This is a genomic window from Pseudomonas sp. AF03-9 (assembly GCF_020515815.1).
Taxonomy (GTDB): domain Bacteria; phylum Pseudomonadota; class Gammaproteobacteria; order Pseudomonadales; family Pseudomonadaceae; genus Aquipseudomonas.
In genome coordinates this window covers 1-55322 of sequence record NZ_JAHPJF010000026.1, presented here as the reverse complement: position 1 = coordinate 55322, position 55322 = coordinate 1, and the positions used below count along the sequence as shown (strand labels likewise).

Below are 55322 nucleotides of genomic sequence, written 5' to 3'. Positions count from 1 at the left end.
ATGACCGGGTGATCGGCTATCAGGCGACGGACACGCTGCTGTTCAAGGATGTGCAGGGCAGTGTGCAATACCGGGAGCAGGGTGGGGACACGCTGATCAGTGTGGGTGCGGATTCGGTCACGCTGGTCGGCGTGAGCGGCTGGACGGGAGAGGGGATGGTGATCAGCTAAAGCTGGAATGCCTTGAAACTGTGGGAGCGGGCTTGCTCGCGAAGGCGGCGTGTCAGTCGCCATATATACCAACTGACCGACTGCCTTCGCGAGCAAGCCCGCTCCCACACAAGCCCGCTCCGCAAATATTCGCGGTTGGCGCCGGAGAATTACTTTTCCTTGATGACTGTGGCCACATCCGCAGCCTTGACCCGCACACGCTTGCCGGCGATGTCAGTGAATTCATAGAAACCGTCGGCGGTGTTGGTTTTTGGCAGGTCCTGGGTCAAATACTGCGTGCCGTTTTGCAGCGTCACTACGGTTTGCGTCGCGCAACCGGCCAATACCAGAAAAGTGAGTGCAACCAGGGGAAGACCCAAATTCTTCATGTTCATAACCCTTACCTTTAACCTTGAAAAGTCCCACGCCAGAGGCTGCGGGCGACAAATTTTACGCCATCGACTTCCCCATCAGATCACTTTTATACAAAAAGTTGCGTGAGCCATTTATCTATTACCGATTGCAACAAGCCGTTTGCGACGGCACTCTGTATGCATAACCAGTATTTGACCTCTATGTGCCATGGCCAACCCCCTCGAAGACCCGCTCTATTACCTGCAAAACTTCCGTCAGGTCCTGCAATGGCTGGGGCAACGCTATGCCGACCTGCTCGACCCTGACGAAACGCAGTTCATTCAGCAATTTGACAGCTTGCCCCAGGCGTCCCAGGCCTTGTTGGTGCGCATGGTCATGCGCAAGGGCGTGCACTTTCGTGCGGGCAAGCTCAATTATCTGGAAATCGGTTGCACCCACGCCGCCGCGCAGCCGCTGTTGCAGTTGGGGTGGGTAAACGACCAGCAACCGCTGGCGTTTGAAGAGCTGTTCGCCTTGCTGCAAAAAGGCGAGATCCTCAATGCCTTCAAACCGTGGATCGACCAGCCCAAGGCCAACAAAGTCGAGTGGCTGGCAGGCCTGGTGGCGCAGTTCCCCGAGAGCCGCAGCTTTGCCCAGTGGTGCCCCGCGCTGCCCGACACGCTGTACAGCCTCACAGTGATGGACCTGTGTGACCGCCTGCGCCTGATGTTCTTCGGCAACCTGTATCAGGACTGGTCCGAATTCGTGCTGGCGGACCTGGGCATCTACACCTATGAAAAAGTCGAGATCTGCGCCGAATCCCGCGGTTTGCGCAGCCGTGATGACGTGCAGGGTTTCCTGTTCCTGCATGGCTGCCAGCAAGCCTTCGAGGCCGGTGAGCCGATCGAGGACATACGCACGCGCATTACCGCCCTCAATACCGACAACCCCTGGTTGGAACGGCGTCGGGCCAAGCTGTTGTTTCTGCTCGGGCAGCATTGTGAACGCCTGGCTGAGCTGGCGCTGGCGGCACAGATCTACCGCACCTGCGCCTACCCTGGCGCGCGTGCGCGACTGATCCGCGTGCTGGAACGCCAGGAGGACTACGCCCAGGCCATGGCCCTGGCGAGTGCCGCGCAACAAACCCCGGAAAGTGCCGCCGAGCAACAGCACCTGTTGCGCGTGCTGCCACGTCTGCGGCGCAAGTTGGGCGAACCGGCGCTGCCCAGGCTCAAGCCACGCGAGGTCACGCGCCTGGACCTGGCACTGCCGCAGGCTCTGGAGTCGGTGGAAGCCAGCGTACAGGCACACCTGAACGAGCCCGACGCGCCGGTGCATTACGTCGAGAACGGCCTGATCAACTCGCTGTTTGGCCTGCTGTGCTGGGACGCGATCTTCGCGCCGCTGCCGGGCTCGTTTTTCCACCCGTTCCAACGCGGGCCGGCGGACCTGCACAGCGAAGACTTCCATCAGCGCCGTGCCGACTTGTTCGCAACCTGTTTCGCGCAACTGCAGGACCAGCGCTACAAGGCCACGATCCGCCAGCGCTACCAGGAAAAGTGGGGCATCCAGTCGCCGTTCGTGTTCTGGAACCTGCTCAACGAAGAACTGCTGGAACAGGCCTTGGCGTGCTTTCCCGCCGCGCATTTGCGCCACTGGTTCGAGCGCCTGCTGCTGGACATCCGTGCCAACCGCGCCGGGATGCCGGACCTGATCCAGTTCTGGCCCGCGCAAAACACCTATCGCATGATCGAAGTCAAAGGCCCCGGCGACCGCCTGCAGGACAACCAGTTGCGCTGGCTGGAGTTCTGCGCCGAACACCAGATGCCGGTCACCGTCTGCTACGTGCGCTGGGCGGAGCCGTCGGTTTGAGCTACAACGTGGCAGTGCGGGCGCTGTGTGAGTTCACGGCCAAGGTCGGCGACCTCGACCTACGCTTCACGCCGTCGCCCAGCGCCCAGGAAGGTATCGTCGGCCATCGCACCGTCGCCTCGCGGCGCAACGCGCATTACCAGCATGAAGTCGCCCTGGAGGGCGAGTACCAGCAGCTCACGGTGCGGGGCAGGGCGGACGGCTACGACCCGGACGCCAACCGCCTGGAGGAAGTGAAGACCTATCGCGGCGACCTCGATGCCCAGCCTGCCAACCACCGGCAACTGCACTGGGCCCAGGTCAAGGTGTATGGCTGGCTGATGTGCCAGAAGCTTGGGTTGACGGACATTGACCTGGCGCTGGTGTACTTCGACATTGTCGGCGAGGGCGAAACGTTACTGCACCAACGTTATACCGCCACCGAACTGGAGAGCTTCTTCAACGCCCAGTGCGCGCTGTTCCTCGGCTGGGCCCAGCAGGAAATGCAGCACCGCGCCGCCCGCAACAGCGCCGCGCAAACCCTGGGGTTTCCGCACGCCGGGTTTCGCACGGGCCAACGCTCACTTGCCGAGACGGTCTTTAAGGCCGTCACCACCGGCCGCTGCCTGATGGCCCAGGCCCCCACGGGCATCGGCAAGACCATCGGCACGATCTTCCCGCTGCTCAAGGCCCTGGCGCCGCAGCAACTGGACAAGCTGTTCTTCCTCACCGCCAAGACTCCGGGGCGCAAGCTCGCCCTCGACGCCGCCGATGTGCTGCACCGCAGCCACCCGGACTTGCCCTTGCGCGTGCTGGAACTGGTCGCCCGCGACAAGGCCTGCGAACACCCGGACAAAGCCTGCCACGGCGATTCATGCCCATTGGCCAAAGGGTTCTACGACCGCCTGCCCGCTGCCCGCAGTGCCGCTTCGCAGGTGCGCCAGCTGGATCAGCGCAACCTGCGCGAGGTGGCCCTGGCCCACGACGTGTGCCCGTATTACCTGAGCCAGGAAATGGCGCGCTGGGCTGACCTGATCGTCGCCGACTACAACTACTATTTCGACTTTGGCGCCATGCTGTTCGGCCTGGCCCAGCTCAACCAGTGGAGGGCGGCGGTGCTGGTGGACGAAGCGCACAACCTGGTGGAGCGCGCCCGCTCGATGTACAGCGCCAGCCTTGACCAATACCACCTCAAGACCCTGCGCGACAGTGCGCCCGAGCCGCTGAACAAACCCCTGCAACGCCTGAACCGCGAATGGAATGCGCTGCACAAGGACCAGCTCGCGCCCTACCAGGCCTACGCGAGCCGTCCAGACAAATTTCTGCACGCCCTGGGCCTGTGTACCAGCGCCATGGGGGACTATTTCAACGACCACCCGCAAGCCCTCAGCGGCGAGTTGCAAACCTTCTACTTCGACGCATTGCAATTTGCCAAGGTCGCCGAGCTGTTCAATGAACAGTTCATTTTTGACATCAGCAAACGCCAACACAGCGGCAAGCGCAGCAGCTCGACCCTGTGCCTGCGCAACGTGGTACCCGCCGAGTTCATTCGCCCACGGCTCACCGCGGCGCGCAGCAGTGTGCTGTTTTCCGCGACCCTGAGTCCGCGCCACTACTACGCCGACCTGCTGGGACTGCCGGCGGACACCGCGTGGATCGACGTGGAGTCGCCGTTCAAGGCCGCGCAGCTCAAGGTGCGCATCGTCGATCAGATCTCCACGCGCTTCGTGCACCGCCACGCCTCGCTGGAACCCATCGTCGCGTTGATCGCCACGCAGTTCGCGCGCCGGCCGGGCAACTACCTGGCGTTCTTTTCCAGCTTTGACTACCTGCAACAGGTCGCGCAATTGCTCGCCGAACGCCACCCGCAGATCCCGCTGTGGCTGCAATCGCGCGGCATGGCCGAGGCCGAGCGCCAGGCATTTCTCGAGCAGTTCACCGAACACAGCCAAGGCATCGGCTTTGCCGTGCTTGGCGGTGCGTTTGGCGAGGGTATCGACTTGCCCGGTGCGCGCCTGATCGGTGCGTTTATCGCTACCCTGGGCCTGCCGCAACTGAACCCGGTCAACGAACAGATCAAGCAGCGCATGGCCACGATCTTTGGCGCCGGTTACGACTACACGTATTTGTACCCTGGGCTACAAAAGGTGGTGCAGGCCGCCGGGCGGGTGATCCGTGGCCAGCAGGACGAGGGCGTGGTGATGTTGATCGACGACCGCTTCGGCGAGGCGCGGGTGCGCCAATTGTTGCCGCGCTGGTGGGCGGTGGAGTGAGTTATTCCCGTCGTCAATGATGCTGGCACTGTCGCCGCCAATCCCCCAGGCTAGGCCAAACCTTCAGCCAGGCCTTGCCCATGCGCCAGCAAATCCTCTGCGTCAACGCTATTGAGTTAAGCGTGCACATCAGCGGTCCCGAACACGGCCAGCCGATCTGGCTGCTGCACGGTTTCCCGGAATGCTGGCATTCCTGGCGCGCGCAGATCCCGGCGCTGGCGGCGGCGGGTTATCGGGTGTTTGCGCCTGAGATGCGCGGCTACGGCCAATCCGGCGCGCCCGCCGAGGTGGCCGACTACGACCTGCTGACCCTGTGCGCCGACATCCAGCAGGCCATGGATCATTTCGGCCACACCGAGGTGGTGATGGTCGGCCACGACTGGGGCGCGGTGGTGGCCTGGCACCTGGCGTTGCTGGAGCCCGAACGCGTCACGCGGCTGATCACGCTGTCGGTGCCGTTCGCCGGGCGAGCGCGCCGGCCGGTAATTGACATCATGGCTGAGCTGTATGCCGAGCGTTTCAATTACATCCTGTATTTCCAGGAACCCGGCGTGGCCGAGCAGGAACTGAACGCCGACATCGAACGCACGCTGCGCCTGTTCATGCAGGACCAGGACGTGTTCCTGCAACACAAACCGGCCACTGCGCGCTTGCTTGAAGGCGTCGGTATGCCTGGCGCCTTGCCGTCATGGTGTTCCCGCGAGGATCTTGACGTGTACGTGCAAACCTTCGCCGAACACGGCTTTCGCGGCCCGTTGAACTGGTATCGCAACTTCACGCGCAACTGGCAGCGCACCGAATGCCTCGCCGGCCGCCAGGTGCTCCAGCCCACACTGTTCCTGATCGGCGACCGCGACCCGGTCGGCGTGTTTGAAGCGCACACCCTCAAGCGCATGCCCGATTGTGTGCCGGACCTTGAGCAGCACGTGCTGCCCAACTGCGGCCACTGGATCCAGAACGAGCAGGGCCAGCAGGTCAACGAACTGATGCTCGCCTTTCTAGGGAAAAAGTAAACGTCGCCCCGCGGCCGGGCCGCTCCACCAGGCGAATGCTGCGCCCGTGCAATTGCAGGATGCGGTGCACGATGCGCAAGCCCAGGCCGCCATCGCGCCGTGCGCCGCCAATGGTGAAGGCACGCAGGAACAAGCCTTCATGCAGCTCGGCATCGATGCCCGGGCCGCTGTCGCTGACGGTCACGCTGACGCTGTCGGCCTCGACAGCCAACAGCACTTCGACGTCGCCATTGACCGGGGTGTGCCGCAAGGCGTTGTCCAGCAGGTTGGTCAGTACGCGCTCGATCAACCCGAGGTCGGCCATTACTGCTGGCACCTGCGCCGGCAGGCTGGCGATGAGGCTGATACCGCGCGCTTCGGCGCTCAATTCGAACTTCTGGAAGATGTCCTGCACCAGGTCCGGCAGCGAAAAGCCTTCGAGCACCGGCTGGACAAAACCATGTTCCAGGCGCACCAGTTCCAGCAGCGATTGGGCCAGGCCGCCGACTTTGCGGCTCTGGTCCAGAGCAATCCCGAGGTAGCGCCGGCGTTCCTCGGCGCTCAAGGTCGCGTCCTTGAGGGACAGGGTTTCCAGGTAGCCGTGCAACGAAGCCAGGGGCGTGCGCAGGTCGTGGGAGATGTTCGCAACCATCTCCCGGCGTTCCTGTTCCTGGCGGGTGAGGGCACGCCACTGTTCGCCGAGGCGGTTTTCCATCTGCATGAAGGCGTGGTCGAGCACGGCGATTTCATCGCCGCTGTCAGAGGTGGGCGCGATGTTTTCCGCTGGTTTGGGGGCGCCATTGATGTCGAATCGGCCAACCTTGTCGGTGAGCTGGCGCAATGGCCGGGTGATCCAGGCAAACGCCAGCAGGCCCGCCAACAGGCACAGCAGCGCGACCAGGCCGATGCACCACAGCGCAATCTTCAGCGCCATGCCGGTGGCGTCCTTGGCATCGAACACATCGTGGGCCTCGCCGAGCAGCACCACATACAGAAAGCCGGTTTGCGTGCCGTTGGCCTTGAGCGGCGCGGCGCTGAACACCTTGCGCCCGTCGACGCTGCGCGGGTCGTCGCCGAGGATCGGCAACATGGCGCCGCTAAGGAAACGGCGGATTGGCGCGAGGTCGACCCGGTCGCGCAGCAGGTGCCCGCTCGGCGCCGCATTGCCGACCACGCGACCCTCGATGTCGAGCAAATACACCTCGACACTCGGGTTCACCAGCATCAGTTGGCCGAACAGGTTGCGCACCGCATCGGGCTTGAGGCCGTCGGCATCCATCAACTGCGTGTCACGGGCAATATGCGCCGCCAGGTCGCGGGACACGCCTTGCACCACTTCCAGCTCGTGCATGCGGTTGGAGCGCACCTGCAACCACGCCGAGGTGCTGCTGCAGATCAGCAGCAACACGGCAAACACCACCGACAGGCGCTGGGTCAGGGTCAGTTTCATGGGCCGTTCTCGGCGAACTTGTAGCCACGGCCCCACACCGTGAGGATGCGCGCCGGGTTGGCCGGGTCGGCCTCGACCTTGGCGCGCAGGCGGTTGATATGGGTGTTCACGGTGTGCTCGTAGCCTTCATGGTTGTAGCCCCACACGGCGTTGAGCAGGTCCATGCGCGAGAACACCTTGCCCGGCTGGCGGGCGAAGAAATACAGCAGGTCAAACTCCCGGGGCGTGAGCTCCAGGGGCTGGCCGTGCAAAGTGGCCTCGCGACTCAGCGGGTTGATGAACAGTGACCCAAGGTCGAGGCTGCCGGCATCCATTTTCAGGTTGCGCGCCATGGCGTCGACCCGGCGCAGCAGCGCCTTGACCCGGGCAACCAGCTCGGGCAGCGAGAACGGCTTGGCCAGGTAATCGTCGGCACCCAGCTCCAGGCCGAGGATGCGGTGCAGCTCGCTGGAGCGCGCACTGGTGATGATGATCGGGGTGTAGCGCGTCATGGCGCGGGCGCGGCGGCAGATCTCCAGGCCGTCGACGCCGGGCAGCATCAGGTCGAGGATCAACGCATCCCAGCCGCCTTGCTCCAGCAGGCGCAGGCCTTCGTTACCATCGGCACTGTGCACCACTTCGAACTGTTCATCGCGCAGGTGCAGGAGGATCAAGTCGGCGATATGGGCATCGTCCTCAACCACCAGGACACGTTTGGGCTGATCCATGTAATCGAAACCTTGGCTTGTAGTCGGCGCATTGTGCGGCTTTTGCCACAGTGTAGTTATCACGAATTGTTTAACTCTGCGTGAGGATTGCGCGACCGGCCGGGGCGCAGGATGGGGCTACTTGTTCATTCTGTTAAGGGTCAATCAATGTGGCTTCTGGTTCTCGCATATCTGGGCGGCGTGCTGACAATCGTCAGCCCGTGCATCCTGCCGGTTCTGCCTTTTGTCTTCGCTCGCACCGGGCAGCCGTTTTTGCGCAGTGGCTTGCCGCTGTTGGCGGGGATGGCGGTGACGTTCGCCCTGGTGGCCTCGCTGGCGGCGGTGGGCGGCGGTTGGGTGGTGCAAGTCAATCAATACGGGCGCTGGCTCGCGTTGCTCTGCGTGGCGCTGTTTGGGCTCACGCTGTTGCTGCCACGGCTGTCGGAGCGCCTGACGCGCCCGCTGGTCGCCGCCGGCAGCCGTTTATCCGAGGCAGCCGGGGCCGATGCCAGGCCACGGCCGGGGGCGTCGTTCCTGATCGGCGTGGCCACCGGGCTGCTTTGGGCGCCGTGCGCCGGGCCGATCCTCGGGCTGGTGCTGACCGGCGCCGCCCTGCAAGGCGCCAGTATCGGTACTACCTTGCTGTTGCTGGCTTACGCTGCCGGTGCCGCCACGTCCCTGGCGTTGGCGTTGCTGGTCGGCGGTAAGGTGTTTGGCTTGATGAAAAAATCCCTCGGTGCCGGTGAATGGCTGCGCCGCGGCCTTGGCGCGTTGATGCTCGTCGGGGTGGCAGCCATTGCCCTGGGCCTGGACACCGGCGTGTTGGCGCGGTTGTCGACGGCCTCCACCGGCGGCCTGGAGCAACACCTGGTGGATCGCCTGAGCGCGAAACCCCAGGGCGGGGCGATGATGATGGCGGTCAACCACAGCGACACGCTGCCGATAGAAGGCGCGCTACCCTCCCTGGACGGCGCCGTGCAATGGCTCAACAGCCCGCCACTGAGCGCCGAGGTGCTCAAGGGCAAAGTGGTGCTGGTGGATTTCTGGACCTACTCCTGCATCAACTGCCTGCGCACCTTGCCCTACGTCAAAGCCTGGGCCGACAAGTACCGCGAGCAGGGCCTGGTGGTGATCGGTGTACATGCTCCGGAGTTCGCCTTTGAGCGCGACGTGAACAACGTCACCCAGGCGATGAAGGACCTGGGGATCAACTACCCGGTGGCGATCGACAACAACTACAAGATCTGGCGTGCGTTCAACAACCAGTACTGGCCGGCACATTACTTTGCCGACGCCAACGGCCAGATCCGTTACCACCACTTTGGCGAGGGCGACTACGCCGAGTCGGAGCGGGTGATCCAGCAGTTGTTGCGCGAAGCCGGGGCGAAAAACGTCGCGGGCGGCTTGATCGACGTGGATGCCAAGGGCGTGCAACAGGCGCCGGACCTGAACACCGTGCAGTCACCGGAAACCTACCTGGGCGCGCAGCGTGCCGAACACTTCGTTAAGTCCGGCCCCCTGGCGTTGAACAATTGGACCCTGGACGGCCAATGGAACGTAGGCGGCCAGCAAGTCACCCTGGACCAGGCGGGTGGGCGCATCGTCTACCGCTTCCACGCCCGTGACTTGCATTTGGTGCTGGCCCCCGGCGCAGATGGCAAGCCCGTGCGCTTCAAGGTCACGATCGACGGCAAGGCCCCCGGTGACGCCCACGGCACGGATGTCGCCCCGGATGGCAGTGGCGTGGTGACCGAGCAGCGTCTGTACCAACTGGTGCGCCAGCCGGGAGCGGTGCAGGACCGCACCTTCAGCATTGAGTTTCTGGACCCGAACGTAGCGGCCTACGCCTTCACCTTCGGCTAACTGATTGATGAACTGATAACCCAATCAATGTGGGAGCGAGCAAGCCGGCTCCCACCGTTGACCGTGTTCTGGAGTGAGTTTTATGAACGTTCTCAGATGGCTACCTGCATTGGCCTTGGCTGCCTTTATCAGCCAGGCCCAGGCGTTCTCCTTTGGTTCTTCTGACGATGCTGTCGTCATCCCACCGCCCGCCCTGGACCTGCCGGCATCGGTTGATCTGCAAACGGCGGTCTTCGCCGGTGGTTGCTTCTGGGGCGTGCAAGGGGTTTTCCAGCATGTGCAGGGTGTAAAAAACGCGGTCTCCGGGTATGACGGCGGCGCGGCAGGCACGGCGCAGTACGAGTCTGTCAGCGCAGGCAACACTGGCCATGCCGAGGCGGTCTCCGTCACGTTTGACCCGAGCAAGATCAGCTACGGCAAGCTGCTGCAGATCTACTTTTCGGTGGCCCACAACCCCACCGAACTCAACCGCCAGGGCCCGGATACCGGCACGCAGTACCGCTCGGCGATCTTTGCGCAGGATGCCGAGCAGCAGAACGTCGCCCAGGCGTATATCACGCAGCTGGATGCGGCGAAGGCGTTTGATAAGCCCATCGTGACCACAATCGAGAGGGGCAAGACGTTCTACCCGGCGGAGGCCTATCACCAAGACTTTCTCAGCGAGAACCCGTCTTACCCGTACATCGTGATCAATGATCTGCCGAAGGTGGCGCAGTTGAAAAAGCTGTTTCCCGAGCAGTACCGCGCTGAGCCGGTGCTGGTAAAAACCCAATAGCCCACTCCCACATCGTTGTTCCTCAGTGTGGTTTAGACCACTTCCAGGTAAGACGCGTGTATGGCCCGGGCCAGTTCGCGCACGGTGTCGATAAAGTCCGTCAGGCGGCTGTGCAGGCCGTCCTCAAGAATTTCATCAATCCCGGTATAGCGCAGCCGCGCCTCGAACTCCGCCGCCAGACGCTGGGCCGTACGCCCATAACTGCCAGGCAAGTCCGCAAGGATATGACTCAACTCCTCGATACACGCATGCAGCGACCTCGGCACGTCACTGCGCAACAGCAGCAGCTCCGACACCGAGCGCGCATTCAGCGCATTCGGGTACAGCTCGGTGTACGCCTCGAACGACGACAACGCCCGGAGCAGGGCGCTCCACTGGTAGTAGCCGCGTGCGGACAGGTCGCTGACTTCCTCCGACTCTTCGCCAAACATCTCGTAGCGCGCATCCAGCAGGCGCAAGGTGTTGTCGGCACGTTCGACAAAGGTGCCCAGGCGGATAAACCGGTAGGCATCGTTGCGCATGATCGTCCCCGACGTTGCGCCACGGAACAGGTGTGAACGCTGCTTGACCCAATCACAGAAGTGGCTGATGCCGTGGCGCGCCAGGCCGCCGGCGGCGATGCTGCGCATTTCCAGCCAGGTCGCGTTGAGGTTTTCCCACATGTCGGCGGTGATGCGCCCGCGCACCGCATGGGCGTTGCCCCGGGCGGCGCGCAGGCAGTTGTAGATGCTGGCGGGGTTTTCTTCGTCGAGGGCGAAGAAGTGCAGCATGCGCTCGGCATCCAGTTGCTTGTGGCGCTCAAGGTAGCTGTCTAGGGTGCCGCTGCTGAGCAACGACATGGCCAGTTCGTCCAGACCGTCGCTGCGTCCGGCCTGGGGCATCAACGACAACGAGTAACTGACTTCCAGCATGCGCGCCAGGTTCTCGGCACGCTCCAGGTAACGGGACATCCAATACAGATCTGCGGCGGTTCTACTCAACATACTCAGCCCTCCACCACCCAGGTGTCCTTGGTTCCGCCGCCTTGCGACGAGTTGACGATCAACGAACCTTCACGCAGTGCCACACGCGTGAGGCCGCCGGGCACCAGGCGGGTTTCCTTGCCCGACAGCACGAACGGGCGCAGATCGATGTGCCTGGGCGCGATGCCGTTTTCGACAAAGGTCGGGCAAGTGGACAGGCTCAGTGTGGGTTGGGCGATGTAGGCGTGGGGGCGCGCCTTGATGCGTTGACGGAAGTCCTCGATCTCGGCCGCGCTGGAGGCCGGGCCGACCAGCATGCCGTAGCCGCCGGAACCCTGGGTTTCCTTGACCACCAGTTCCGGCAGGTGCGCCAGTACATGGGACAACTCGTCGGGTTTGCGGCACTGGAAGGTCGGCACGTTTTGCAGCACCGGCTCTTCGTCGAGGTAGAAGCGGATCATCTCCGGCACGTAGGGGTAGATCGACTTGTCATCGGCCACGCCGGTGCCGATGGCGTTGGCCAACACCACGTTGCCGGCGCAGTAGGCGGCGACCAGGCCGGGCACGCCGAGCATCGACTCGGGGTTGAAGGCCTGCGGGTCGAGGAACGCGTCGTCGATGCGGCGGTAGATCACATCCACGGCTTTGGGGCCGTCGGTGGTGCGCATGAACACCTTGAGGTCGTGCACGAACAGGTCGGCGCCCTCCACCAGCTCCACGCCCATTTCCCGGGCAAGGAAGGCGTGCTCGAAAAACGCGCTGTTGAAGCGCCCGGGGGTGAGTACCACGACGTTGGGGTTGTCCAGGCGGCTTGAGCTTTTGAGGGTCTTGAGCAGCAGGTTGGGGTAGTGGTCCACCGGCGCAATGCGTTGTTTGGCGAACACCTCGGGGAACAGGCGCATCATCATCTTGCGGTCTTCGAGCATGTAGCTCACGCCGCTGGGGGTACGCAGGTTGTCTTCGAGCACGTAATAGGTGCCGTCGCCATCGCGCACCAGGTCCACGCCGGAGATGTGCGAGTAGATGTCGCGGTGCAGGTCGAGGCCGACCATGGCCTGCTGGTAACCCTCGTTGCCCAGCACCTGGTCCGCGGGAATGATCCCGGCCTTGATGATGCGCCGGTCGTGGTAGATGTCGGCGAGGAACATGTTCAGCGCCGTGACGCGCTGGATGCAGCCACGTTCGATCACGCGCCACTCACTGGCGGGGATGCTGCGCGGGATGATGTCGAAGGGGATCAGGCGCTCGGTATCTTGCTCGTCGCCATACAAGGTGAAGGTGATGCCGGCGCGGTGGAACAGCAAGTCGGCTTCACGGCGACGCTGGGCCAGCAGTTCCGGTGGCGTATTGGCCAACCAGCGGGAGAATTCCTGATAGTGCGCGCGGCAGGCGCCGTTTGCGTCATTCATTTCATCGAAGAAAGATCGAGCCATTCCAGTACCTTGTCAGTGCCGAGTGGGGCTTGGGGGGCACTGCCGTTTAAAAAAACGCATGTTTTTATGAACCCATGGCTGAAGGTGCCAATGGGCCTGGTCCTTACTTTCTTATGGGGTCGGCTCTGGGTCGGGTTGTAACGAAAGCTCCTGTGTGCGGGCAGTGTTCAATGACTAAAGCAATGCCTGTGCCGGAACCTCTAAATCCCTAAACTGCGAACCCGCGCAACCTGTAGTGAGCGGGCTTGCCCCGCGCTGGGGGGCGCAGCCGCCCCAAACCCAGGCACCGCGGTCTTCCTGAAATACCGCGGCGGTCTTGTTGGGGCGGCTTCGCCCCCCAGCGCGGGGCAAGCCCGCTCACTACAAGGGCAACAGCTCGCACAGGGGGAGGGTGCGCTTTGCGCTGATTTGGTGCGCGAACAAACTTGAACTTCATCCGGTGCCCCTTCTTCTAACAGGACTCGACCTCCCCACGGAGCACCGCCGTGCCCAGAATCATCTCGCCGCATTCCCCGGAAACGGCCCTGACCGACCACAGCGAACACAACGCCAAGATCTTCGGCTCGCCCAAGGATCGCCTGGACTTCTACCGCCGTGAGATCCAGTACGAAACCACGATCCTGGCCAACCGCACAGACGCCTACCTCACCGCGCAATCCTTCCTGGTCATCGCCTTCGTCTCCGGCATGGGCAACCTCAACCCCGAGTGGGGCAAGTTGTTCACCCTGGTGGTGCCGGCGTTCCTGGTCTTGCTCGGCATTCTCAGTTCGCTGAACGCCTGGCCGGGGATTCGCGCGGCGTATGAAATCATCGACCACTGGCACTACAAGCAAAGCGAGCTGTTGCGCAGTGAACCGGTGATGGGCCTTGCGTACGACGATTCACCGCTGTTCTGCGAAACCGAGTCGTCCCACAAGGGCTACCGCAAGTCGCTGCTATTCTCAATGCGTGCGCCGTGGCTGTTTATGGTGTTCTGGCTGTTGCTGGGCGCCTATGCGTTTTATATCCAGGTGGACAACCCGGGTTCATAGAGGTGTGGATCATGTCGGATGAACGTGAGCAGGAACCGGAAGAGGAACTCAACGACCCCGGCAACGAAGACCCGGGCTCGCTGATGGATGATGCGCAGGTGCCGCTCATCGAAGAGCAGGAGCCTTAGCGCACCGCTCCAACAGCCATGACTGCCCCGCACCCTGCAAGCTGATCGCACCCAACCTCCTGTCCCAAGGCCAATGGCGGCGCTGTGGCTACCACTGCGCGCGATGGACTGTGCGTGCGCACTAACCGGACTTTCGCACAAAAGTCGTTGGTGAAACGTTTCTTCAAGCACAAAAACAGCTAAGCAAGCGCTTGCGCAAGCAAAAGCTTCTGTTTTAGAGTCGGCCCCGCTCGACCACAAAAATAATAAAACCAGGAGCTCAGCCATGAGCCTTGAACCCTTGCTTGAGATGCAGGGCATCAGCAAAACCTTCAACGGTTTGCGTGTGCTCAAGAATGTCGGCCTGAAGGTCTACCCCGGCGAAATCCACGCCTTGATGGGGGAGAACGGCGCCGGCAAATCCACCTTGATGAAAATCCTCTCCGGCGCCTACCAGGCCGATCCCGGCGGTGAAATCCGCATCGCCGGCCAACCCGTCGCCAGCTTCGATCCTGCCACCGCCAAAACCCTCGGCATTGCCGTGATCTATCAGGAACTGAGCCTGTGCCCCAACCTCAGCGTGGCCGAGAACATCTACCTGGGGCGTGAACTGCGGCGCGGCTGGACCATCGACCGCAAGGGCATGCAGGACGGTTGCCGCGAGGTGCTGCAGCGCCTGGGCGCCGAGTTCACGGCGGCGACGCGGGTCAGCAGCCTGTCGATCGCCGAGCGCCAACTGGTGGAAATCGCCCGCGCCCTGCATGCCCACGCCAAGATCCTGGTGATGGACGAACCGACCACGCCGCTGTCCTCCCGCGAGACCGACCGCTTGTTTGCGTTGATCAAGCAACTGCGCAGCCAGGGCCTGGCGATCATCTATATCAGCCACCGCATGGCCGAGATCTATGAGTTGTCGGACCGGGTCTCGGTGCTGCGCGATGGCCAATACATCGGCGAACTGACCCGCGACGCGCTGTCGGCCGAGGTGCTGGTGAAAATGATGGTGGGTCGCGACCTGTCCGGCTTCTACAAGAAGGAGCACGCCGCCTATAACCCCGGAGACGTGGTGATGCGCGTGCGCGACATGGCCGACGGCAAGCGCGTGCGCAATTGCAGCTTCGACCTGCATGCCGGTGAAGTACTGGGCATCGCCGGGTTGGTGGGGGCAGGGCGCACCGAGCTGGCGCGGCTGATCTTTGGTGCCGACCCACGCACCCACGGCAGCCTTGAAGTGGTCGGCAAGAATGTCACTCAACTGCGCACCCCGGCGGACGCGATCCGCGCCGGCGTGGTGTACCTCACCGAGGACCGCAAGGCCCAGGGCCTGTTCCTCGACATGAGCGTGGCCGACAACATCAACGTCTGCGCCTGCGTGCCGGACGCCCACGCCGGTGGTGTGCTGGATCGCGGCCACGGCGCGCAGCGTGCCAGTGAAGCGATCAAGGCACTGTCGATCCGGGTGGCGTCGGGCAAGGTCAATGTCGGCGCGTTGTCCGGCGGCAACCAACAAAAAGTGCTGCTGGCGCGGTTGCTGGAGGTCAAGCCGCATGTGCTGATCCTCGACGAGCCGACGCGGGGCGTAGACATCGGCTCCAAATCCGAGATCTACCGCATCATCAATCAACTGGCGCAGGCCGGCGTGGGCATCGTGGTGATCTCCAGCGAACTGCCGGAGATCATCGGCACTTGCGACCGTGTGCTGATCATGCGCGAAGGCCAGTTGGTCGCCGAGGTCGGCGGCGCATCCGGTCAGGTTATTTCCCAGGAACGCATTATTGACCTCGCCACGGGTGGCGATCAGGTGGTGGCCAATGGCTGAATTGCAGATGACGACAACAATGGGCAAGGCAGAACGTGCACGTGAGTTGATGCGCACGGTAGGCATGTTGCCGGTGCTGGTGCTGTTGCTGGTGGGCTTTGCCCTGGCCAGCGAAAACTTCCTGACTATGCAGAACCTGTCGATCATCACCCAGCAGGCCTCGGTCAATGTGGTGCTGGCGGCGGGCATGACCTTTGTGATCCTCACGGCGGGCATCGACCTGTCGGTGGGCGCGATCCTGGCGGCTTCGGCGGTAGTGGCGTTGCAGGCGTCGATGTCGCCGCAGTTCGGCATGTTCGGGATCGCGGCGGGCATCGGTTTTGGCCTGTTGCTGGGCTTGGTCAACGGCGGCTTGATCGCGTTCATGCGCCTGCCGCCGTTTATCGTCACCCTCGGTGCGCTGACTGCCATGCGCGGTTTGGCGCGCTTGCTGGCGGACGACAAGACCGTGTTCAACCCGGACCTGCCGTTTGCCTTTATCGGCAACGACTCGATCCTCGGCGTGCCGTGGCTGGTGGTGATTGCCGTGGCGGTGGTGGGGTTGTCGTGGTTCATCCTGCGCCGCACCGTGATGGGCGTGCAGATCTATTCGGTGGGCGGCAATCCGGAAGCGGCGCGGCTGTCGGGGATCAAGGTGTGGAAGGTGTTGCTGTTCGTCTACGCCATGTCCGGCGCATTGGCCGGGCTCGGGGCGGTGATGAGTGCTTCGCGGCTGTTCGCGGCCAACGGCCTGCAACTGGGCCAATCCTATGAGCTGGATGCGATTGCCGCAGTGATCCTCGGCGGCACCAGTTTTACCGGCGGCGTCGGCACTATCGGCGGCACGCTGATCGGGGCCCTGATCATTGCGGTGCTCACCAACGGCCTGGTGCTGCTGGGGGTGTCGGACATCTGGCAATACATCATCAAGGGCATCGTGATCATTGGCGCGGTGGCGCTGGATCGTTATCGCCAATCCGGTGCACGCACCTGATTTCACTCGTACAACAACAATCACAAGAGAGACCCGTATGAACTTCAAACGCGTATTTCCCGTTATTGCCCTGGCGGCCCTGATGTCCCAAGCCGTCGAGGCGCGTGAGTTGAAAGCCCTTGGCATCAGCATGGGCTCGCTCGGCAACCCGTACTTCGTGACCCTGGCCGATGGCGCCACGGCGCGGGCCAAGGCGCTGAACCCCAACGTCAAGGTCACCTCGGTGTCAGCCGACTATGACTTGAGCAAGCAGTTTTCGCAGATCGATAACTTCATTTCGTCCAAGGTCGACCTGATCCTGATCAACGCCGTCGACCCGTCGGCCATGGCCTCGGCGATCAAGAAAGCCCGTGACGCCGGGATTGTCGTGGTCGCCGTGGATGTGGATGCCAAAGGGGTCAACGCCACGGTGCAGACCGACAATGTCGAAGCCGGCAAGCTGGCCTGCCAGTACCTGGTGGACAAGCTGGGCGGCAAGGGCAATGTGATCATCCAGAACGGCCCGCAGGTCACGGCCGTGACCGACCGCGTCAAAGGCTGCAAGGCGGCGCTGGCCGGTGCGCCGCAGATCAAGGTGCTGTCCGACGACCAGGACGGCAAAGGCTCGCGCGAAGGCGGCCTGAATGTGATGCAGGGCTACCTCACGCGTTTCCCGAAAATCGACGGTTTGTTCGCGATCAACGACCCGCAAGCCATCGGCAGCGACCTGGCCGCCAAGCAACTCAAGCGCAGTGGCATCGTCATCACCTCGGTGGACGGTGCGCCGGACATTGAGAACGCGCTGAAGACCGACACGCAGATCCAGGCCTCGGCCAGCCAGGACCCATGGGCCATGGCGCAGACGGCGGTGGATGTGGGCTACGACATTCTGAATGACAAAGCCCCTGGCGAAGCGGTTACCCTGCTCACGCCAAAACTGATCACCCGCGACAACGTCGGTACGTACAGCGGTTGGTCGAGCAAACATTGATCGATTAAGGGGAACAGCAACGTGGTGACCATGGATGACGTGGCCAGCCGGGCAGGGGTGTCGACGTCAACCGTGTCCCACGTGTTGAACGGCACCCGCAAGGTCAGCCCGGCCTCGGTGCAGGCGGTGCAGCAGGCGATCCAGGCGTTGGGGTACATTCCCAACACCCTGGCGCGCTCGCTGGCGCGGTCGAGCACCAGCACGATTGGCGTGGCGATCTCGGCGCTGTCCAACCACTACTTCAGCGAAACCGTGCACGCCATTGAAAGCGAGTGCGCCAAGCACGGCTACATGATGCTGTTTGTCGACACCCACGACGATCCGGAGCAGGAACTGCGAGTGGTCACGGCGCTGCATCACCGGCGTGTCGACGGGGTGATCCTTGCGCCGTCGAACGACTCGCAGGCGCTGGAGTACCTGCGCACCAACCAGATCCCAGCAGTGCTGGTGGACCGCATGATGAGCGCACAATTCGATCAGGTCGGGGTGGAGAATACCCAGGCCACCCAGGCCCTGATCACCCATTTGATTGGCCACGGGCACCGCCGCATCGGTTTTATCGCCGGGCGTACGGGGTTCAGCACCACGGACGAGCGGGTTGCCGGCTATAAGGCTGCTTTGCAGGCGGCGGGGTTGGCGTTTGATCCGCAGTTGCTGGTCAACGGCGGCTCTAACACCGAGCCGGCACGCCAGGCCACGGTGCAGTTGCTCGGGCTGGATGCACCGCCCACAGCAATCATGGCCGGGAACAACCTGATGACCCTTGGCGCGATGCACGCCCTGCGTGACGCGCAGCTAGAGGTGCCAGGACAGATGGCCTTGGTGGGATTTGATGATTTTGACTGGGCCGATTTTTTCGTGCCGCGCCTGACGTTGATTGCCCAGCCGGTCAACGACCTGGGCGCGTGTGCGGTGCACCTGCTGCTGCAGCGCATGGCGACACCCGAGGCAACGCCGCACAGCGTGCGCCTGGCGCCGAGCCTGCAACTGCGCAATTCATGTGGCTGTATCTGATTGGAATGACACGCGTATGAGCCGTCCTGTTTCCCTCGGCATAGACCTCGGCACTTCAGAACTCAAGGCGATCCTGATGGACCTTGACGGCACGGTATTGGCCCACGCCGGCGTGCGATTGAGTGTGTCGCGGCGCCACAGTGGCTGGTCCGAGCAGGCGCCGCAGGACTGGTGGCAGGCGTGTGTGCAGGCGTTGGCGCAACTGCGGGCGCACCCGGCCTTTGCCCGGGTGGCGTGTATCGGCTTGTCCGGGCAGATGCATGGTGCGGTGCTGTTGGGGCGGGACGACCGGGTGTTGTATCCGGCGATCCTGTGGGACGACTCCCGTGCCATCGCTGAGGCTCAAGAGCTGGGCGCGGGCTTTGCAGACGTCACCGGTAGCCTGCCGATGGCCGGGTTGACCGCGCCTAAGCTGCTGTGGCTGCAACGCCAGGAGCCTGAGGTGTTCCAGGCAATTGACTGTGTGTTGTCGCCCAAGGATTACCTGCGTTTGCGCTTGAGTGGCGAGCGCGTCAGCGAGATGTCGGATGCCGCCGGTACGCTGTGGCTGGATGTGGCGAACCGTGAATGGTTCAGCCCGATGGTTGGCGCCAGCGGCCTGGTGCTGCAGCAGTTGCCGAGGCTGGTGGAAGGCGGCGCGGCCAGCGCCGTGCTGACCGCGACCGGCCTGGGCTTGCCTGCCGGGGTGGTGATCGCCGGTGGCGGGGGCGACAACCCGGTGGCCGCCGTAGGCATCGGCGCGATCAATGCGGGTGACGGGTTCATCACCCTGGGCACCAGCGCTGCGATTGTGGCAATCACCGATCACGCCGCCGGCAATCCGGCCAGCGCCGTGCACAGTTTCTGTCATGCGCTGCCCGGACGCTGGTACACCATGGGCGCGATGCTGGCGGGTGCCAGTTGCCTGCGCTGGGTCACGCGGCTGACCGGCACGCGGGATGAGCAGGCGTTGCTGGAGCAGGTGCAGGCGCAACTGCCGATCGCACAGGTGGTGCCACTGTCGGCACCGCTGTTTCTGCCTTACCTGGCTGGAGAACGCACGCCGCATAACGACCCGTTGCTGCGCGGTGGATTCATGAACCTGGGCCACGACTGCACTCCGGCGCTGCTCGGGTATGCGGTGATGGAGGGGGTGGGCTTTGGTTTGCTCGATGCGTTGCACGCGGTGCAATCGGCGGGGGCCCGCGTCGGCGCGTGTGCCTTGGTCGGCGGCGGGGCGCGCAGTGAGTACTGGGCGCAGCTGTTGGCCAACATCCTGCAGCGGGAGATCTTCACGTTGTATGGCAGTGAGTTGAGCGCGTGCGTGGGGGCGGCGAAGCTGGGGCTCATGGCGATCGGGCAGGGCGCCGAGTTGCTGCAGGCGGGGATGCCGGTCAAGGCGCGTTACCAGCCGGATGTCGGGCAACAGCCGCTGCTGGAGGCGCGCTATCGCAAGTTCAAAGGTTTATTGGGGGCAGCCAAGACACTGCACGGCTTGTAGTGAGCGGGCTTGCCCGCGCTGGGGGGGCGCAGTACATTTCGAGCGCGGGGAAAGCAGCGTTACCTATCAAGCGGCGGCAAGCGGCGTTTGACCGGGGTTTTCTTGACGATGGCGGTGTTGGTCTCGGCATACACGTTGAGCCGGTCGAGCAGGCTGTCCAGCTGTTCCATGGTGCGCACATGCAGGCGTGCGATGAAGCAGTCGTCGCCCGTGACCTTGTCGCACTCGGTGAACTCGGGAATCGCCTGGATCTGGCGTTCGACTTCCTGCAATTTGCCGGGCAGGGGACGGATGCGCACGATGGCTTGCAGCAGGTAGCCGAAGTGTTTGGCGTCGATGTCCACCGTGTAGTGGGTCAGAACACCGCGTTCTTCCAAGCGCCGCAAGCGCTCGCCGACGCTGGGCGACGACAGCCCGGTGATGCCCGCCAGCGCCTTGAGGGACAGGCGTGAGTCGTCCATCAAGGCGGCGATCAGTTGCTGGTCGATGGTATCGATCATGGTTTCTGCCTAATTAGTAAAGGTGATCCAGGGCTTTGGCCTTTTTTAGGCGCTGGAGCCGTTACCCAGCAGATTGCCATAATTGAGCCTCATTTGAGGAGCAGCAAATATGGACACATCCATCCGTCGCGGTTCGTGGGAAATGGTCGCCGCCATGCTCATCTCGGGCACCATTGGTTGGTTTGTACTGGTGTCGGGCGTGTCGGTGATCGAAGTGGTGTTCTGGCGCTGTGTCATCGGTGCGCTGACACTGTTGCTGGTCTGTGCCGTGCTCGGCTACCTGCGCCTGTCGCTGCTGACGTGGGCCAGGCTCGGGCTGGCGATGCTCAGCGGCGTGGCGATCGTCGGCAATTGGTTGCTGTTGTTCGAATCCTATTCCCGCGCGTCTATTGCCATCAGTACGGCGGTGTACAACGTGCAGCCGTTCATGTTGGTGCTGTTGGCGGCGCTGTTGCTTGGGGAGAAGATCACTGCGCAGAAGCTCGCGTGGCTGAGCGTAGCGTTCCTTGGGATGTTGGCGATTGTCACTGCCCATGGCGAGCAGCAAGCCGGTGGCGGGGACTATCTGGCGGGGATTGCGTTGGCCTCTGGCGCGGCGTTTTTGTATGCGATTGCCGCCTTGATCATCAAGCGCTTGAAGCAAGTGCCAGCGCATTTGATGGCGTTGATCCAGGTCACCACCGGTGCATTGTTGCTGGCGCCACTGGTGACGTGGAGCAACCTGCCGGTAGCGCCCACCGCCTGGGCAGCGTTGGCGACGCTGGGCGTGGTGCACACGGGTGTGATGTATGTATTGCTGTACGGTGCGATCCAGAAACTGCCGACCGCGTTGACCGGCGCACTGTCGTTCATCTACCCGATTGCGGCGATCTTCGTCGACTGGATCGCCTTCGGGCATCGCCTGGGTTGGCTGCAATGGCTGGGAGTGGCGGCGATTCTGCTGGCAGCGGCGGGGTTGCAGCGGGGCTGGTGGTGGCCCCGCTCCCAGAGGGTTAGTGCGTACCCTGGAAAATAATGTTTTCCGGGTTGAAATGCTCCACTGCGCTGCCCGGTTGCGGCAGACCGAGGATATGCCCCTTGATCTTGCCCACCACGTGCATCTCGCAGGGTTTGCAGTCGAACTTGAGGGTCAGCACTTCGTCGCCGTGGATCAATTGCATGGGCGCGACCTTGGTCTTCACGCCCGTCACGCCCTTGGCCTGTTTCGGGCACAGGTTGAACGAGAAACGCAGGCAGTGCTTGGTGATCATCACCGGCACTTCGCCGGTTTCTTCGTGGGCTTCGAAGGCGGCATCGATCAACTTCACCCCGTGACGGTGATAGAAATCGCGGGCTTTCTGGTTGTAGACGTTGGCCAGGAACGACAGGTGCGCGTCCGGGTACACCGGCGGCGGGGTGGTTTCGGCTTTGCGCCCACCACGCGGGTGCGCGGCAACGCGGGCGGCGGTCAGCGCTTCAATCACTTCGCGGCGCAAGGCCTTGAGCTGCGAATTGGGGATGAAGAACGCTTGCGGCGCATCCAGCTGGATGTCGGTGGCGTGGTATTCGGTGGTGCCCAGTTGGCCGAGCAGGTCGCGCAGGGTGTCCAGGGCCTGTTCCGGCTTGTTGGCCACGCCGAACGGGCCGGGCAGGGTGACGCTGGCGCTGATGCCTTCTTCGCTGGTCGCGGTGACTTCCAACTGCGCTTCACGCAGGCGTGCAGCCCAGGTCAGGCCGATACGGCGCTCGGACGAAGTCTTGAGCAGTGCCTGTTGCCAGTTGTGGTCCAGGTTGCGGTTCAGCGGGTGGTTGGGGCGCAATTGATACAGGCCGGCCGGCATTTCATTCGGCTCGACGCGGTAGCGGTAACGCTTCTCGCCGTCTTCCTCGAACTCGCCCTTGGGCTCGGCAATGTTGGCGCGGAAACCCACGACCTCACGCTTGACCAGCACATTGAGACCGTCGCCGTTGGACAGCGGCTCATGGGTCACCACCTGCAAGTCGCGCTTGCCGGTTTTTTCCACCACACCCACCGGCAGGCCGGTGAAGGTCGGGGTATCGAAGGCGCCGATGTCGATCTTGCGGTCGGTGACGAAATAGTCGGTGCTGCCCCGGTGGAAGGTTTTTTCCGGGTCGGGCAGGAAGAAATGCGCAGTACGGCCGCTGGACGCACGGGCCAGGTCCGGGCGGTCTTCGAGCACTTCATCGAGGCGCTGGCGGTAATAGGCAGTGATGTTTTTCACATAGCCCATGTCCTTGTAGCGGCCTTCGATCTTGAACGAACGCACACCCGCTTCGACCAGCGCGCGGATGTTGGCGCTCTGGTTGTTGTCTTTCATCGACAGCAGGTGCTTTTCAAAGGCCACGACGCGGCCCTGGTCGTCTTTCAAGGTGTACGGCAGGCGGCAGGCCTGGGAGCAGTCACCACGGTTGGCGCTGCGGCCGTTCTGCGCGTGGGAGATGTTGCACTGCCCGGAGAACGCCACGCACAGGGCGCCGTGGATGAAGAACTCGATGGCGGCATCGGTTTCATCGGCGATGGCGCGGATTTCCTGCAGGTTCAGCTCGCGGGCGAGGACCAACTGCGAGAAACCGGCCTGGTCGAGAAACTTGGCGCGGCCCAGGGTGCGGATGTCGGTCTGGGTGCTGGCGTGCAGCTCGATGGGCGGAATATCCAGCTCCATCACGCCCAGGTCTTGCACGATCAACGCGTCGACGCCGGCGTCGTAGAGCTGATGAATCAGCTTGCGCGCGGGTTCCAGTTCGTTGTCATGCAAGATGGTGTTGATCGTGGTGAAGACGCGGGCGTGGTAACGGCGGGCGAATTCCACCAGTGAGGCGATATCGCTCACCTCGTTGCACGCGTTGTGACGGGCGCCAAAGCTTGGGCCGCCGATGTAGATGGCGTCGGCGCCGTGCAGGATGGCCTCGCGTGCGATGGCGACATCGCGGGCAGGGCTGAGCAATTCAAGGTGGTGCTTGGGCAAGGACATAGTTTTTTTAGTCAGGCTTGTCACGGTTGAGGCGCGCATTGTAGCTGTGAAACGCTGGGGGGGCACCTACCACAAGGCTGACGGGTGTTTCCTGAGCCTTGGGATTGCAAACCCAATCAAATGTGGGAGCGGGCTTGCTCGCGAATGCGCTGGATCAGTCAAAGATCTATTGACTGACACACCGTATTCGCGAGCAAGCCCGCTCCCACATTTTTTGGCTGCGCCTGGCTTAGGCTTTTGCGGCCATTGCGGTGACTTCGACGCGCATGCCATCGACGGCCAACGCGGCCACGCCAACGGCTGCCCGCACCGGCCACGGCTTGGCGAAGAAGCGCTTGTAGACGTCATTGAACGCGGCGCGATCGGCCATATCCGTCAAGTAGATCGTCAGGTGCATGACCCGGTCCATGGAACTGCCGGCCTTTTCCAGGGCGACTTTCAGCGCTTGCAGGGTGCATTCGCTCTGCAAGGTGATGTCGCCCAGCTCCAGGCTGCCGTCGGCACGGGTGGGGATCTGGGTGGAGACCAGGATGCCGTTGAAGCCGATCACGTCGGAGGAAATCGAATCTGCATCGGGGTCGGGGTCGGGGGTGTAGTGCAGGTCGTGGTTGGCCATGGGGGCTCCGCTCAGGTCAAAGGGTCGCCAGTTTAAACACAGGGGCAGGGTGGGTCACGGTGGCGATGCGTAGCGTGTAAATATTGACGTCAATTAATAAATATTTTTTCCGTGTCAAGTCCGTTTTTTTTACGCCGATACTAGACTCAGGCACTACAGAATCACGCTTGAGCGAGGGGTACGTCATGTTCAATAAAGTCTTAAAAACAGAACTGGCGGCCAGGACGGCCGACGTCACTGAATATAAGGGGCTGATCGCCGCGCTCGAGCGCTCCATGGCGGTGGTCGAATTCGACCTGACCGGCAAGGTCTTGCGCGCCAACGAAGTTTTCCAGAACACCCTGGGTTACAGCGCCGCGCAATTGATGGGCAAGTCCCACCGCGACTTCTGCTTGCCGGAACTGACCGGCAGCCCGGCTTACACGGAATTCTGGAACGACCTTCGTGCTGGCAAGTTCGTGTCGGGCACCTTCAAACGAGTGGATTCCAACGGAAAAACTGTGTGGTTGGAGGCCAGCTACAACCCGGTGCTGGATACCCAAGGCCATGTGTTGAAAGTGGTCAAATACGCGCTGGATGTGACGCAGAAAGTCGAACAGGAAGCGGCGACCCGCAGCAAACTCGCGGCGCTGGACCGGGCCATGGCCGTGATCGAGTTCGACTTGAATGGTCAGGTGCTCGACGCCAACGAAAACTTCCTGCACGTCATGGGCTATTCCCTGGCCGAACTCAAAGGCAAACATCACCGCATGTTTTGCGAACCCGCATTGGTCAACAGCAGTGAGTACAGTGACTTCTGGCGACGCCTGAACAACGGTGAGTTTTTCACCGGGCAATTCAAGCGCATCGGCAAGCATGGTCGCGTCGCGTGGTTGGAGGCCAGCTACAACCCGGTGTATGACGGCGATGGCAAACTGCTCAAGATCGTCAAGTTCGCCAGCGACATCACCGAGCGGGTAGAGAAATTCGAGGAAGATTCCCGTGGCGCGTCGCGGGCCTATCACATCTCCTCCGAGACCGAGCGCTTTGCCGAGCATGGCACCCAGGTAATCCAGGAAACTGCCAGCGAGATGCGCCGCATCGCCGACAACATCGGTGCATCGGCACGACTGGTGGGGCAGTTGGGCGACCGTTCCGAGCAGATCACGGCCATCGTCAACACCATTCGCGGTATTGCCGACCAGACCAACCTGTTGGCGCTCAACGCAGCGATCGAGGCGGCGCGCGCGGGCGACCAGGGGCGCGGGTTTGCGGTGGTGGCCGATGAGGTCCGGCAACTGGCCGGGCGCACCAGCCGCTCGACGGCGGAAATTGCCGAGATGATCGGCATGATCCTCTCGGAAACGCGTGACGCGGTGACCAGCATGAACGCCACCCAGGAAGGCGCGCAACGGGGTGTGAACCTGGCCGATCAGGCCGGTTCTGTGATCCTGCAGATCCGCACCAGCACCAGCGATGCGGTGCAAGCGGTGAGCATGTTTGCGTCGAAGCTGGATGAGTCGGAAGTCATTCCCAAGACCGCAGTAGGCTGGGTGGGGTAGCACGGTCATGAGCCGGCCGGCGCCCTGTCGGCCGGCTCAGTGTGGTCGCCTACAGCAAGGTAAACGGATAGTCGACAATCAGCCGCAGCTCGTTCAACTTGCCATCGCCCTGGTCGGCGTTCGACGACACGATGGCATCACGCACCCGTAGCGACAGGTTCTTCGCCGGGCCGCTCTGGATCACGTATTTGGCTTCCACATCGGTCTCGTGATGCGCGCCGTCCGAGCCATAGTCGTTGGCGTAGGCGCTGTGAGCCGGTGTGTGGGTGCCGTCGATGTCCGAGCCGTTGATGTAACGGCCCATGAAACTCAGCCCAGGCACGCCATAGCTGGCCATGTTCAGGTCATAACGGATGCCCCAGGACTGCTCGCCGGGCCCGTTGAAATCGCCCCACTGCACCGAGTTGGCGAGGAACACTGAATCGCCGCCTTCGCCCGCACCGTTGTTGCCGGTGCCGATGTAGTCAAACGGCGTATCGCCATGCACTTTCTGGAACGACAACGTCAGCGTGTGTGCCTGCCAGAACGAATAGGCCGCCGCCACCGAATAAGTGGTGTTGTTGATCGCCCCGGCCTTGGCGCTGCCGGTGTCGAGGGTGCGGTACAGGTTGCCGTCCAGGGCCAGTGACTGGTCCTGGCCCAAGGGGATCACGTAGTTGAGGTTGGTGTAGTACTGGCGCCAGATGTCCTCCAGTTCGCCGGCATACAGCGTCGCGCTCAGTGACGGGCTGAAGGTGTATTTGCCGCCGACAAAGCTCGCACTGTTGGCGGCGATGTTGGCGTAGGTCGCGTAGATGTCGTGGTCGTGGTTGCTGGTCATGCCGCTGTTGGTGCTGGTGAAGTGCCCGGCTTCCAGGTCGAGGCCGGCGATTTCGCTGCTGGTCAGGTCGAAACCGGTAGCCGTTTGCGGCAACAGGCGGGTGCCGCCGGTAGCGAAGACCGGGGCGGTGGGCTGCATGTCGCCGAACTTGAGCTGGGTCTTGGAGATTTTTACCTTCACCGCCGCGCCCACTGAGCCGTAGGCATTTTCTGGATCGCCGTTGCGGTCGGTCGGCAAGTTGCCAGTGCCGGCGTCGCTGTGGGTGGCGTCGAGTTTCAGCCCGCCGTAGGCATAGGCATCGACGCCGAAGCCGATGGTGCCCTGGGTGAAGCCCGAGGCATAGTTGAGCATCGCACCCTGGGTCCAGTCACGATTGTCGGCCTTGCCGCTCGCGCGGTCGCGGTCCATGTAGTAGTTGCGCAACAGCCCGGTGATGCTGCTGCCGTCGATAAAGCCTTTCGATTCGGCCTGGTCGCTGACTGACTCGGCCAATGCCATTTGACTGATACTGGCGCACACCGCCAGTGCCAGCAGACTGCTGTGTTTAAACATTTATTTAATCCCCAAGAATATTGAACGCGCGCGCAAACACCGCACTTGTTGGATAGCGCATAACATTGTTTTGGCAGATGTTTTCAGGTGAGGTCTTTCCGTTTTTATTGTCTTCGACGTGGCTGCCGAAGCTGATTCTAAGCAGAGTCTGCGTGGCCTGCAGCCAGGGGAAGGATGAAACTCGATTAATTAAACTTCACGGTATTTATTTGCTACCGGGTGTAGCGTGGAACTGTCTTAGCCGCTCTGCTTCGACAAAATCCTTTGGTTGCCGCCGCAGACTCTGCGGCGGATTTTTTTCGTGCGCGCGAGTTATTAGTTGGCTGCTTAGTTGCGGTTAGTAGCATTGGTGAGCAGGGCGCTCAGGGCGGGGGTGCGAAGGGGGGGGCGCTGGCGTGACGCCGCCAACGGTGGCGGTGAGCCCATGGCAGGAGGAGGGCATTCACCGCTTACCTGGCAGGTAAGGACTACTCTTTTACATCCATGAACTCTTGCGCCCACGCCACGTAACTCTCGGGCAACGTGTAGGTGTGCGTCAGTTCGGTAGCGCTGAGGTTCGAGGTGCTGTGAGTCAACTGGCGCTGGGCGCGCAGGCTGTCGTAGGTGGCCTTGATCGCGGCGAAATATGCACCGTGACCGGCAACCACCACACGAACGCCGAGGCTGGCCAGGCGTTGGGCGTCATGGAGTTTCGGGTTGCCGTAGGTCACCAGCATCAACGGTACCGTGAGGTTTTCTGCGATCTTCTCCAGGTGCTCGAAGTCACTGACACCGACCATGCAAATCCCATCCGCACCGGCTTTTTGATAGGCCAGGGTGCGCTCTATCACCGCTTCGGTGGGCAATACACCGGCGTTGGTGCGCGCAATGATCGACAGTTCCGGATCGACCCGTGCTTCCAGCGCGGCGCGGACCTTGCCGATACCTTCGTCGATGGAAATCAGATCCGTGGATTTACGCCCGAATTGTGCGGGCAGCAGCGTGTCTTCAATGGTCAACGCGGCCACACCGGCACGCTCAAGTTCTTCGACGGTGCGCATCACGTTCAGGGCATTGCCGTAGCCGTGGTCGGCATCGGCAATAAACGGCAATTGGGCGACGCGGCCGATGCGGGTGGCCTGTTCGACAAACTCACTCAGGGTGATCAAGGCAAAATCGGGGGCGGCGAGCACCTGCAACGAGGCGACGGAGCCGCCCAGAATGCCCACTTCAAAACCCAGGTCGGCGGCGATACGCGCGGACATCGGGTCAAAGACGGAAGCGGTTTCTACGCAGGTAGGCGTTGCAAGCAATTCACGGAAATTACGGCGCAGGGCGGTGTGAGACTTTTTCGGCATGATCTTTCCTGGTTGGGGCCTTTGACTGCATGGGATCAAAGCCGATGAGGGGAGGTGGCAGATTACCATGTAGGAAAAGGGAGGATTATGACGTTTGAGAATGGGGTATGCGGGGTAGGCATATTGCACCGTATTAGTGCGCGCTGTTGGTGCATGCACGCGGTATCACTTGCTCCTACTCCAAAGAAAGATTCATTTTTATTTTATGCAGGAAGTCAGCAATCTCCCTATTTTCTCCACTAGATAGCAGTTCAGAGAGACGATCGTCTATACGCTCGCTTAACTCTTTAACCGCCTCGTTCAAACTGCTCATTATTTCGAGCGATTCAAGGCTGGCTAGTTTGAGTTTGGCGTAAGTATTCTTGCCCTCTTTAGAACGATGATCATATTTTAATATATGTAAGTGCTCGGTTGATAGTTGCACAAAGCTCAAGTGATCCCCATAACTAAACGCTGGCTCATTAGGGTTGATAATGTCAAATACAAAGGGGTTTGCTCGGTCCACCGAGTTGTTTTTTACCATGTTGCAATCGATGCATGCGTAAAGCAAATTGCTAAGTTTAAATATTTGATCAGGGAATTTTGTTTTTCCATAAATATGTTCAATATGCCATGACATTCCGTGCTGGCCCAACGCTCGCCGACAATAACCACATCGCTTTTTTGCGCGAGCCTTCAGGCAAGACTTTACTTTGTCTCTTAAGCTTTCAATATTAGATATTTGGGTTTTATTTAATTTTACAGTGTGCCTTTTGAAATCATTCACCGCCACCGGCTTTGAAAAGCATGCCCAAGCCTCTACTGCCGATATATGCTTGCTTTTGATCAGCGCTTGAAGTACTTCAAGTGTCTCGCACTCATCTTCGCTTGCGATCGAGATCATGCGACTCTTCCGCCAAGGTGAGTTTCAATTAGTTTTATTGCCTGCAGTATGGTCTCTTTTTTTTCACCATATATACCTTTCTTATTTAAAAGAGCTTTAAGCGACTCAAGCCCTGCCGCAGGGGACGTTTGTGGGTCCGATGCATCAAGTACTGCCTCTGCGATTCTGAAGTCGACAGCGGTACTGTTATAAGTGGCAGTATCAAAAAAATCTAATGTCAGGCTCTCGCAACTGTCTATTTGCTTTGAATCTACAGGCGTATATTCATCAATATTTGCTGATTGGCCTTTTGACTCTATCGGGGGCAGTACAATTACGGCGTCCGTATTTTTGTCTTTTACCGCCTCGGAGACAATAATCGGCGAGTGAGTTGCAATAATCACATGGTAGTTGCTAAAGATGGACATCAATTTTGAAATAAAGCCGTGAAAATCAAGTTGCCATCTAAGATGGAGGCTGACTTCTGGCTCGTCAATGAGTACCAGCGAGCTATCTTCCGCATTCCCGATGATTTTCAGAGCCAGAGAAATACGATTCTGCTCTCCAGAACTAAGTTCGGTGTAGGGTGTTTCTTGTATTCCGTGTTTGATAGAGACTTTGACATCAGGGTTGAAGTCAAGAAAATCCCCTAGCGTGGCAGCATGGTCTATCGTCAGTTTACTTGCATCTATTTTTTTGTTGATAAGACTTACTAGTAACTCGCGGCTGGCAGTATTGAAAACATGGTTGAATGAGGTTTGCTTGAGTTTTCTCTGATCTACGAGCTTTGGAAGATCACGTTGTGTGAGTTCTTCTTTTTGAGATTTTGGAAATTGAATGTAAAAGCCCAGATTTAAAGTATCATCCAGAAGTTTGAAGAAAGCTCGCTTTCCTGGTTTATTGCATTGAATTAACAGCTTTGCAATATCCCTGTCTGAATTGGTGAAAAAAACAGCATTGGAGGAGCCGCGTGTTCCCAGATAGATTCTTCTGTGCCCGCGGGTAAATACAAAACGATCTCGAATGGTATTGCTGATACATAATATACTTTCGACGGGGGTTACTTCTTTTTCATCATAGTGCTCACAAATCTTAGCAAGCAATCTGCTCTTGCCTGTGCCGTTATTACCTATGATGTAACTGAAAAAGGGTGGTCCGTTTTCGCGGACCGAGTGCTCGATATTCCCAACCAGCTTGTCTAATATTTTTCCGTTTTTTCCACTGTCTGTAGTCATGACGCTGTCGTTCATCCCTTGGTGTCGCTATTCGCGTTCCTGATCGCTAACGCTGTTTTTTGCTTCTTGACCATAAGCGAGGCGAAGCGCCGGAAATAGTATCAGTTAGCTATCATTCAGGCCCACTCCTATGCCTTAATTTTTCTTTCCTGTGCCGGCAGAGCAAAGCACTGAAACCGTCGAGTCCAGACTTACCAAATGATTTTGGTTTTAGTGGAACAAAAAGGGCCTCGAGAGGGGCCCTTTTTGTTCGCGGAGATTGGCAGGTATGGATATGAAACTAGGCATGTGTGAGAGGCAATGGCGCCTGAGGCAATGCCGCGGCCATTTTTTTGGCCGGTTAATGCGTTTCCACTTCAACGCCGCTCGGCGGTTATCTCAACCCAGGCTAAGGGGAAGAAAGAGGTCACTGCTCCCACTGTTCCAGCAGTATCGAGACGAATTTTTCCGCTGCCGGAGAGAGTGAGGCGCCTCTTCGGTACACCAGTCCCAACGATCGGTTGACGATGGGCTCTATCAACGGGACGCTCACCAATGTTGGATGATCCTCAGCAGGCATTGCCAGGCTCGGCATCGCCGAGACGCCTAATCCAGCTTCTACCAGACCCAGCGATGTAGACAGGTGTTGCACCTCATAGAACCACTGTGGACGCCAGCTCAAGCCCGACAAAGCGTGGTCAAGCAGCATGCGGTTGCCGCTCAGGCGACCGACCCCGATAAGGCGGTAATTGCTGAGTTCCGACCAGGTGACTGCACTGCGCTCAGCCAGCTCATGGTCGCGTCGACACGCTAAAACAAAAGGCTCGTTGACCAATGGCACGAACTCTATGTCGGGGTGCTGGCCGCTCATCATGTTGATGCCAAAGTCGGCTTCGCCACGCAGAACAGCCTCCAGCCCTTCGTTTGCACTGAGATCGAGCAAGCGAATGCGGATTTGTGGATAGCGCTCGTTGTAGAGGCGGATCACCGTCGGGAGGAAGTAGAAAGCGGCGGTTGGGATACAGGCCAGGGTTACACGGCCGCTCTGCCGCTCCGCCAGCTCCCGGATGTTAAGGATCGAGTCGTCAAAGTCATCCAGTAAGCGTCGTGCCTTGGGTAGGAAGTCTCGCCCAACGCTAGTAAGACTTACCCTCCTTGTCGTGCGATCGAGGAGGGCTGTTCCTAATCCCTCTTCTAGCTTTTTCATTCTCCGACTTAGGGCTGGCTGGGAGAGATGCAGTGCATCGGCAGCTTCGTGGAAGCTGCCAAGTTCTGCGATTTTCACGAAAGATCGGATGTCGTTCAGCTCATAATTCACGTTTTTTATCTCAGAAGACGAGTGTTGTTCAGTCCGTTCATCCTAAAATCATCATTCGTCAAACGCAATAATCAGGCTGATATTTGCATTGGAAACAAATTTTAAAGCCTGCGACTCTTGCTCACAAGGCAACAATTACCCCGATTGATCAACAAGAGTCAGTATTCATGCAACGAATTCCCTGTGTGCTAATGCGCGGTGGTACTTCCAAAGGCCCGGTGTTTCTCGCCTGGGATCTACCTGTTGCGATCGACGAGCGTGATGAGCTGCTGCTCAACCTGATGGGTTCTGGCCATGAGCTGGAAATTGACGGCATCGGTGGTGGTAGCCCACAAACCAGCAAGGTGGCGATCGTCAGCCCATCCCTGCATCCTGAGGCGGATGTCGATTATCTGTTTGTGCAAGTCATGGTCTCCCAGCGTCGAGTCGACACCGCACCCAATTGCGGCAACATGCTGTGCGCCGTTGGCCCGTTCGCCATTGAGCATGGGCTGGTAAAAGCCTCCAAAGATCTGACTCGCGTGCGTATTCGCAACCTCAACACGGGGACTTTTGTGAACGCCGAGGTACAGACCCCCGATGGGCAGGTCAGCTATGAAGGCGACACCGCCATCGATGGTGTGCCGGGTACTGCCGCTCCTGTGCAACTGACCTTCCTGGATGCTGCGGGCAGCAAGACCGGCAAACTCTTCCCGACTGGGCAAACGCAGGATTTGATCGATGGCATTCCAATGACCTGCATCGATATGGCAATGCCGATGATGATCATCGAAGCCGGCCAACTGGGTAAGCGCGGTGATGAAAGTCCTGCTGAGTTGGATGCCGACAAAGAGTTCTTGCGCCGCCTGGAAGCCTTGCGACTGCAAGCCGGGTTGGCGATGGGCCTGGGTGATGTCAGTGACAAAGTGATTCCCAAGCCTGTACTGGTGTCTCCGGCCAAGGCTGGCGGCACCATCCAGGTGCGCTACTTCATGCCACACAACTGCCACCGCGCCTTGGCGATCACTGGCTCCATCGGCCTGGCCACCGCTTGTGTCACGCCAGGCAGTGTTGTCGCACAATTGCTCGGCGGGGCTAGCGAGCCGCGCTTGAAGCAAGTACGCATTGAACATCCAAGCGGCGGGATAGATGTCGTATTGTCCTACACCGGTGCTCAGGGTGAGACAATTCGTGCCTCGGTGGTGCGTACATCACGCAGGCTGTTCTCCGGTTTTGTCTACGCCACGGCTTCCCAACGACTCGCCGGATAATTTCCCCTAGTCATTGCCGTCTTTGCATCAGCACAATTCTAAAAATGGGTGATGCCATGAAAGTTGTAAAATCGCTCTACTTCCAGATTCTCTTCGCCGTGTTGTTGGGCGTGCTGGTCGGGCACTTCTGGTCGCAACAGGCCATTGCCTTGAAACCGCTGGGTGATGCCTTCATCAAGCTGATCAAGATGATGATCGCTCCGGTGGTGTTCTGCACCATCGTCACCGGTATCGCCGGCATGAGCGACAAACGTGCGCTCGGTCGCCTGTTGAGCAAGACCATGTTGCTGTTCCTGGCGTTGACCGTGATCAGTTTGATTATCGGCCTGGTGGCGGTCTACCTGTTCAAACCCGGTGTGGGCATGAACATTGACCCCACCCAGTTGAGCACCAAGGGCCTGACGCAGTACACCGATTCCGCCGCGAAGTTGGGAGTGGTCGAGTTTTTCATGCACATCATCCCCGATACTTTCATCGGTGCTTTCAATAAAGGTGAAGTGCTGCCGGTGTTGTTCATTGCGGTGCTGTGTGGTTTTGCTCTTTCAGCCATAGGCGAGCGTGGCAAGCCGGTACTGGATGTACTGGAATCCGCCTCGCACATGGTGTTCAAGATCTTCTCCTACCTGATGCGCGTTGCTCCGATCGGTGCCTTTGGCGCTTTGGCGTTCACTGTGGGCCAGTACGGTATTACCTCGTTGGGTTCGCTGGCCAAGCTGATCATGACGTTGTACATCGCCTGTGCCTTCTTCGTCTTTGTGGTGCTGGGCAGCATTTGCCGGGCGAATGGCTTCAGTCTCTGGAAGTTGCTGCGCTACTTGCGCGAAGAGTTCCTGGTGGTGCTAGGGACTTCCTCCACCGAGCCGGTGATGCCGCGAATGTTGGAAAAGCTGCAGGCCCTGGGTTGCAAAAAAGGTGTGGTGGGGCTGGTGCTGCCAACGGGTTACTCGTTCAACCTCGACGGCACGGCGATCTACCTCTCGCTGGCAGCGGTATTTATTGCTCAGGCCTGCAACATTGAACTGAGCCTGATGCAGACCGTAACCATGCTGGCCATCATGCTGTTGTCCTCGAAGGGTGCAGCAGGTGTCACCGGCGCCGGTTTCGTCGCACTGGCGTCGACGCTGACGGTGATCCATGACATTCCCCTGGCTGGCCTTGCCCTGCTGATCGGGATCGACCGCTTCATGTCGGAAGCCCGGGCGCTGACCAGCCTGGCCAGCAACGCCGTGGCTACCGTGGTGATGTCCATCTCGGAGAACGCCTGCGATCGCGAAACACTGCTGCGGACGCTGGACGGTAAACCTTCGCCCGCTGTGAACCCAACCCAGGTTCAGAACGCGGACTGGGATGGCCTGAGGGTCACGGAACACGTCTAACCGGCCGCGGCCGACTCTAGACCCTTTAATTACCTCAAGAACAACCCCCCGCCAGGTACCGTTGATCGGGCCATCTGGCGGGCACGGGGTCGTACGCCTGTGCGTCGGCCACGCTACTCATAAGAACAAGAGAACTTACCTATGCTCGCATTACTTGGCTTGGCCATGGTGGTGGTCTTCACCGTCCTGATAATGACCAAACGGTTGTCGCCGATTGTCGCCCTGACAGTGGTGCCGATTGTGTTTGCCGTCATTGGCGGTTTCGGTGGCACTACCGGCAAGATGATGCTCGATGGCTTGAAAATGGTCGCGCCTTCGGCTGCGCTTCTGCTGTTCGCGATCTTGTTTTTTGGCTTGATGATCGACGCCGGCCTGTTTGACCCGCTGATTCGCAAGATCCTCAAACGCGTCAACGGCGACCCGATGAAAATCGCTGTTGGCACAGCGTTGCTGTCGCTGGTGGTGGCCCTGGACGGTGATGGCACCACCACCTACATGATTACCTGTGCGGCAATGCTTCCCCTATACAAACGTATCGGGATGAATCCAATGATTCTGGCGACCATTGCCATGCTTTCTCTGAGCATCATGAGTGGCATGACCCCCTGGGGAGGGCCAGCGACCCGGGCGATCGCGGCGCTGGGCCTGGATGCCGGTGCCTATTTCGTGCCCTTGCTGCCGACCATGATCGGCGGTGCGATGTGGGTGGTCTTCACCGCCTTCCTGCTGGGTCGTGCCGAGCGCAAGCGTATCGGTAATATCCAATTGGAAAGCGGCGGCGGCGATTGCTACATCAAGGCGATTCTTGAAGACACTCCGCACAAGCGCCCGAAGCTGGCCTACGTCAACCTGCTGTTGGTGATCGCGGTGATGATCGCACTGGTGATGGGGATCATGCATTCCGCGATCCTGTTCCTGATCGGGTTCGTACTGGCGCTGATGATCAACTATCCGCAACTGGATATTCAGAAGGAGCGCATCCTTGCCCATTCGGGCAACGCGATGACCGTCGTACTTCTGGTATTTGCCGCCGGTATCTTTGCCGGGATTTTTTCGGGCACCAAGATGGTCGACTCTCTGGCGCAAACCCTGGTTGACTGGATTCCGCCGTCTTGGGGGCATCTGTTCCCACTGGTAGTGGCAATTACCAGCATGCCGCTGACCTTCGTGCTGTCCAACGATGCTTACTACTTCGGCGTGGTGCCCATCCTGGCGAATGCCGCTGCGGCGTATGGCATTGACCCGGTGGAGATCGCCCGCGCATCGATTCTCGGCCAGCCGGTACACCTGATGAGTCCGTTGGTAGCTTCAACCCTGTTGCTGGTAGGGATGGTTGATCGCGACATCGGCGACTTCCAGAGAGCCACCGTCAAATGGGCGGTACTCACCTCCCTGGTGATTACCGCGCTAGCCCTGCTGACCGGGGCGATCAGTCTCTTCACCTGAATTCGCCAACACCACCTGTTTTTTCCTGACGCGCCTCGCGAGCGAGGCGCGCACTGTCCTGCACTCTAAAAACAACAATGAGTAGTTTGCCATGACCACTTTGCACACCCGACGGGCGCTGTTTTCACTTCTTGGTTTGTTGCCGCTGACCAGTGCCAATGCAGAAGGATTTATCGATGACAGCAAGCTCAAGCTGCAATTGCGCAACGTCTATTTCAATGAAAATTTCCGCGACGAGCATGGCTTGAGTGCGAAATCGGCAAGGACGGCCAAGAGCGAGCGAACCGAGTGGGCCCAAGGATTTCTGTTGGATTACCAGTCAGGGTTTACCCCCGGCACCATCGGGTTTGGGGTGGATGCCCTTGGCCTGCTCGGGGTCAAGCTCGATTCCGGCCGTGGCCGCAGCGGCACTGGCTTGTTGCCCGTCCATGATGACGGTCGCGCGGCTGACGAATTCGCAAGCCTGGGTATGACTGCCAAGGTCCGACTGGCCAAGACCACGGTCAAATACGGCACCTTGTTACCCAAGACTCCAGTGCTGATCTACAACGATGCGCGACTATTGCCGCAAACGTATCAAGGCACACAGATCAGTAGCGTCGACATCGAGAACCTCACTCTCACCGGGGGTTACCTGGATCGATTCAAGCTGCGTGACTCCACCGACAGCATGCCGATCGTGCCCGACGGTTATCGCGGAGATAAATCAGGGGACTTCAGCTATGCCGGGGCCGAATACAAGTTGGGGAAAAGCGTTCGTTTGAGTTACTTCTACGGCGAACTGGAAAACTTTTATCGTCAGAATTTTGCAGGTATCCAGCACGATCTACCCTTGGGCGGCGGCGTGCTGACCAGTGATTTGCGCTACTTCAACAGTATCGATACGGGCTCTGCCTACGGGGGCAAGATCGACAACGACATGCTCAGCGGGCAACTGTCCTACGCCATTTCCGGCCATACCTTCGGTGGCGGCTACCAGACCCTCAGGGGTGATGCCGGATTGCCTTTTATCAGCGGTGCAACGATTTACTCCTTCAGCAACGCCGGCATAGGTAAGTTCGTCGAGGAGGATGAAAAAACCTGGATGCTCAACTACGGCTATAACTTTGCTGCCGTCGGCGTGCCGGGCCTGACGTTCTCCACCCGGTATCTGAGTGGTAACGACGGTAAGTCCAACACCGCGGTAAAAGAGTGGGAGCGTGATGCCGAACTGGCGTACGTCGTGCAACAAGGCACCTTCAAAGGTCTGGGTGTGCGGTTGCGTAACTACGTTTATCGCTCTGATTATTCCCGTGGCCGTGACAGCAACCGGATCTACTTTACCTACGACATCGCCCTCTGGTGATCTCCTGAACGCGGCCTTGCGATTGTCGCAGGCCGCCTCTTCTGCGGCGGCTTCATAGGATTGGGTAAAGGATTTCAACGATGTCGTTCAAAACCAAAATACTGTTGCTGACCTTATTACCCGTGATGTTGTTTGCTCTGGTTTTAGGTTTGAGCGCCCGCGGCACTTTGCAGTCCCAGGCCGAGCAGGAAGTCACTCAGACCCGCGAGCGACTGCTTGAGGAGAGCCGCATACGGCTCAAGGATTACGCGAGCATTGCGCGCACTTCTATAGCCGAGCTTTATGATCGAGCTGCTCCCGGGGATTCCTCCAGCCGGGCCTTGGCAATCAGCCGCTTGTCGAAAGTGAAGTATGGTGATGACGGCTATTTCATCGGGTATGACAGCCAGGTTGTGCGCCTGTTTCGCGGTGACAGCAGCGAAGGCGTCGGCATTAACATGAGTGACCGCAAGGACATCAACGGGATTTTCTTGAACCGTGAAATGGTTGCAGCGGCAAAAAATGACACTCACTTCGTCAACTATTCAGGTGGAGTGGTCAACACCGATAAAGTCGTGCCGAAGCTCGCATACAGCTTTTATTTGCCCAAGTGGGACATGATCGTGGTCACCGCGATCAACCTGGACAGCATTGAGGTTCAGGTCGCCAAGGTGCGGGCCGACGTTGATCTACGGGTACGCAATTTGATGTACAGCATTGCCATCACCGCTACCGCACTGATTGGCATTATTGGGGCTCTGACGCTACTGCTCGTCAGGCGCAGTTTGCGGCCCCTGACCCTGATCCGAACCCATCTTGACGAAATCGCGGCGGGTGAGGGTGATCTGACGCGGCGTCTGCCGCGTGTCAGTCGAGATGAGCTGGGACAACTTGCCGGTTCGTTCAATGCGTTTATCGAAAAGATTCACAGCCTGGTCAGCCAGATCGTTGCCATGAGCGAGCACTTGAATGGATCGGTGAGCCATGTGGCCGAGCAGAGCAGGCAAATCGACCGCGCTATGGATCAGCAGCGCCAGGAAACCGACCAGGTGGCTGCGGCGATAAACCAGATGTCATCGGCGGCACAAGAAGTGTCGGTCAGTGCACAAAGTGCTGCAGATGCAGCCGTCGAGACCGACAGACAGTCCCGCCACGCCAGGCAAATAGTCAATGGCAGCATGACTCGAATTCAGGCACTGGCCGTGGAGCTTGATGAGAGCGGTGTCGCCATGAAGAGTCTTCAAGACGATGTGACCGCAATCGTCACCGTGCTGGATGTCATTCGCTCGATTGCTGAACAGACTAATCTTCTGGCACTCAATGCGGCCATTGAAGCCGCCCGTGCCGGTGCTGCCGGGCGCGGGTTTGCGGTGGTGGCTGATGAAGTGCGAGCCCTGGCCAGTCGTACTCAGCGCAGTACCGAGGAAATCCAGGCAATGGTTGAGCGTCTCAAGGGCACCACGGGTGGCGTAGTCAGTGCCATGCACCAATCCACCCAAGCCGCTCAAGGTGCTAATGCTCAGGCCGATCAGGCGGGGGAGTTTCTGGGTAACACGGTTGAACTGATCGCCACTATCAATGCGATGAACGCACAAATCGCGAGCGCTGCAGAGGAGCAGACCTCGGTGGCTGAAGAGATCAACCGCGGGGTGCATCAGATCGCGCGCGCCATTGACAGCGTGGCCGGCCAGACTCAGCTCGGGGTCAAGACAGTCGATGAGTTGTATATGATCGGTAATCGTCTGCAAAGCTTGCTGGGACAATTCAAAATCTGATGCCGTGCTGTACGGCGCCAGTCAGGTCGATGGTGGGGCAGGGCGTTGGACGGGATAGGTGCGCCTTGGCCTGCATTGATACGTAGACGAGTCAATGCAGGCCAAGGCGCGATATTTATTCAGCGCAACGTCCTGATTTCCTCCCAGCCCTCGCTTTCATCAAGCGTTGACGGGCAGTGCTTTTGGCCTGCGATACAGGATCGTTGTCGCTGTGAATCCGCACAACGCTGCAAACATCAGCCAGTAGGCGGGCGACGCCTTGTCACCTGTTACCTGCACCAGGATTGTTGATACGGCGGGGGTAAAGCCGCCGAACACAGCCGTCGCCAAACTGAATGCCAGGGAAAACCCTACGACTCGTACGTTCTGAGGCATCACCTCGGTCAATGCCGCAACCATCGCGCCGTTGTAAATGCCAAAGAAGAAAGAGAAGTACAGCAGCACAGCGAGCAGTCGTTCGAAACTTGCCGCCGCGGCCAGCCAATGCATGGCGGGATAGGCGGTGAAGATGCACAGCAAGGAGACCGCCAGCAACAAGGGGCGACGGCCAATGCGATCAGAAATCGTACCGCCGATGGGCAGCCAGATGAAGTTGCTCAGGCCGACGAAGAGCGTGACCACCAGACTGTCACTGGTACTCAGGTTGAGTACCGACCGGCCGAAAGTCGGGGTATAGACGGTAATGAGATAGAACGTGGTGGTGGTCATCGACGCTAACAGACCACCAGCCAGTACCGTGCGCCAGTTGTCCCGCATCGAGCGAAAGACTTCACTGGCGCTTGGGTGATGGCTGCGCGCTTTGAATGCATCGGTTTCCTGTAGCGAGCGGCGAATAATGAAGATGAACGGGATAATCAGGCAACCAATGAAGAATGGGATACGCCAGCCCCAGGCGGCAACGTCGGCAGCCTCCATGGAGGCGTTAATTGAATAGCCCAACGCAGCCGCAAGAATGATGGCCACTTGTTGGCTGGCCGACTGCCAACTGGTAAAGAAGCCCCGGCGTCCGGGCGTGGCAATTTCAGCCAGGTACACGGAAACACCACCCATTTCCGCACCCGCGGAGAATCCCTGCAACAGGCGCCCGAGCAACACCAATATCGGCGCTGCGATGCCTATGCTGGCGTAGCCTGGAACCAAGGCGATCAAGACAGTGCCCGCGGCCATGATCGACAGCGTCACGATCAGCCCCTTGCGCCGGCCCACCTTGTCGATGTAAGCGCCCAGCACGATAGCGCCCAGCGGCCGCATCAGAAATCCCGAACCGAATACGGCGAAGGTCATCATTAACGAGGCGAACTCGCTGGTAGTCGGAAAGAATGTCTGCGAGATGTAAGTTGCATAGAACCCAAACAGGAAGAAGTCGAACTGTTCGAGAAAATTGCCGCTCGTGACCCGCAGGATGGCGCCCAGTTTCGACCCTTTGGATCGAGTGTCTTGAGTTGTTGTTTTCATCATGGCTACCGTGGTGATCAATATTGTTTTTGGAATGAGTGGTGCTGCGATCAATCGCTTGCGGCGTTAATCGGGTTGGGTTGGCGTTTTTCGATGGAGTACTTGAGCAGCGCGGCGCTGCGGAAAATGCCATGGGCGAATTTGCTGTAGGGCATGGTCAGGAAAAACGCCATGACCAGGCCGAGATGGATCGCCAGCATCAAGCCCAGGGCAGCGCTTTCGCGAAACGCCAGGAGTGCCAGGCCGCTGGCGCTGACTAGAAACAGCAGCGCGATAAAGCCACGATCCATGGGCTTCTGGTTTTCGTCGCCGTGCTCAGGATTGCGACGCAGGTTCAACCACAACAGGCCTGCGGGGCCTATCAGCAGGCCAACTCCACCTGCGATGCCCAGCATCACCGGCAAACTCAGGACGGGGTAGGGTGCCGACCAGTCCAGCAGGAAATGGTAAAGCGTGGCGACACCGGTGGCGGCGAAACACAACATGAAGCCGTAGAAGGTGAAGTGGTGGAAACGCCGCCGCCACAGGGTGAACTGATCATCGGCGTTATTGCAGCCCTCGCCATGACCTCCGTCCAGGTATTTGAGGCGCGCGACGTTGGCTGTGGCCTCCAGTGCAGCGGCCGTCTTTTCCTGCGGGGACGCATCCGCCGGTGAAACGTTGCGCCAGAAGCGCCGCACGCCAATCGTCAAGGCAAGTACCGCGAAACCGAAGACCGCACCGAACATCAGCGCCAGCGTGTTATGCGGGAAGATCCCGTAGAAATTCCCCCCGGGCATTGCGGTAAACAGATTGCCCATCGCCAACAACGTGAGGCACAGGAACAGTGCCAGCCCTGCACCGGATGCCAGCGCCAGAGCCAACCCGTTGCGCCGGTACAACTTGCCCATCACCTGTGGCCAAGCGTACTCGGCATAAGTGTCGAGACGGACTTTGGCCATGGCCTTGGGCACATTGATTTCGAATTCGTGAGGGGCAGCGTACTGACAGGCATGCAGGCACGCACCGCAGTTATGGCAAAGGTTCGCCAGGTAGTGGATATCCGCCTGAGAAAACTCCAGACGCCTTGTCATGGCTGGGAATACAGCGCAGAAGCCCTCGCAGTAACGGCAGGCGTTGCAAACGGTCATTTGTCGCTGAACTTCGCTTTCGTCAAGGTTGAGTACGGGAATCAAATTGCCCGGTGCCTTGGGGTCAAACAGCTGCATGTTGGGGCTCCGTGGAGGAAGGGGTCAGGAAGCCGGCCGCAGCCGCGGCTTGCACACCGGCGATGCGACCGAATGCGGTACCAATGGCCATGCCGATGCCGGCGGTATAGCCCTTGCCCAATACGTTGCCCGCCATCATTTCTCCTGCGACAAACAGGTTGGGGCTGGGCTTGCCGTTGAAATGAACGGCGGCGGTATCGTCGGTAGCCAGCCCCAGATAGGTGAAGGTCACGCCTGGCTTAAGTGGGTAGGCGCAGAAGGGGGGCTTTACCAATGGGCGGGCCCAATGGGTTTTGGCGGGTGTCAAACCTTCGGTGTGGCAGTTGTCCAGCGCGGTGTGGTCGAACGTGCCGACGCGGCAGGCGGCGTTGTATGCCTCGATGGTTTTGACAAATTGCGTCACGGGAAGCTTCAACTGGCGCGCCAGGTCTTGCAGGGAGTTGGCTTTAGTGCCCGGAAACACCGGAGGCATGAAGCGGCCGAGGGCTTGTTGATCGATGATTGAGTAGGCCTGTTGACCGGGTTGACCCGCCACCAGGCGGCCCCAGATGGCATAGCGCTTGGGCCAGAAATCCTCGCCTTCGTCATAGAAGCGTTCGCCGTCGCGATTGACCACTACGCCCAGCGATACGCAATCGATACGGGTACAGATACCACCGTCATACAGGGGCGCACGCGCGTCGATGGCCACCATGTGTGCTTGGGTTGGGTCGCCGATAAAGTCGGCGCCCAGGTTCTGCATGCGTTGAAGCAGCACGCCGGTATTGAAGCGCGTCCCACGAATCAGAAAGTTGTCAGAAGGCCATTCTCCGCGCTCGTTCTGACCCCAGGCCTCGCGCAGCCACTCGCGGTTCGACTCGAAACCGCCAGCCGCCAGAACGCAGGTCCTGGCCTGGATTCGCTCGGCAGGCAAACGCTGTCCCTCGACCTCACGCTCACCGAGATGGGCCGCGACGAATGCTCCGTCCTTCAACTCGATGTCGGTGACTTGAGCGTTGTAGCGGATCTTCACGCCCAGCCGCTCGGCGCTGCGGAAGTACGCGTTGACCAAGGCTTTGCCGCCGCCCATGAAAAACGCATTGGTACGCGCAACATGCAGAGCACCGGACAACGACGGCTGAAAATGCACACCGTGGGAGCGCATCCAGTCACGGCAGTTCGACGAGGCGCGGATCACAATACGAGCAAGCTTTTCGTTGGTAATCCCGCCGGTGACCTTCAGCAGATCCTGCCAGTATTCTTCTTCGGGATAGGCATCGACCAATACATCTTGCGGTGCTTCGTGCATGCATCGCAGGTTTCGGGTGTGTTGCGAGTTGCCGCCGCGCCAGATTTTCGGTGCGCCCTCCAGCAGCATCACGCTAGCGCCGGCCTCTCGCGCCATCAACGCCGCACACAAGGCGGCATTGCCGCCGCCAATTACTAATACGTCGATCATCATCACTCCTCAATCGCAAGGAGGCATGAACGAAGTGCTCCTCGCGAGGGGGGAGAAGGTAGGGCGGTCAGCGTGTTGCCGAAAGGCGCAAAACCAGTCGAGGTGTTTAGTTTTTATAAAGGCTTTGCTGCGGATCACACCATTATTGGCAGCCGAGAGGAGGAGGGCGCCGGGATCATGGGGCGACGCCCTCGATCCACGACGCCCCCGGCCATTGTTGATCAACGACCAACTGTCGAGCGACATCCGTAATAACTACCCGCGCCGCCAGCGCAGCGGGAGCAAGCTCATCATCCGGCAGTGTCGCCAACAGGTTTCGTCGACCTACGTGAGCATCGGATATTTCCACCACTGAAAGTCCCGACTCACCTTTGAGCGCCGCTGCCGCACCGGGCTGGATGGTCGCAGCATGACCTGCGCGTACGGCGTTCATCAATACGGCAAGACCATCCACTTCCATGAGGATATTGGGCGCCAACCCCGAACGTTCAAACGCAACCATCAGCGTAGAACGCAAACCGTGTTGCGCGCTCGGCATCACCAGTGGAAGTTGCCCCAGATCCGCCAGTTGCATGCGCGTTCCTTGTGGTGCATGGGGCAGGTGCGGTGAACTGATGACAAATAGTTTTTCGTCGAGCAGCGGTGTCACGCTCCAGCGCTTGCCCCCTTCGAGTTGAAACACAATGGCCAGGTCGATCTGGCGAGCATTGAGTTGCGTGGCCAAATGCCCGGACAGCATCTCGACCAGGTGCAATTGAATATCCGGGTAGCGCTCTCGCATTGCGTTGATCAATGGCAGGGCAAGCACAGTGGCAGTCGTGGGCGCCATTCCGACGGTGACATAGCCACTCATTCGCCCACGGTGAGCGGCCAGGATCGCATTTTCAGCTTGCCGCAAACACAGCTGGGCATGGTGCAGGAACGCCATACCAGAGCTGGTCGGCGTGACACCCGTAGTGGTGCGATTAAGGAGACGGGTTGACAGCTCACTTTCAAGTTTCGCGATCTGTTGGCTAAGGGCTGATACGCCGACGTCCAGTTCAAGGGCTGCGCGTCCCAAGCTGCCGTGTTCGAGGATTTTTACGAAATAGCGCAGTTGTCTTAATTCCAAACGTTGCCGCTCCACGTCAAATGATGGTTGGGATGCCGATCGATGGCCACAGGAGGCTGTTCAGACATTCTACGAATGGCAGCTTTCAAACGGTAACCTGAGGCCAATCAGGCAATGTCATGGGCGGCTCGCGTTCACTTATACAAAATCGCTTGATGAATATCCTCCAGTGCCATGATGCGTTGAGCGGCGTTGAGTTTGATGGCTTCCTTGGGCATGCCGAACACCACGCAACTGGCTTCGTCCTGGGCGACTGTCGCGGCGCCGGCCTCGAGCATTTCTTTGAGTCCGCGCGCGCCGTCGTCGCCCATGCCCGTCATGATGATGCCGGTGGCGTTCCTGCCCGCAAACCGGGCAACCGAGCGAAACAGCACATCCACCGAAGGGCGATGCCTGTTAACCAGCGGTCCGTCGATAACCTGGGCGTGATAATAGGCACCACTGCGGGTGACCATCAGGTGCTTGCCGCCAGGCGCGATGAGGGCCAGGCCCGGCAGGATGCGGTCGTTGTTGCGCGCCTCGCGCACTTCGAGCTCGCAGACGCTGTTGAGACGCTCGGCGAACGAAGCGGTGAACTTCTCAGGCATGTGCTGCACGATCACTATACCTGGGCACACCCGCGGCAGTGCGGTCAGCACCGCTTCCAGCGCTTGGGTGCCGCCGGTGGAGGTGCCGATGGCGACGATACGCTCGGTGGTCTGAGCCATCGCATGGCCATTGCCGGCGGGCAGGATCGCATCCGCACTGAGCTTGCTGGCCGGAGGCGGTGATGGCGCCGGCCTGGCGCTGCGCTTGCCCAGGTTCCTGACGTTGGAATTCGCGGCAGCACGGATGGCGGCCACCAACTCGGCTGCCGATTCGATCAGGAAGTTCTTCAACCCCGTACTCGGCTTGGTGATGATTTCCACAGCGCCCGCCGACAGCGCCTGCAGCGAGGTTTCCGCGCCTTTCTGCGTCAGCGAGGAACAGATCACCACCGGCGTCGGCCGCTCACTCATGATTTTCTTGAGAAACGTGATGCCGTCCATGCGCGGCATTTCTACGTCCAGCACGATCACGTCCGGCCATTCCCGCGAGAGTTTATCCATGGCAAAAATCGGGTCGGAGGCAGCGCCCATCACGTGAATATCTGGCGTATCGCTAAGAATCGCCTGCAGTACCTGGCGCACCACGGCCGAGTCATCGACCAGCAGTACACTGATTTTTTTGGTAGGCATCTTCTTGAAGTGTTCCCATTGGTTGGTGCCGAACCCAGACGTTGCCGTTCCATAGGTCGAACATGATCGTGCGGTAACCGGTACTGCCCATGTCCTGGGCCGTCAGGTGCAGGTGATGACGCTCGGCCAGGGCCAGCGCTGCGCGGATATTCTGGCTGGCCACGTTCTGCGCCGGCAGTTGGCGCCGCAGGTTGGGAAACATCTCGCCGCCGCCGAACAACTTGACTTGGTAATCGAGTGCCTGGGTGCCATTCGCCTGGGCGTGGCGCAGCAGCAGTTCCAGAGCTTCGTCGGCATATCTGCCGTCCAGGCACTGATGATTGCGCAAGCGCCCCGGCAGCATGAAGTGGCACATGCCGCCAATCAGTCGTTGCGGGTGCCAAAAGGTGATCGCCACGCAGGAACCGAGCAAGGTCCGCAGGCGCGTCGGTCGCGTCGAAAAACACACCTGGCCAGGTGCCAATACTACTTCGGCTGCACCGATAGGCTTTTTCATGGCTTGCGGTAAATCGACGGTGCCACCAGCTTCAAGGTGTCATTGACACCGTGGAGGCTTTCCGAGTGACTGATGATCAAATAACCGCCGGATTTGAGCAGCGGCAGCAGGCGTGCGACCACTTGGCGCTTGGTCTGCTGATCGAAATAAATCATCACGTTGCGTAGGAAGATCACCTCGAACTCCCCCAGGGCAGGCAACGCCTCGTTAAGGTTGACCTGGACAAAATTGACGCGGCTACGCAAAGCCTTGTCGATCAGGAAGGTGCCCGCCTGGCGGCCAATGCCCTTGAGGCAATACTTGGCCAGCAGCGGCTGGGGCAATGTCTCGGTGCGTTCCATGGAGTAATGGCCCGTGCGCGCCTTGGCCAGCATTTGGGTGCTGATGTCCGAGCCGGTCACTTCCCAAGGCGTGGTGCCGAGGCTTTCGGCCAGGGTCATCGCCAGGCTGTAGGGCTCTTCGCCCGAGGAACTGGCCGCGCTCCACACGCGAAACACTTTGCTCGGCGCGGCGTGGGGCAGTACCTGCTGACGCAGGAATTCGAAGTGCTTGGGCTCGCGGAAAAAATACGTTTCGTTGGTGGTCAATAAATCCAGCGCGACCTGCAGTTCGCCCTTGCGCTGGTCATTCATGATCAGCTTGAAATACTCACTATAGCTCTGCAGTTCATAGTGCTTGAGGCGCTTGAACAGGCGCCCGGCCACCAACGCTTTCTTGGTTGGCGAAAGGTTGATCCCGGCCGCGCGGTATAGCCAGCTCTGGAACTGACCGAATTCACGATCATCGATGCAAGCGTTGTCTGGCATGGTCGGGGCCTCAACGCGGGTCGAGGTCGAGGGTCGGCGCCTGGCCGGCCTCGGCGAGGCTGGACGTCTCATCGATGGACAACACCTTGTTCACCTCCAGCACGATCACGAACTTGCCGTCGACTTTGGCCATGCCACTGATGAAATCGGCACGAATTCGCGCGCCGAAGTTCGGTGGCGGCTCGATCTGCGTGACCGGGATCTCCCGCACCGCAGACACCGTATCGACCAACAGCCCGATATCCTGGGGCTGGCCATCGTCGGTACTCGCTTCGATGATGATCACGCAGGAGCGTCGGGTGATCGCCGAGTTGGCCCGCCCAAAGCGAGCGGATAAATCCACCACCGGTACCACCGCGCCGCGCAGGTTGATCACCCCGCGCACGAAAGCCGGCATCATCGGAACCACCGTCAGGCTGCCGTATTCGATAATTTCCTTGATCCCCAGAATGCCGATGGCGAACATTTCGCCGCCAAGCATGAAGGTCAGGTACTGCGCATCCTCATCTACCGCCACAGCGGCCTGCCGAGTCGTCATTACTGCGCCCATATCACTCTCCCTAGTAGGCCCACCTTGATCGTGCGATCAGAAGCGGGTGAAGTCCGCTTCGTCCGGGGCACTGGCCATGGTGTAGGCGAATGCCTTGCGCGGTGCCTGTGGTTTGGGCTGTGGCTGCTGGCAGTTAGGCTTGCTGCCGGGGCTGTCCACGCTGCTGCTTTGAACCGCGGCCTTGGGCGCCGAATCCAGCACGAAGAAGCTCATGGCCTGTTGCAGTTGCTCGGCCTGGCTGCTCATTTCTTCGGCCGTGGCCGCCAGTTCCTCGCTGCTCGAGGCATTTTGCTGGGTCACCTGGTTGAGCTGGGTCATCGCTGTGTTGATCTGCGCGACTCCGGCCGCCTGTTCCTCGGACGCGGCGCTGATTTCCTGCACAAGGTCGGACGTCTTGTTGATGGAAGGCACCATTTCGTCGAGCAACTTGCCGGCTTTCTCGGCCATGTCCACGCTGCTGGAGGACAGCTCACCGATTTCCTGGGCGGCTACCTGGCTGCGTTCAGCCAGCTTGCGCACTTCGGCGGCGACCACTGCGAAACCCTTGCCATGCTCGCCGGCCCGGGCGGCCTCGATGGCGGCATTGAGCGCAAGGAGATTGGTCTGGTAGGCGATGTCATCAATGATGCTGATGCGCTGGGCGATTTTCTTCATCGCCACCACCGTCTGCTGTACCGATTCGCCGCCCTCGGTGGCTTCCTTGGCGGCCTTGCTGGCCATGCCATCGGTGACCTTGGCGTTTTCGGTGTTCTGGTTGATGCTGGCGCTCATCTGCTCCACCGACGCACTGGTTTCCTCGACGCTGGCGGCCTGTTCACTGGTGGCCTGGCTCATCGATTGCGCGGTGGCGCTGACCTCCTCGGAGGCGCTGGCCAGGTTATCGGCGGCATTGCGCACTTCACCGATGATATGTGCCAGCTTGCCGACCATGTTGCGCATGGCGTTGAGCACCATGCCGGTTTCATCTTTGCCACCGGGCTCGATGTGTGCGTTGAGGTTGCCTTCAGCCAATTGCTCGGCGGCGCTCGCGGCCTGGCGCAACGGGCGGGAAATGATCCGTGCGATGAATACCGCCAGGCCCAGGCCGATCAGCAGGGCCGCGACCAGTACCGCGATGATTGACACACGTGCGCTTTCATACAGCGCCGAGCCTTTGTCGCCGGCGGCGCTCGCGCCGGCGTCGTTGAACTCGACCATTTTCTGCAGCCGAGCGGTCACCTCATCGAAATACCCCCTGGATTCTCCCCTGAGCAAACCGCTCGCCTGGGCGTTCTGGTTCTGGCGAGAAAACTCAAGCACCTGCTTGCTGCTTGCAAGGTAGGCGTCCCAAGCGCTTTTGACGCTGGTCAGGAGTTGACGGTCTTCATCGTTGGACAGCAATTGCTCGTAGGTGCCCATGCGGGTTTCGAACTGCTGGCGCGCTTCGGTGGCTTCGTGTTCGGCCTGGACCTTTTCCTCGGGAATTTCGGTAGCGATGTGGCGGTTTTCTTTCAAACGGTAGTTGGCGGCAAAAAAACGCATGCCGGCGGCTGCGCGCATGGAGGGCATCCAGTTGCCCTTGATGTCCTGGGCCGCATGGTTGACCTCACCGAGCTGGTGGATGGCGAAGCCGCCCATCGCCCCGGTGAGCACCAGGACCAGCAGGAACGAGCTGATCAACTTGGTGGAAATCTTAAGATCGTAGAACCATTTCATCGGGGAACCTCCATGGAATTGCAAATGCGTCAGCGGGCAACGACCGGTGGCGACTGAGGCGCCGGGGTTGTGCGGGCTTCCAGTTGTACGATTTGGTTGAGCAGTACTGGTACATCCAGAATCAAGGCCACCGCGCCGCTGCCCAATATGGTCGAGCCGCTGATGCCGCGCAGTGCGCCGAACAACTTGCCCAGGGGTTTGATCACGGTCTGGAACTCGCCGAGCAGGTCATCGACCACCAGCCCGGCCTTATGCTCGGCATTGCGCACTACCACCACATTCTGACGTCGGGCGACCGGGCCTTCGTGATTGAAGTGATCGCGCAGGTGCACCAGTGGCAACACTTCGCCACGCAGGTCCAGATATCCCGTGTCACGGCTGGACTGGCGCAGGTCTTCATCCAGCTCGATACACTCCTGGACCATGTCCAGCGGAATCACATAGGTAGATTGGTCGATGCCGACCATGAACCCATTGATGATCGCCAGGGTCAGCGGCAAGCGAATGCGCACCACGGTGCCCTTGCCGGGGCGGCTGTCGAGGTCGACGGTGCCGCGCAACAAGGTGATATTGCGCTTGACCACGTCCATGCCGACGCCGCGCCCGGACAGGTTGGTCACGGCCTCGGCGGTGGAGAAACCCGCTTCGAAGATCAGGTTATAGATCTCCTGGTCGGTGAGCAGCGCACCACTGGCCACCAGCCCGCGTTCCTGAGCCTTCTGCAGGATGCGGTCGCGGTTGAGCCCGGCGCCGTCGTCGGCGATCTCAATGACGATGCTCCCCGAGTCATGGTAGGCATTGAGGCTCAGATGGCCCTTCGCCGACTTGCCGGCCGCACGCCGCGCATCGGCGCTTTCGATACCGTGGTCCATGGCATTGCGCAATAGATGCATCAGCGGGTCGCCGATCTTCTCGACCACGGTCTTGTCCAGTTCGGTTTCCGCACCGCTGATGATCAGTTCGATGTCCTTGCCCAGTTCCTGGCTGATATCGCGCACCACGCGGCGGAAGCGGTTGAACGTGTCGCCGATGGGGATCATGCGCAAGTGCAGGGCGCCATCGAGGATCTCTTCCACCAGCCCCGAGACCGTCGAAGCCGCCTCTTGCAACGGGTCATTGTTAGAGGAGCGGGCCAGCAGGTTAGCGCCGGCGCTGGCAATCACCAACTCGCCGACCAGATTGATCAACTCGTCGAGCTTGTCGGCGTTGACGCGCACGTAATTGCCGTCGCGGGTCTTCACCTCACTGGGCGCCGGACGCGGCGATGCTGCTGGCATCAAGGCGGGTTCGGCCTGGGTGACCAGGTCGCGAGCGATGGCCGCCGTGCCCTCAGGCGCTTCGTCTACGGCGCTGATCTGCACTTCACAGTCATCACGCACAAAGTCGAATACCTCCTTGAGGGTGGCGTGGCTGGCCGTCGAGCGCAGGTCAATCTCGAAGCCCAGATAGCAGCTTTCCGGGTCCCAGCTGGCGGCGGGCGGAATGTGCTGAGTCAAGGTGGTGACCTGCAACAGCGTGCCCAGGGTGTCGAGGTAACGCAGGAACGACAACGGGTCCATGCCGTTGCGGAAGACATCCACGCCGAAGCGCAGGTCAATATGCCAAAGCACTTCCACCGCCGCGTCGTCGCCCACCTCAGCGGTGTCGACGCTGACAGCGGTGGTTGGCAGCGGCGAATAGGCACTCAGTGCCTCGCGCAATGCCTCACCGCGCTCCAGCGCGGCGGGCGTCGGCGTCTCACCGCGGTCGGCGACCACTTCGATCAATTCGAGCATGTGGTCACCGCACTTGAGCAGCAGCGCGATCAACGCGGCGTCCACCGCCACACTGCCTTCGCGCAGGTGGTCGAGCACGTTTTCGACGATATGCGTGAACCCCACGATCGACGCCAGACCGAATAGGCCCGCCGAACCCTTGATGGTGTGGGCGGCGCGGAAAATCGCGCCAATGGCATCCTGGTCGGCGGGCTCGCTTTCCAATTGCAGCAGGGATTGCTCCATGTCCTGCAACAGCTCGCGTGCCTCAACGATGAATGTCTGCTGTGCCTGATCGAGATTGATGCTCACCGGACCTTTCCTTGTCGATCAAAAAACGTGGGAAGCGCTGACTATGAGGCCTCACTGCGACACAGTTGGAGCGCCTGGATGACCACCTGGCTCTGGCCGGTCACGCTCAAGCCTGTACCGCTGACGCCGGCCTCACGCCGGATGACCGCGAGCAACTGCAAGCCGGCGCCATCCATTTCCGTGACCTGGGACAGGTCCAGCTCAAGGCGTGGCGACGCGCCGATCTGCGGCAGCAGCGCACCTGCCAGTTCCGCGACGGTGTAAATCGTCAGCTCACCGTCAATGCGCACGCGGGCAGTGTCGTCGAAGGTGTCGATGGTGATCGGCATGGAGCCTCCCTGGCGCCGGGGTTCAGGGCAGTATCAGTTTGGACACCGCCGCCAGCATCTGCGCCGGCTGGAACGGCTTGACCACCCAGGCCTTGGCGCCAGCGGCCTGACCCTCGGCCTTCTTCGACTCCTGGGACTCAGTGGTCAGCATGATGATAGGCGTGAACTTGTAATTGGCCAGCTTCTTGACCTCCTTGATGAAGGTGATGCCGTCCATGTGGGGCATGTTCACGTCGCTGATGATCAGGTGCACCTTCTGCCCGGTGAGCTTGCCAAGGGCATCCCGGCCGTCGCTGGCTTCGATCACGTCGTAACCGGCACTTTTCAAGGCAATACCGACCACCTGCCGCACACTGCTGGAGTCGTCGACCACTAATACATTCTTCGCCATGGGGTACTCCTAAAAGAAAGTAATGTCTTGAGAATTGTGCTGCGCGGCCGCATCGCCATGGTGGATGCGCCGTTGCTCGTCGGTGGCATAGGTGGCTTCCATGCGCGCCAGCCACTGCCGGGCGTCGACGGCGACCGCCTGGTCGGGGGCCAGGCTGGCTTGCAGGAGGTGCTCATGCAAAGCGTGCATGTTGTCGCGCACGTGACTGAGGATCTGGCTGACCCGATCCTGGAATTGCAGGTTGACCAGCACTTCGGTCATCTCATCGCGGATGCCGTAGCTTTCCTGCTTGAGCAGGTCGGCGGAGTCGGCCAGACGCCCGGTGATGTTCTGGAAGCGCTCGAGCACCACTTGAATACTGTTTTCGGATTCGGCCACCGAATGGCTGTCCTGGTCGGCGTTGCTGGACGCAGCGAGCACCAATTGCGTAATGGCGTTATTGATGATGTCGACCTTGGCCGACATCTGCTGGCCGGTTTCACTGGATTTGCTCGACAGGCTGCGCACCGCATCGGCCACCACCGCGAAGCCACGACCGGCCTCACCGGCCCGCGCCGCCTCGATGGCTGCGTTGAGGGCCAGTAGGTTGGTTTGTGCAGCAATCGCGGCCACATCAGCGGCCATGGTGCGCAGTTCGCCGGTGTAGGCGGTCAGGCTGCGGACCTGGGCCAGGGTTTGATCACGGCTGCTTTGCGTGGCCTTGAGCGAGTTGATCACCTGGCTCAGTTCACTGTCGCTGCGTGCCAGCGCCTCAAGCGGCCCATCGGCGGCGTGCCCATCCAGTTCTCCGGCAGCGTGCTGCGAGGCGTGTACCGTTTCCTGCAAGCGCGTAGCGATCCCGGTAAACCGGTTAGCCAGGCTCACAATCGCTTCTTCGGTCTGATGGCGCGAGCTTTCCACCTGCTTGGCCCAGATCGGCATGGCGCCCAGCAACACCTCATCCAGCTGTGCCCGCGAGGCCATACCGTTGCGCGCTGCGCCCGCGTCGGCCTGAGCCGCCTGCACCTGCGCGATGCCTAGCTGCACGGCATTACGCTGCGAACTCGCGCTCCAGGCGCAGGCACCGAGGCCGATCAGCACCAGTACCGCGCAAGCCGCCAGGTTGGCCGCAGAGGTTGATTGCACCAGTGTCCAAATCACGGCAGGTACCACCGGGATCAAAGCGAACCAGCGAAAACGCGGATGAGCGAGAGGGGGAGTGCGGCTGGATTGACGCTGGGTCATGAGTTCGATCCTTGAACTGTGTTGCGCGTGGAGATGACATACGAGTTATCTGCGCCGTGCGTCACAACTTTAGACAACCTAAGTGCCATCTGTCTGATTTATGACCAGCAGGCGACTGTTACTCGGATGTACTCACTGCGTCCAAATCTCGCATGAGCCACACCAACGACACCAGCAGGGACAGCTTGCTCCACGAAGGTATTCTTGGCGACTAAAGGCGCCAGTGTCTTAGCGTAGATCGTAATCACCAGGCGCGCTCAAGCCCGAGCGATCTACCGCCTAGCGTTCAGCCACGCAACCGGGCGCCTTGCTATACCGCCGTCGTAACCAGAGCCCGGCCCCCGGACACCTAGGCCGGAAGAGAGGAGGAGGGTGATACCTGTTCGTGGTCGGCCTCGGCCCACTTCAACATGCCATCAAGCACCGGACAAAGCTTTTGTCCCCAAGCCGTCAGGCGGTAGTCCACTCGAGGTGGTTTTTCGTCGTAGACGGTACGTATCACCAGCCCATCTTGCTCCAGCCCCCGCAGTTGTTGAGCCAGCATTTTTTGAGATATGCCACTGACCACGCGTTCGAGATCTGAAAAGCGCTGAACCTTGCCATCGAAGAGATGAAACAAAATGACCAGTTTCCATCTGCCGCGCAGTAGTGCAAATACGGCATTGACATCTTCGGCAGCTGAATCAGGCGTGTAGACCTTGTTATGGCTCATTGGTAGTCACTTACTTTTTCGTGCGTTCTTGTCGAGTTTGGCTGAGGCGCTGATCATGAGTAGCACTTGTCTATCAGGAGAATAACTCGATGAGTATTACTCGGCATCCAGCCATTGAAGCCTATTTTACAAGTGAGACCGGCACCGACGTCGGCACCTTAAACACAGTATTTACGCAGGATGCGACAGTCCTGGATGAAGGAAAAACCATCGTGGGTATTGATGCCATCACCGCATGGAGAGCGGCAGCGAAAGCGAAGTACCAATACACGGCCGAACCCGTGGACAGTCAGGAGGATGAGGCAAAGTCGGTGATCAGCGTGCGGCTCTCCGGTAATTTTCCCGGCAGTCCTGCGGTAGTGACATACACCTTCAGTGTTCATGATGGAAAGATAAACGCCCTGGAGATTGGTTGATGACTGCCGGCGTGGCCCGCTCGAGGTCATGCCCACGCTTTTCGACCAGGTAAGCCAAAAACCGGTCTGCAAATGTGTGGCGAAAGTCATGTGCAGAAAGTGTAGGCAACAACCCCGGCTGAGCCAGCTCAATGGTCAGAAACAGCCGATCAAGGACGTTCGACAACGCGCGGATCGACAGCGGGCGGCCACGATTCGAGATGAACAAATAGCGGTACAGCAATTTCATCGGTTTTCCGTTACGCAAAGGGCGCCGTTCGCTCTGGATATAGCGCTCGTAGACCTCATACAACTGTGCGGAGATGCCTACAGTTCGCCCATGTGTTTTGAGCGCAGGCTCTTCGACGCGCGGGTCGGCGGAATCATGCTCGCGATCATTTATGCTGACATAGGCGTGCTGAGAACCTTTTAGGCGTCAACAACGAATTCGTCGAATCAGTGGCTTAGCCTAGGTGACCATCAAAAATGAGAATGTCCTCTTGTAATATCAGGGACTTAGATAGACCGTGTCATTTGAATCGAGGAACAGAGTGCAACAGAATTGAGAGTTAGCTCGTGGATTTTTTCAGATTTGAGAATCACAAGTACGGGATGATCGTCCTCGTAATATTCGTTAAAAAACGGAATCTCGTTGTACTCATCCCGCTGCGTCACGACTTCTCCATGAACGTCCACAACGTGCCCCTGCTTGTTATCGACGGAGCATTAGCGTTCGCCCCTGTAGATTAGAGTGAGTAGATTTGTTCGGATTTTTGGAAAGGTGCGTGGCAACGGTGCGATTCAGGAAATTTCGACAGGGGGGCATGTGGTCTGTCATTTTTTGAGTGGCATCCGTGATCGTGTTTGGGGCATCTTCTGTTCTGAGCAGGGGCCTGCCAAGAATACGTGGGAGCTTGTCCCGCTTACTCCCGAGTACCTGGCAAAAGAGCATGGGGTGCTAGGGGGCGAGTGTTCGAATCACTCCATCCAGACCATATAATTCAGGGGGGTACGAAATTTTATCTCGCGACCCCTTTTTATTTTCAGGTGTTGTTACCCTTACGAAACGACTGGCTTTGGAGTAAGGGTGTATGGGATTTGGCACCGCATTGCATGATAATTGGCACTAGCAAAACAGGCCGGA

Annotated in this window: 46 protein-coding genes and 2 pseudogenes; 20 read left to right on the top strand and 28 right to left on the bottom strand. The window is 59.9% G+C overall.

Annotated elements, in window-relative coordinates; all coding sequences use genetic code 11:
* Positions 1–170: pseudogene (locus tag LIY36_RS25550) on the top strand (lipase); the annotation flags it as partial.
* 149 nt (positions 171–319) lie between these two features.
* Here the strand turns inward: LIY36_RS25550 and LIY36_RS25545 are convergent.
* Positions 320–544 carry a YgdI/YgdR family lipoprotein gene (locus LIY36_RS25545; RefSeq protein ID WP_192300125.1) on the bottom strand — a complete coding sequence of 75 codons (225 nt, stop codon included), beginning with the start codon at positions 542–544 and terminating at the stop codon, positions 320–322.
* Positions 545–731: 187 nt separating this feature from the next.
* Here LIY36_RS25545 and LIY36_RS25540 point away from each other — a divergent pair, with 187 nt between their 5' ends.
* The 3 genes from LIY36_RS25540 (at position 732) to LIY36_RS25530 (ending at position 5640) form a co-directional block, all read left to right on the top strand.
* Positions 732–2375, top strand: coding sequence for a VRR-NUC domain-containing protein (locus LIY36_RS25540; protein ID WP_226457603.1), 1644 nt, complete (start codon positions 732–734; stop codon positions 2373–2375).
* Entirely contained in the window at positions 2372–4627 is a 2256-nt protein-coding gene (locus tag LIY36_RS25535; RefSeq protein WP_226457602.1) for an ATP-dependent DNA helicase, read from the top strand. The genes LIY36_RS25540 and LIY36_RS25535 overlap by 4 nt, the downstream gene beginning before the upstream one ends.
* Positions 4628–4707: 80 nt before the next feature.
* On the top strand, positions 4708–5640 hold the full coding sequence (locus LIY36_RS25530) for an alpha/beta fold hydrolase (protein WP_192300122.1): 933 nt from the start codon (positions 4708–4710) through the stop codon (positions 5638–5640).
* Here the strand turns inward: LIY36_RS25530 and LIY36_RS25525 are convergent.
* The gene (locus LIY36_RS25525) at positions 5603–7069 is read right to left on the bottom strand and encodes a sensor histidine kinase (protein WP_226457601.1); all 1467 of its coding nucleotides are present in this window, start codon (positions 7067–7069) and stop codon (positions 5603–5605) included. The genes LIY36_RS25530 and LIY36_RS25525 overlap by 38 nt on opposite strands.
* Complete coding sequence (locus LIY36_RS25520; RefSeq protein ID WP_226457600.1) at positions 7066–7776, bottom strand: response regulator transcription factor; 711 nt, start codon at positions 7774–7776, stop codon at positions 7066–7068. The genes LIY36_RS25525 and LIY36_RS25520 overlap by 4 nt, the downstream gene beginning before the upstream one ends.
* Positions 7777–7923: 147 nt before the next feature.
* Here LIY36_RS25520 and LIY36_RS25515 point away from each other — a divergent pair, with 147 nt between their 5' ends.
* Together LIY36_RS25515 and msrA are read left to right on the top strand one after the other, a co-directional pair.
* Positions 7924–9618, top strand: coding sequence for a cytochrome c biogenesis protein DipZ (locus LIY36_RS25515; protein ID WP_226457599.1), 1695 nt, complete (start codon positions 7924–7926; stop codon positions 9616–9618).
* Between the two features lie 82 nt (positions 9619–9700).
* Positions 9701–10393, top strand: coding sequence for a peptide-methionine (S)-S-oxide reductase MsrA (msrA, locus tag LIY36_RS25510; protein WP_226457598.1), 693 nt, complete (start codon positions 9701–9703; stop codon positions 10391–10393).
* Positions 10394–10425: 32 nt separating this feature from the next.
* Here msrA and LIY36_RS25505 read toward each other — a convergent pair whose 3' ends face one another.
* Positions 10426–11376, bottom strand: a complete 951-nt coding sequence (locus LIY36_RS25505) for an alpha-E domain-containing protein (protein WP_226457597.1) — start codon at positions 11374–11376, stop codon at positions 10426–10428.
* 2 nt (positions 11377–11378) lie between these two features.
* Positions 11379–12788 (bottom strand): circularly permuted type 2 ATP-grasp protein, encoded by a 1410-nt coding sequence (locus LIY36_RS25500; protein ID WP_192300116.1) that lies wholly within the window; start codon positions 12786–12788, stop codon positions 11379–11381.
* Between the two features lie 485 nt (positions 12789–13273).
* Here LIY36_RS25500 and LIY36_RS25495 point away from each other — a divergent pair, with 485 nt between their 5' ends.
* The 6 genes from LIY36_RS25495 to xylB all read left to right on the top strand — a co-directional run bounded on the left by LIY36_RS25495 (position 13274) and on the right by xylB (position 20182).
* Positions 13274–13819 (top strand): hypothetical protein, encoded by a 546-nt coding sequence (locus LIY36_RS25495; RefSeq protein ID WP_192300115.1) that lies wholly within the window; start codon positions 13274–13276, stop codon positions 13817–13819.
* A gap of 393 nt (positions 13820–14212) precedes the next feature.
* Positions 14213–15745: a sugar ABC transporter ATP-binding protein gene (locus LIY36_RS25490; RefSeq protein ID WP_226457596.1), complete on the top strand. Its 1533-nt coding sequence runs from the start codon at positions 14213–14215 to the stop codon at positions 15743–15745.
* Entirely contained in the window at positions 15738–16718 is a 981-nt protein-coding gene (locus LIY36_RS25485) for an ABC transporter permease subunit (protein ID WP_192300113.1), read from the top strand. The genes LIY36_RS25490 and LIY36_RS25485 overlap by 8 nt, the downstream gene beginning before the upstream one ends.
* A gap of 37 nt (positions 16719–16755) precedes the next feature.
* The gene (locus tag LIY36_RS25480) at positions 16756–17688 is read left to right on the top strand and encodes an ABC transporter substrate-binding protein (RefSeq protein WP_226457595.1); all 933 of its coding nucleotides are present in this window, start codon (positions 16756–16758) and stop codon (positions 17686–17688) included.
* Between the two features lie 21 nt (positions 17689–17709).
* Positions 17710–18702, top strand: a complete 993-nt coding sequence (locus LIY36_RS25475; protein WP_226457594.1) for a LacI family DNA-binding transcriptional regulator — start codon at positions 17710–17712, stop codon at positions 18700–18702.
* A gap of 16 nt (positions 18703–18718) precedes the next feature.
* Positions 18719–20182 (top strand): xylulokinase, encoded by a 1464-nt coding sequence (xylB, locus tag LIY36_RS25470; RefSeq protein WP_226457593.1) that lies wholly within the window; start codon positions 18719–18721, stop codon positions 20180–20182.
* Between the two features lie 59 nt (positions 20183–20241).
* Here the strand turns inward: xylB and LIY36_RS25465 are convergent, their stop codons facing one another.
* Entirely contained in the window at positions 20242–20682 is a 441-nt protein-coding gene (locus LIY36_RS25465; RefSeq protein WP_192300109.1) for an Lrp/AsnC family transcriptional regulator, read from the bottom strand.
* A gap of 109 nt (positions 20683–20791) precedes the next feature.
* On the opposite strand from LIY36_RS25465, the gene LIY36_RS25460 reads away from it, so the two are divergent.
* Positions 20792–21697, top strand: coding sequence for a DMT family transporter (locus LIY36_RS25460; RefSeq protein ID WP_226457592.1), 906 nt, complete (start codon positions 20792–20794; stop codon positions 21695–21697).
* Here the strand turns inward: LIY36_RS25460 and LIY36_RS25455 are convergent.
* Both LIY36_RS25455 and LIY36_RS25450 read right to left on the bottom strand, forming a co-directional pair.
* Positions 21675–23654 (bottom strand): peptidase U32 family protein, encoded by a 1980-nt coding sequence (locus tag LIY36_RS25455; RefSeq protein WP_192300107.1) that lies wholly within the window; start codon positions 23652–23654, stop codon positions 21675–21677. The genes LIY36_RS25460 and LIY36_RS25455 overlap by 23 nt on opposite strands.
* 229 nt (positions 23655–23883) lie before the next feature.
* Positions 23884–24270 (bottom strand): RidA family protein, encoded by a 387-nt coding sequence (locus tag LIY36_RS25450; protein ID WP_226457591.1) that lies wholly within the window; start codon positions 24268–24270, stop codon positions 23884–23886.
* A gap of 185 nt (positions 24271–24455) precedes the next feature.
* Between LIY36_RS25450 and LIY36_RS27700 the strand changes: the two genes are divergently transcribed.
* The gene (locus LIY36_RS27700; RefSeq protein WP_268945375.1) at positions 24456–25811 is read left to right on the top strand and encodes a methyl-accepting chemotaxis protein; all 1356 of its coding nucleotides are present in this window, start codon (positions 24456–24458) and stop codon (positions 25809–25811) included.
* Between the two features lie 49 nt (positions 25812–25860).
* Here the strand turns inward: LIY36_RS27700 and LIY36_RS25435 are convergent, their stop codons facing one another.
* From LIY36_RS25435 to LIY36_RS25415, 5 genes are all read right to left on the bottom strand, one after another.
* Complete coding sequence (locus LIY36_RS25435; protein ID WP_226457590.1) at positions 25861–27183, bottom strand: OprD family porin; 1323 nt, start codon at positions 27181–27183, stop codon at positions 25861–25863.
* A 467-nt stretch (positions 27184–27650) separates the two neighbouring features.
* Positions 27651–28520, bottom strand: coding sequence for an isocitrate lyase/PEP mutase family protein (locus tag LIY36_RS25430; protein ID WP_226457589.1), 870 nt, complete (start codon positions 28518–28520; stop codon positions 27651–27653).
* A gap of 175 nt (positions 28521–28695) precedes the next feature.
* Positions 28696–29403: a hypothetical protein gene (locus LIY36_RS25425; protein ID WP_226457588.1), complete on the bottom strand. Its 708-nt coding sequence runs from the start codon at positions 29401–29403 to the stop codon at positions 28696–28698.
* Positions 29400–30617, bottom strand: a complete 1218-nt coding sequence (locus LIY36_RS25420) for an AAA family ATPase (protein WP_226457587.1) — start codon at positions 30615–30617, stop codon at positions 29400–29402. The genes LIY36_RS25425 and LIY36_RS25420 overlap by 4 nt, the downstream gene beginning before the upstream one ends.
* Positions 30618–31023: 406 nt before the next feature.
* On the bottom strand, positions 31024–31914 hold the full coding sequence (locus LIY36_RS25415) for a LysR family transcriptional regulator (protein ID WP_192300101.1): 891 nt from the start codon (positions 31912–31914) through the stop codon (positions 31024–31026).
* A gap of 167 nt (positions 31915–32081) precedes the next feature.
* Between LIY36_RS25415 and LIY36_RS25410 the strand changes: the two genes are divergently transcribed.
* From LIY36_RS25410 to LIY36_RS25390, 5 genes are all read left to right on the top strand, one after another.
* The gene (locus LIY36_RS25410; RefSeq protein ID WP_226457586.1) at positions 32082–33164 is read left to right on the top strand and encodes a 4-oxalomesaconate tautomerase; all 1083 of its coding nucleotides are present in this window, start codon (positions 32082–32084) and stop codon (positions 33162–33164) included.
* 44 nt (positions 33165–33208) lie between these two features.
* Positions 33209–34540 (top strand): dicarboxylate/amino acid:cation symporter, encoded by a 1332-nt coding sequence (locus tag LIY36_RS25405; protein ID WP_226457585.1) that lies wholly within the window; start codon positions 33209–33211, stop codon positions 34538–34540.
* A 141-nt stretch (positions 34541–34681) separates the two neighbouring features.
* Positions 34682–35986: a CitMHS family transporter gene (locus LIY36_RS25400; protein ID WP_192300098.1), complete on the top strand. Its 1305-nt coding sequence runs from the start codon at positions 34682–34684 to the stop codon at positions 35984–35986.
* A gap of 91 nt (positions 35987–36077) precedes the next feature.
* A complete protein-coding gene (locus tag LIY36_RS25395) occupies positions 36078–37331 on the top strand; it encodes an OprD family porin (protein WP_226457584.1) in 1254 nt (417 codons plus the stop codon).
* A gap of 80 nt (positions 37332–37411) precedes the next feature.
* Entirely contained in the window at positions 37412–39085 is a 1674-nt protein-coding gene (locus LIY36_RS25390; RefSeq protein ID WP_226457583.1) for a methyl-accepting chemotaxis protein, read from the top strand.
* 159 nt (positions 39086–39244) lie between these two features.
* Here the strand turns inward: LIY36_RS25390 and LIY36_RS25385 are convergent, their stop codons facing one another.
* The 14 genes from LIY36_RS25385 to LIY36_RS25320 all read right to left on the bottom strand — a co-directional run bounded on the left by LIY36_RS25385 (position 39245) and on the right by LIY36_RS25320 (position 53783).
* On the bottom strand, positions 39245–40543 hold the full coding sequence (locus LIY36_RS25385) for an MFS transporter (protein ID WP_226457605.1): 1299 nt from the start codon (positions 40541–40543) through the stop codon (positions 39245–39247).
* A 47-nt stretch (positions 40544–40590) separates the two neighbouring features.
* Positions 40591–41748, bottom strand: coding sequence for a tricarballylate utilization 4Fe-4S protein TcuB (gene tcuB, locus LIY36_RS25380; RefSeq protein WP_226457582.1), 1158 nt, complete (start codon positions 41746–41748; stop codon positions 40591–40593).
* Positions 41735–43186: an FAD-dependent tricarballylate dehydrogenase TcuA gene (gene tcuA, locus LIY36_RS25375; protein WP_226457581.1), complete on the bottom strand. Its 1452-nt coding sequence runs from the start codon at positions 43184–43186 to the stop codon at positions 41735–41737. The genes tcuB and tcuA overlap by 14 nt, the downstream gene beginning before the upstream one ends.
* A 175-nt stretch (positions 43187–43361) precedes the next feature.
* Positions 43362–44297 carry a LysR family transcriptional regulator gene (locus tag LIY36_RS25370; RefSeq protein ID WP_226457580.1) on the bottom strand — a complete coding sequence of 312 codons (936 nt, stop codon included), beginning with the start codon at positions 44295–44297 and terminating at the stop codon, positions 43362–43364.
* A gap of 134 nt (positions 44298–44431) precedes the next feature.
* Positions 44432–45514: a protein-glutamate methylesterase/protein-glutamine glutaminase gene (locus LIY36_RS25365; RefSeq protein ID WP_226457579.1), complete on the bottom strand. Its 1083-nt coding sequence runs from the start codon at positions 45512–45514 to the stop codon at positions 44432–44434.
* Positions 45477–46010 (bottom strand): chemoreceptor glutamine deamidase CheD, encoded by a 534-nt coding sequence (cheD, locus tag LIY36_RS25360; protein WP_226457578.1) that lies wholly within the window; start codon positions 46008–46010, stop codon positions 45477–45479. The genes LIY36_RS25365 and cheD overlap by 38 nt, the downstream gene beginning before the upstream one ends.
* Complete coding sequence (locus tag LIY36_RS25355) at positions 46007–46816, bottom strand: CheR family methyltransferase (protein WP_226457577.1); 810 nt, start codon at positions 46814–46816, stop codon at positions 46007–46009. The genes cheD and LIY36_RS25355 overlap by 4 nt, the downstream gene beginning before the upstream one ends.
* Positions 46817–46826: 10 nt before the next feature.
* Positions 46827–47366 (bottom strand): chemotaxis protein CheW, encoded by a 540-nt coding sequence (locus LIY36_RS25350; protein WP_226457576.1) that lies wholly within the window; start codon positions 47364–47366, stop codon positions 46827–46829.
* Between the two features lie 36 nt (positions 47367–47402).
* Positions 47403–49061 carry a methyl-accepting chemotaxis protein gene (locus LIY36_RS25345; RefSeq protein WP_226457575.1) on the bottom strand — a complete coding sequence of 553 codons (1659 nt, stop codon included), beginning with the start codon at positions 49059–49061 and terminating at the stop codon, positions 47403–47405.
* A gap of 29 nt (positions 49062–49090) precedes the next feature.
* Complete coding sequence (locus tag LIY36_RS25340; protein WP_226457574.1) at positions 49091–51127, bottom strand: chemotaxis protein CheA; 2037 nt, start codon at positions 51125–51127, stop codon at positions 49091–49093.
* 41 nt (positions 51128–51168) lie between these two features.
* Entirely contained in the window at positions 51169–51456 is a 288-nt protein-coding gene (locus LIY36_RS25335) for an STAS domain-containing protein (RefSeq protein WP_226457573.1), read from the bottom strand.
* 22 nt (positions 51457–51478) lie between these two features.
* Positions 51479–51847: a response regulator gene (locus LIY36_RS25330; protein ID WP_226457572.1), complete on the bottom strand. Its 369-nt coding sequence runs from the start codon at positions 51845–51847 to the stop codon at positions 51479–51481.
* 9 nt (positions 51848–51856) lie between these two features.
* On the bottom strand, positions 51857–52768 hold the full coding sequence (locus LIY36_RS25325) for a methyl-accepting chemotaxis protein (RefSeq protein WP_442962229.1): 912 nt from the start codon (positions 52766–52768) through the stop codon (positions 51857–51859).
* A 652-nt stretch (positions 52769–53420) separates the two neighbouring features.
* Entirely contained in the window at positions 53421–53783 is a 363-nt protein-coding gene (locus LIY36_RS25320; RefSeq protein ID WP_226457570.1) for a winged helix-turn-helix transcriptional regulator, read from the bottom strand.
* Positions 53784–53872: 89 nt separating this feature from the next.
* Between LIY36_RS25320 and LIY36_RS25315 the strand changes: the two genes are divergently transcribed.
* Positions 53873–54199 carry a nuclear transport factor 2 family protein gene (locus tag LIY36_RS25315; RefSeq protein WP_226457569.1) on the top strand — a complete coding sequence of 109 codons (327 nt, stop codon included), beginning with the start codon at positions 53873–53875 and terminating at the stop codon, positions 54197–54199.
* Here the strand turns inward: LIY36_RS25315 and LIY36_RS25310 are convergent.
* A pseudogene (locus LIY36_RS25310) lies at positions 54156–54608 on the bottom strand (tyrosine-type recombinase/integrase); the annotation flags it as partial. The gene LIY36_RS25315 and the pseudogene LIY36_RS25310 sit on opposite strands and share 44 nt — an antisense overlap.
* Positions 54609–55322 lie beyond the last annotated feature (714 nt).

Bases quoted from the DNA above. Each gene is read 5' to 3' on its own strand.
- msrA (WP_226457598.1), top strand. From the start codon at position 9,701: ATGAACGTTCTCAGATGGCTACCTGCATTGGCCTTGGCTGCCTTTATC.
- cheD (WP_226457578.1), bottom strand. From the start codon at position 46,010: ATGAAAAAGCCTATCGGTGCAGCCGAAGTAGTATTGGCACCTGGCCAG.
- LIY36_RS25520 (WP_226457600.1), bottom strand. From the start codon at position 7,776: ATGGATCAGCCCAAACGTGTCCTGGTGGTTGAGGACGATGCCCATATC.
- LIY36_RS25450 (WP_226457591.1), bottom strand. From the start codon at position 24,270: ATGGCCAACCACGACCTGCACTACACCCCCGACCCCGACCCCGATGCA.
- LIY36_RS25420 (WP_226457587.1), bottom strand. From the start codon at position 30,617: ATGACTACAGACAGTGGAAAAAACGGAAAAATATTAGACAAGCTGGTT.
- LIY36_RS25365 (WP_226457579.1), bottom strand. From the start codon at position 45,514: ATGCCTACCAAAAAAATCAGTGTACTGCTGGTCGATGACTCGGCCGTG.
- LIY36_RS25455 (WP_192300107.1), bottom strand. From the start codon at position 23,654: ATGTCCTTGCCCAAGCACCACCTTGAATTGCTCAGCCCTGCCCGCGAT.
- LIY36_RS25515 (WP_226457599.1), top strand. From the start codon at position 7,924: ATGTGGCTTCTGGTTCTCGCATATCTGGGCGGCGTGCTGACAATCGTC.
- LIY36_RS25430 (WP_226457589.1), bottom strand. From the start codon at position 28,520: ATGCCGAAAAAGTCTCACACCGCCCTGCGCCGTAATTTCCGTGAATTG.
- LIY36_RS25345 (WP_226457575.1), bottom strand. From the start codon at position 49,061: ATGAAATGGTTCTACGATCTTAAGATTTCCACCAAGTTGATCAGCTCG.
- LIY36_RS25505 (WP_226457597.1), bottom strand. From the start codon at position 11,376: ATGTTGAGTAGAACCGCCGCAGATCTGTATTGGATGTCCCGTTACCTG.
- LIY36_RS25460 (WP_226457592.1), top strand. From the start codon at position 20,792: ATGGACACATCCATCCGTCGCGGTTCGTGGGAAATGGTCGCCGCCATG.
- LIY36_RS25435 (WP_226457590.1), bottom strand. From the start codon at position 27,183: ATGTTTAAACACAGCAGTCTGCTGGCACTGGCGGTGTGCGCCAGTATC.
- LIY36_RS25350 (WP_226457576.1), bottom strand. From the start codon at position 47,366: ATGGGCGCAGTAATGACGACTCGGCAGGCCGCTGTGGCGGTAGATGAG.
- LIY36_RS25405 (WP_226457585.1), top strand. From the start codon at position 33,209: ATGGGTGATGCCATGAAAGTTGTAAAATCGCTCTACTTCCAGATTCTC.
- LIY36_RS25545 (WP_192300125.1), bottom strand. From the start codon at position 544: ATGAACATGAAGAATTTGGGTCTTCCCCTGGTTGCACTCACTTTTCTG.
- LIY36_RS25400 (WP_192300098.1), top strand. From the start codon at position 34,682: ATGCTCGCATTACTTGGCTTGGCCATGGTGGTGGTCTTCACCGTCCTG.
- LIY36_RS25320 (WP_226457570.1), bottom strand. From the start codon at position 53,783: ATGAGCCATAACAAGGTCTACACGCCTGATTCAGCTGCCGAAGATGTC.
- LIY36_RS25425 (WP_226457588.1), bottom strand. From the start codon at position 29,403: ATGATCTCGATCGCAAGCGAAGATGAGTGCGAGACACTTGAAGTACTT.
- LIY36_RS25395 (WP_226457584.1), top strand. From the start codon at position 36,078: ATGACCACTTTGCACACCCGACGGGCGCTGTTTTCACTTCTTGGTTTG.
- tcuB (WP_226457582.1), bottom strand. From the start codon at position 41,748: ATGCAGCTGTTTGACCCCAAGGCACCGGGCAATTTGATTCCCGTACTC.
- LIY36_RS27700 (WP_268945375.1), top strand. From the start codon at position 24,456: ATGTTCAATAAAGTCTTAAAAACAGAACTGGCGGCCAGGACGGCCGAC.
- LIY36_RS25390 (WP_226457583.1), top strand. From the start codon at position 37,412: ATGTCGTTCAAAACCAAAATACTGTTGCTGACCTTATTACCCGTGATG.
- LIY36_RS25480 (WP_226457595.1), top strand. From the start codon at position 16,756: ATGAACTTCAAACGCGTATTTCCCGTTATTGCCCTGGCGGCCCTGATG.
- LIY36_RS25500 (WP_192300116.1), bottom strand. From the start codon at position 12,788: ATGGCTCGATCTTTCTTCGATGAAATGAATGACGCAAACGGCGCCTGC.
- LIY36_RS25410 (WP_226457586.1), top strand. From the start codon at position 32,082: ATGCAACGAATTCCCTGTGTGCTAATGCGCGGTGGTACTTCCAAAGGC.
- LIY36_RS25325 (WP_442962229.1), bottom strand. From the start codon at position 52,768: ATGCCGATCTGGGCCAAGCAGGTGGAAAGCTCGCGCCATCAGACCGAA.
- LIY36_RS25330 (WP_226457572.1), bottom strand. From the start codon at position 51,847: ATGGCGAAGAATGTATTAGTGGTCGACGACTCCAGCAGTGTGCGGCAG.
- tcuA (WP_226457581.1), bottom strand. From the start codon at position 43,186: ATGATCGACGTATTAGTAATTGGCGGCGGCAATGCCGCCTTGTGTGCG.
- LIY36_RS25525 (WP_226457601.1), bottom strand. From the start codon at position 7,069: ATGAAACTGACCCTGACCCAGCGCCTGTCGGTGGTGTTTGCCGTGTTG.
- LIY36_RS25465 (WP_192300109.1), bottom strand. From the start codon at position 20,682: ATGATCGATACCATCGACCAGCAACTGATCGCCGCCTTGATGGACGAC.
- LIY36_RS25530 (WP_192300122.1), top strand. From the start codon at position 4,708: ATGCGCCAGCAAATCCTCTGCGTCAACGCTATTGAGTTAAGCGTGCAC.
- LIY36_RS25315 (WP_226457569.1), top strand. From the start codon at position 53,873: ATGAGTATTACTCGGCATCCAGCCATTGAAGCCTATTTTACAAGTGAG.
- LIY36_RS25485 (WP_192300113.1), top strand. From the start codon at position 15,738: ATGGCTGAATTGCAGATGACGACAACAATGGGCAAGGCAGAACGTGCA.
- LIY36_RS25490 (WP_226457596.1), top strand. From the start codon at position 14,213: ATGAGCCTTGAACCCTTGCTTGAGATGCAGGGCATCAGCAAAACCTTC.
- LIY36_RS25355 (WP_226457577.1), bottom strand. From the start codon at position 46,816: ATGCCAGACAACGCTTGCATCGATGATCGTGAATTCGGTCAGTTCCAG.
- LIY36_RS25385 (WP_226457605.1), bottom strand. From the start codon at position 40,543: ATGATGAAAACAACAACTCAAGACACTCGATCCAAAGGGTCGAAACTG.
- LIY36_RS25540 (WP_226457603.1), top strand. From the start codon at position 732: ATGGCCAACCCCCTCGAAGACCCGCTCTATTACCTGCAAAACTTCCGT.
- xylB (WP_226457593.1), top strand. From the start codon at position 18,719: ATGAGCCGTCCTGTTTCCCTCGGCATAGACCTCGGCACTTCAGAACTC.
- LIY36_RS25335 (WP_226457573.1), bottom strand. From the start codon at position 51,456: ATGCCGATCACCATCGACACCTTCGACGACACTGCCCGCGTGCGCATT.